General features: G+C 66.3%; 53 protein-coding genes (2 of these 53 running past the window's edge). 18 read left to right on the forward strand and 35 right to left on the reverse strand.

Annotation, left to right across the window (positions count from 1 at the left end):
• On the reverse strand, positions 1–1,485 hold the 5' portion of the coding sequence (locus tag J7J08_RS05130; protein ID WP_214902183.1) for a S9 family peptidase. 633 nt of this gene lie to the left of the window's left edge; 1,485 of the gene's 2,118 nt are visible here — the first part of the coding sequence; its start codon is at positions 1,483–1,485; the stop codon falls past the left edge of the window.
• Positions 1,486–1,586: 101 nt separating this feature from the next.
• On the opposite strand from J7J08_RS05130, the gene J7J08_RS05135 reads away from it, so the two are divergent.
• On the forward strand, positions 1,587–2,771 hold the full coding sequence (locus J7J08_RS05135; RefSeq protein ID WP_214902186.1) for a pyridoxal phosphate-dependent aminotransferase: 1,185 nt from the start codon (positions 1,587–1,589) through the stop codon (positions 2,769–2,771).
• A 203-nt stretch (positions 2,772–2,974) separates the two neighbouring features.
• Here the strand turns inward: J7J08_RS05135 and J7J08_RS05140 are convergent, their stop codons facing one another.
• Together J7J08_RS05140 and J7J08_RS05145 are read right to left on the reverse strand one after the other, a co-directional pair.
• A complete protein-coding gene (locus J7J08_RS05140) occupies positions 2,975–5,068 on the reverse strand; it encodes a prolyl oligopeptidase family serine peptidase (protein WP_214902189.1) in 2,094 nt (697 codons plus the stop codon).
• Positions 5,069–5,102: 34 nt separating this feature from the next.
• Positions 5,103–5,459 (reverse strand): hypothetical protein, encoded by a 357-nt coding sequence (locus tag J7J08_RS05145; RefSeq protein WP_214902194.1) that lies wholly within the window; start codon positions 5,457–5,459, stop codon positions 5,103–5,105.
• Positions 5,460–5,622: 163 nt separating this feature from the next.
• On the opposite strand from J7J08_RS05145, the gene J7J08_RS05150 reads away from it, so the two are divergent.
• Positions 5,623–6,225, forward strand: coding sequence for a lipocalin family protein (locus J7J08_RS05150; RefSeq protein WP_214902198.1), 603 nt, complete (start codon positions 5,623–5,625; stop codon positions 6,223–6,225).
• Here J7J08_RS05150 and J7J08_RS05155 read toward each other — a convergent pair whose 3' ends face one another.
• From J7J08_RS05155 to J7J08_RS05175, 5 genes are all read right to left on the reverse strand, one after another.
• Positions 6,226–6,528 (reverse strand): HigA family addiction module antitoxin, encoded by a 303-nt coding sequence (locus J7J08_RS05155; RefSeq protein WP_214902201.1) that lies wholly within the window; start codon positions 6,526–6,528, stop codon positions 6,226–6,228.
• 11 nt (positions 6,529–6,539) lie between these two features.
• Positions 6,540–6,818 (reverse strand): type II toxin-antitoxin system RelE/ParE family toxin, encoded by a 279-nt coding sequence (locus J7J08_RS05160; RefSeq protein ID WP_214902204.1) that lies wholly within the window; start codon positions 6,816–6,818, stop codon positions 6,540–6,542.
• A gap of 292 nt (positions 6,819–7,110) precedes the next feature.
• On the reverse strand, positions 7,111–7,800 hold the full coding sequence (locus tag J7J08_RS05165; RefSeq protein ID WP_214902207.1) for a methionine ABC transporter permease: 690 nt from the start codon (positions 7,798–7,800) through the stop codon (positions 7,111–7,113).
• The gene (locus tag J7J08_RS05170) at positions 7,797–8,804 is read right to left on the reverse strand and encodes a methionine ABC transporter ATP-binding protein (protein ID WP_214902425.1); all 1,008 of its coding nucleotides are present in this window, start codon (positions 8,802–8,804) and stop codon (positions 7,797–7,799) included. Before J7J08_RS05170 ends, J7J08_RS05165 begins: the two co-directional genes overlap by 4 nt.
• A 132-nt stretch (positions 8,805–8,936) precedes the next feature.
• Positions 8,937–9,833, reverse strand: coding sequence for a DMT family transporter (locus J7J08_RS05175; protein WP_214902210.1), 897 nt, complete (start codon positions 9,831–9,833; stop codon positions 8,937–8,939).
• 77 nt (positions 9,834–9,910) lie between these two features.
• Between J7J08_RS05175 and J7J08_RS05180 the strand changes: the two genes are divergently transcribed.
• From J7J08_RS05180 to J7J08_RS05190, 3 genes are all read left to right on the forward strand, one after another.
• Positions 9,911–10,393 (forward strand): YajQ family cyclic di-GMP-binding protein, encoded by a 483-nt coding sequence (locus J7J08_RS05180; RefSeq protein ID WP_214902213.1) that lies wholly within the window; start codon positions 9,911–9,913, stop codon positions 10,391–10,393.
• A gap of 445 nt (positions 10,394–10,838) precedes the next feature.
• Entirely contained in the window at positions 10,839–11,432 is a 594-nt protein-coding gene (locus tag J7J08_RS05185; RefSeq protein WP_214902216.1) for a DUF1415 domain-containing protein, read from the forward strand.
• Positions 11,423–12,238: an SDR family oxidoreductase gene (locus tag J7J08_RS05190; protein WP_214902218.1), complete on the forward strand. Its 816-nt coding sequence runs from the start codon at positions 11,423–11,425 to the stop codon at positions 12,236–12,238. The genes J7J08_RS05185 and J7J08_RS05190 overlap by 10 nt, the downstream gene beginning before the upstream one ends.
• A gap of 149 nt (positions 12,239–12,387) precedes the next feature.
• Here J7J08_RS05190 and J7J08_RS05195 read toward each other — a convergent pair whose 3' ends face one another.
• Together J7J08_RS05195 and J7J08_RS05200 are read right to left on the reverse strand one after the other, a co-directional pair.
• Positions 12,388–14,418 carry a M3 family metallopeptidase gene (locus J7J08_RS05195; protein ID WP_214902220.1) on the reverse strand — a complete coding sequence of 677 codons (2,031 nt, stop codon included), beginning with the start codon at positions 14,416–14,418 and terminating at the stop codon, positions 12,388–12,390.
• Between the two features lie 117 nt (positions 14,419–14,535).
• Positions 14,536–15,648, reverse strand: coding sequence for a PLP-dependent cysteine synthase family protein (locus J7J08_RS05200; RefSeq protein ID WP_214902222.1), 1,113 nt, complete (start codon positions 15,646–15,648; stop codon positions 14,536–14,538).
• 101 nt (positions 15,649–15,749) lie between these two features.
• Here J7J08_RS05200 and gloA point away from each other — a divergent pair, with 101 nt between their 5' ends.
• Together gloA and J7J08_RS05210 are read left to right on the forward strand one after the other, a co-directional pair.
• Positions 15,750–16,277 (forward strand): lactoylglutathione lyase, encoded by a 528-nt coding sequence (gloA, locus tag J7J08_RS05205; protein ID WP_214902224.1) that lies wholly within the window; start codon positions 15,750–15,752, stop codon positions 16,275–16,277.
• An 81-nt stretch (positions 16,278–16,358) separates the two neighbouring features.
• Positions 16,359–16,787 carry a VOC family protein gene (locus tag J7J08_RS05210; protein ID WP_214902228.1) on the forward strand — a complete coding sequence of 143 codons (429 nt, stop codon included), beginning with the start codon at positions 16,359–16,361 and terminating at the stop codon, positions 16,785–16,787.
• A gap of 63 nt (positions 16,788–16,850) precedes the next feature.
• Here the strand turns inward: J7J08_RS05210 and J7J08_RS05215 are convergent, their stop codons facing one another.
• The 4 genes from J7J08_RS05215 to glmS form a co-directional block, all read right to left on the reverse strand.
• Positions 16,851–17,282: a CBS domain-containing protein gene (locus J7J08_RS05215; RefSeq protein WP_214902231.1), complete on the reverse strand. Its 432-nt coding sequence runs from the start codon at positions 17,280–17,282 to the stop codon at positions 16,851–16,853.
• Between the two features lie 251 nt (positions 17,283–17,533).
• Positions 17,534–19,354, reverse strand: a complete 1,821-nt coding sequence (locus J7J08_RS05220) for a M3 family metallopeptidase (protein WP_214902234.1) — start codon at positions 19,352–19,354, stop codon at positions 17,534–17,536.
• Positions 19,355–19,534: 180 nt separating this feature from the next.
• Positions 19,535–19,858 carry a SymE family type I addiction module toxin gene (locus J7J08_RS05225; protein ID WP_214902237.1) on the reverse strand — a complete coding sequence of 108 codons (324 nt, stop codon included), beginning with the start codon at positions 19,856–19,858 and terminating at the stop codon, positions 19,535–19,537.
• Between the two features lie 409 nt (positions 19,859–20,267).
• Complete coding sequence (glmS, locus tag J7J08_RS05230; RefSeq protein ID WP_214902239.1) at positions 20,268–22,109, reverse strand: glutamine--fructose-6-phosphate transaminase (isomerizing); 1,842 nt, start codon at positions 22,107–22,109, stop codon at positions 20,268–20,270.
• 203 nt (positions 22,110–22,312) lie between these two features.
• Here glmS and J7J08_RS05235 point away from each other — a divergent pair, with 203 nt between their 5' ends.
• The 6 genes from J7J08_RS05235 (at position 22,313) to J7J08_RS05260 (ending at position 29,707) form a co-directional block, all read left to right on the forward strand.
• Entirely contained in the window at positions 22,313–23,581 is a 1,269-nt protein-coding gene (locus J7J08_RS05235) for an efflux RND transporter periplasmic adaptor subunit (protein WP_214902241.1), read from the forward strand.
• A 32-nt stretch (positions 23,582–23,613) separates the two neighbouring features.
• Positions 23,614–24,333: an ABC transporter ATP-binding protein gene (locus J7J08_RS05240; protein ID WP_214902244.1), complete on the forward strand. Its 720-nt coding sequence runs from the start codon at positions 23,614–23,616 to the stop codon at positions 24,331–24,333.
• An 11-nt stretch (positions 24,334–24,344) separates the two neighbouring features.
• Positions 24,345–25,646 carry an ABC transporter permease gene (locus J7J08_RS05245; protein WP_214902247.1) on the forward strand — a complete coding sequence of 434 codons (1,302 nt, stop codon included), beginning with the start codon at positions 24,345–24,347 and terminating at the stop codon, positions 25,644–25,646.
• A gap of 16 nt (positions 25,647–25,662) precedes the next feature.
• Positions 25,663–26,883 (forward strand): FtsX-like permease family protein, encoded by a 1,221-nt coding sequence (locus tag J7J08_RS05250; protein WP_214902250.1) that lies wholly within the window; start codon positions 25,663–25,665, stop codon positions 26,881–26,883.
• Between the two features lie 128 nt (positions 26,884–27,011).
• Positions 27,012–28,355 (forward strand): sigma-54 dependent transcriptional regulator, encoded by a 1,344-nt coding sequence (locus tag J7J08_RS05255; RefSeq protein WP_214902252.1) that lies wholly within the window; start codon positions 27,012–27,014, stop codon positions 28,353–28,355.
• Complete coding sequence (locus tag J7J08_RS05260) at positions 28,352–29,707, forward strand: ATP-binding protein (protein ID WP_214902254.1); 1,356 nt, start codon at positions 28,352–28,354, stop codon at positions 29,705–29,707. Before J7J08_RS05255 ends, J7J08_RS05260 begins: the two co-directional genes overlap by 4 nt.
• 217 nt (positions 29,708–29,924) lie before the next feature.
• Here the strand turns inward: J7J08_RS05260 and glmU are convergent, their stop codons facing one another.
• From glmU to J7J08_RS05310, 10 genes are all read right to left on the reverse strand, one after another.
• Positions 29,925–31,289 (reverse strand): bifunctional UDP-N-acetylglucosamine diphosphorylase/glucosamine-1-phosphate N-acetyltransferase GlmU, encoded by a 1,365-nt coding sequence (glmU, locus tag J7J08_RS05265; RefSeq protein ID WP_214902257.1) that lies wholly within the window; start codon positions 31,287–31,289, stop codon positions 29,925–29,927.
• A gap of 135 nt (positions 31,290–31,424) precedes the next feature.
• Positions 31,425–31,847, reverse strand: a complete 423-nt coding sequence (locus tag J7J08_RS05270) for a F0F1 ATP synthase subunit epsilon (RefSeq protein ID WP_214902259.1) — start codon at positions 31,845–31,847, stop codon at positions 31,425–31,427.
• Positions 31,848–31,849: 2 nt separating this feature from the next.
• On the reverse strand, positions 31,850–33,256 hold the full coding sequence (atpD, locus tag J7J08_RS05275; protein ID WP_214902261.1) for a F0F1 ATP synthase subunit beta: 1,407 nt from the start codon (positions 33,254–33,256) through the stop codon (positions 31,850–31,852).
• Between the two features lie 38 nt (positions 33,257–33,294).
• On the reverse strand, positions 33,295–34,158 hold the full coding sequence (gene atpG, locus J7J08_RS05280) for a F0F1 ATP synthase subunit gamma (RefSeq protein WP_214902264.1): 864 nt from the start codon (positions 34,156–34,158) through the stop codon (positions 33,295–33,297).
• 79 nt (positions 34,159–34,237) lie between these two features.
• Entirely contained in the window at positions 34,238–35,785 is a 1,548-nt protein-coding gene (gene atpA / locus J7J08_RS05285; RefSeq protein WP_214902267.1) for a F0F1 ATP synthase subunit alpha, read from the reverse strand.
• A gap of 44 nt (positions 35,786–35,829) precedes the next feature.
• The gene (locus J7J08_RS05290) at positions 35,830–36,357 is read right to left on the reverse strand and encodes a F0F1 ATP synthase subunit delta (protein ID WP_214902269.1); all 528 of its coding nucleotides are present in this window, start codon (positions 36,355–36,357) and stop codon (positions 35,830–35,832) included.
• A gap of 3 nt (positions 36,358–36,360) precedes the next feature.
• The gene (locus tag J7J08_RS05295; protein WP_214902271.1) at positions 36,361–36,831 is read right to left on the reverse strand and encodes a F0F1 ATP synthase subunit B; all 471 of its coding nucleotides are present in this window, start codon (positions 36,829–36,831) and stop codon (positions 36,361–36,363) included.
• Positions 36,832–36,942: 111 nt separating this feature from the next.
• The gene (gene atpE / locus J7J08_RS05300) at positions 36,943–37,245 is read right to left on the reverse strand and encodes a F0F1 ATP synthase subunit C (protein WP_070208721.1); all 303 of its coding nucleotides are present in this window, start codon (positions 37,243–37,245) and stop codon (positions 36,943–36,945) included.
• Positions 37,246–37,308: 63 nt separating this feature from the next.
• Positions 37,309–38,103 (reverse strand): F0F1 ATP synthase subunit A, encoded by a 795-nt coding sequence (gene atpB / locus J7J08_RS05305; RefSeq protein ID WP_214902274.1) that lies wholly within the window; start codon positions 38,101–38,103, stop codon positions 37,309–37,311.
• A gap of 31 nt (positions 38,104–38,134) precedes the next feature.
• Entirely contained in the window at positions 38,135–38,503 is a 369-nt protein-coding gene (locus J7J08_RS05310) for a hypothetical protein (protein ID WP_171966783.1), read from the reverse strand.
• A 515-nt stretch (positions 38,504–39,018) separates the two neighbouring features.
• Between J7J08_RS05310 and J7J08_RS05315 the strand changes: the two genes are divergently transcribed.
• Positions 39,019–39,834, forward strand: a complete 816-nt coding sequence (locus tag J7J08_RS05315; protein ID WP_214902275.1) for a hypothetical protein — start codon at positions 39,019–39,021, stop codon at positions 39,832–39,834.
• Positions 39,835–40,016: 182 nt separating this feature from the next.
• Here J7J08_RS05315 and lpdA read toward each other — a convergent pair whose 3' ends face one another.
• The 4 genes from lpdA to J7J08_RS05335 all read right to left on the reverse strand — a co-directional run bounded on the left by lpdA (position 40,017) and on the right by J7J08_RS05335 (position 44,927).
• Entirely contained in the window at positions 40,017–41,825 is a 1,809-nt protein-coding gene (gene lpdA, locus J7J08_RS05320; RefSeq protein ID WP_214902277.1) for a dihydrolipoyl dehydrogenase, read from the reverse strand.
• A gap of 17 nt (positions 41,826–41,842) precedes the next feature.
• Positions 41,843–42,460 (reverse strand): hypothetical protein, encoded by a 618-nt coding sequence (locus J7J08_RS05325; protein ID WP_214902280.1) that lies wholly within the window; start codon positions 42,458–42,460, stop codon positions 41,843–41,845.
• A 23-nt stretch (positions 42,461–42,483) separates the two neighbouring features.
• Positions 42,484–44,202: a dihydrolipoyllysine-residue acetyltransferase gene (gene aceF, locus J7J08_RS05330; RefSeq protein ID WP_214902283.1), complete on the reverse strand. Its 1,719-nt coding sequence runs from the start codon at positions 44,200–44,202 to the stop codon at positions 42,484–42,486.
• 200 nt (positions 44,203–44,402) lie between these two features.
• On the reverse strand, positions 44,403–44,927 hold the full coding sequence (locus J7J08_RS05335) for a DNA-deoxyinosine glycosylase (protein WP_214902286.1): 525 nt from the start codon (positions 44,925–44,927) through the stop codon (positions 44,403–44,405).
• Between the two features lie 188 nt (positions 44,928–45,115).
• Here J7J08_RS05335 and J7J08_RS05340 point away from each other — a divergent pair, with 188 nt between their 5' ends.
• Together J7J08_RS05340 and glpK are read left to right on the forward strand one after the other, a co-directional pair.
• Positions 45,116–45,748, forward strand: a complete 633-nt coding sequence (locus J7J08_RS05340) for an OmpW family outer membrane protein (protein ID WP_214902290.1) — start codon at positions 45,116–45,118, stop codon at positions 45,746–45,748.
• Positions 45,749–45,832: 84 nt separating this feature from the next.
• On the forward strand, positions 45,833–47,332 hold the full coding sequence (glpK, locus tag J7J08_RS05345; RefSeq protein ID WP_214902293.1) for a glycerol kinase GlpK: 1,500 nt from the start codon (positions 45,833–45,835) through the stop codon (positions 47,330–47,332).
• 65 nt (positions 47,333–47,397) lie between these two features.
• Here glpK and J7J08_RS05350 read toward each other — a convergent pair whose 3' ends face one another.
• The gene (locus J7J08_RS05350; protein ID WP_214902296.1) at positions 47,398–48,192 is read right to left on the reverse strand and encodes a MetQ/NlpA family ABC transporter substrate-binding protein; all 795 of its coding nucleotides are present in this window, start codon (positions 48,190–48,192) and stop codon (positions 47,398–47,400) included.
• A 139-nt stretch (positions 48,193–48,331) separates the two neighbouring features.
• Positions 48,332–49,297: a YafY family protein gene (locus J7J08_RS05355; protein ID WP_214902301.1), complete on the reverse strand. Its 966-nt coding sequence runs from the start codon at positions 49,295–49,297 to the stop codon at positions 48,332–48,334.
• Positions 49,298–49,386: 89 nt separating this feature from the next.
• Here J7J08_RS05355 and J7J08_RS05360 point away from each other — a divergent pair, with 89 nt between their 5' ends.
• Positions 49,387–50,001, forward strand: coding sequence for a hypothetical protein (locus J7J08_RS05360; protein ID WP_214902304.1), 615 nt, complete (start codon positions 49,387–49,389; stop codon positions 49,999–50,001).
• A gap of 116 nt (positions 50,002–50,117) precedes the next feature.
• Positions 50,118–50,894 (forward strand): DUF481 domain-containing protein, encoded by a 777-nt coding sequence (locus J7J08_RS05365; protein ID WP_214902307.1) that lies wholly within the window; start codon positions 50,118–50,120, stop codon positions 50,892–50,894.
• A gap of 24 nt (positions 50,895–50,918) precedes the next feature.
• Here the strand turns inward: J7J08_RS05365 and hemC are convergent, their stop codons facing one another.
• The 5 genes from hemC to mdoH all read right to left on the reverse strand — a co-directional run.
• The gene (gene hemC / locus J7J08_RS05370) at positions 50,919–51,830 is read right to left on the reverse strand and encodes a hydroxymethylbilane synthase (protein WP_214902310.1); all 912 of its coding nucleotides are present in this window, start codon (positions 51,828–51,830) and stop codon (positions 50,919–50,921) included.
• Between the two features lie 17 nt (positions 51,831–51,847).
• Complete coding sequence (locus J7J08_RS05375; RefSeq protein WP_214902314.1) at positions 51,848–52,618, reverse strand: LytTR family DNA-binding domain-containing protein; 771 nt, start codon at positions 52,616–52,618, stop codon at positions 51,848–51,850.
• Entirely contained in the window at positions 52,587–53,636 is a 1,050-nt protein-coding gene (locus J7J08_RS05380; RefSeq protein WP_214902318.1) for a sensor histidine kinase, read from the reverse strand. The genes J7J08_RS05375 and J7J08_RS05380 overlap by 32 nt, the downstream gene beginning before the upstream one ends.
• Before the next feature lie 3 nt (positions 53,637–53,639).
• Complete coding sequence (locus J7J08_RS05385) at positions 53,640–54,314, reverse strand: alpha/beta fold hydrolase (protein WP_214902321.1); 675 nt, start codon at positions 54,312–54,314, stop codon at positions 53,640–53,642.
• A gap of 90 nt (positions 54,315–54,404) precedes the next feature.
• Positions 54,405–56,081, reverse strand: partial view of a glucans biosynthesis glucosyltransferase MdoH gene (gene mdoH, locus J7J08_RS05390; RefSeq protein ID WP_214902325.1) — the 3' portion only. It continues 228 nt past the right edge of the window; the window shows 1,677 of its 1,905 coding nt (coding positions 229–1,905); its start codon lies off the right edge, out of view — the gene reads right to left on this strand; it ends in the stop codon at positions 54,405–54,407.

The following is a 56,081-nucleotide window of genomic DNA, read 5'->3' on the forward strand; positions in this document are numbered from 1 at the left end:
GTCGAGCAGGCTGACCACGGTCTGGTTGAAGCCCGGATCCATCGACATGCCGTAGCTGCCGTACGCGTACTGGTACAGCGCGCCGGTGCCATCCTTCCTGAATCCATTGCGGTAAACCAGCGACACCGGCACCCTGGCGCCGTCACGCGCGGTCACCCAGACCCGCTCGGTGGTGTACTGCGCCGGGTCGTAGCCGATCACCGGCTGCTGCTTGAGCTGGCGGCGTTCGCCGGTGACGGTGTTGAGCTCGTAGGTGGTGGTCGGCGTGGTCATCGAGGTATAGGCATAGCGCAGCCACGGCGTATCCGCTTCGGGATTGGCGGCCAGCCCCATCGAGTACGCCGGCTCGTCGGCCTTGACGTAGTCCTGGCGCCCATCGGCGTACAGCAGCCGCACCCGCTCCAACGCGTTGGAGCGTTCGGCGATCGCGGTGAAGCCGTCGAACAGTTCGAAGCCTTCCACCAGCACCTTGTCGTCGTGAGCGACCCAGTCGGTCCACTGGCTGCGGGTGGTGGCGTCGGTGGGCGCGGTGACGATCTTGAAGTTCTTCGCGCCGGCATCGTTGGTCCGGATCACCCAGCGCCCGCCGAAATGGTCGGCGTCGTATTCGACATCGCGGGCACGCGGCGCCAGTACCGTGAACTGCTGCGGGTCGGCGGCCGGTGCATGGCGGCTTTCCGAGCTGACCGTGCTGTGCAGGTTGATGGTGATGAAGCGGTCGTCGCGGGTGCGGCCCACGCCCATGTAGAAGCTGTCGTCCTCTTCCTCGTAGACCAGCACGTCGCTGCTGACCGGGGTGCCCAGCACGTGCTTCTTCACCCGCACGGTGAGCAGGGTTTCCGGATCGTTTTCCACATAGAACAGGGTGCGGTTGTCGTCGGCCCAGACCACGTTGGCCGAGACGTTCTCGATGCGGTCGGGCAGCACCTGCCCGGTGCGCAGGTCCTTGAAGCGGATCACGTACTGGCGGCGGCCCACGTCGTCCTCGGCCCAGGCCAGCAGGTGGTTGTCCTGGCTGACGTCGGCATCGCCCACGTCGAAGTAGCCCTTGCCTTCGGCCATCGTGTTGAGGTCGAGCAGGACTTCCTCCGGCGCCTCCATGCTGCCCTTGCGGCGTGCCTGGATCGGGTAATCCTTGCCGGTTTCGTAGCGGCTGTAATACCAGTAGCCACGCTCGCGCGCCGGCACGCTGGCATCATCCTGCTTGATCCGGCCGACGATTTCCTTGTACAGGCGGTCCTGCAGCGGCTTGAGCGGCGCCATCACCTGGTCGGTGTAGGCGTTTTCCGCATTCAGGTAGGCCAGCATGGCCGGTGCTTCGCGCTTGTCGTCGCGCAGCCAGTAGTAATCATCATTGCGGGTGGCACCAAACGGCGCAGTGACCGCATGCGGATGCTTCTCGGCGTCGGGTGGGGTCAGCGCGGGGGCGGCATGCACGGAAGCGGTCATCAGGCTGGCAACCAGAAAAGAGACAGTGGGATTCACGAAATAGGGCTCCTTGCCCGCAATTGCAATGGTGTCCCCCGCAGTCTGGCCGGGCGGTGGCATCGCCGGCAAGCGCCAGGCGTCTTCCTTATCATGGGCGCATGAGCATCCGCACCCCCACGGCCGGTTACAGCCGCCGCAGCCAGGAAATCGAGCCCTTCCACGTGATGTCCCTGCTGGCCCGCGCGCAGGCGCTGGAGCAGGCCGGCCATGATGTGATCCACCTGGAGATCGGCGAGCCGGACTTCACCACCGCCGCGCCCATCGTGCGCGCCGGCCAGGCCGCGCTGGCCGCCGGGCACACCCGCTACACCGCTGCGCGCGGACTGCCTGCATTGCGCGCGGCCATCGCCGGTTTCTACGGGACCCGCTACGACCTGGATCTGGACCCGGAGCGGATCCTGGTTACCCCGGGCGGCTCCGGCGCGCTGCTGCTGGCCAGCAGCCTGCTGGTCGATCCGGACCGCCACTGGCTGCTGGCCGACCCGGGCTACCCGTGCAACCGCCATTTCCTGCGTCTGGTGGAAGGCGCGGCACAGCTGGTGCCAGTGGGGCCGCAGACCGCCTACCAGCTCACTCCGTCGCTGGTGGAAACCCATTGGAACGCCGCCAGCGTCGGCGCGCTGGTCGCCTCACCGGCCAACCCGACCGGCACGGTACTATCGGCGGCGCAGCTGGCCGCTCTGTCGGAGTCGCTGAAAGCGCGCGGCGGGCATCTGGTGGTGGACGAGATCTACCACGGCCTCACCTACGGCATGGACGCGTCCAGCGTGCTGCAGGTGGACGACGCGGCCTTTGTGCTCAACAGCTTCTCCAAGTACTTCGGCATGACCGGCTGGCGGCTGGGCTGGCTGGTGGCTCCGCCGCAGGCCGTACCCGACTTGGAGAAGCTGGCCCAGAACCTGTACATCAGCGCGTCCAGCATCGCCCAGCACGCCGCGCTGGCCTGCTTTGAACCAGACACCATTGCGATCTTCGAACAGCGCCGGCATGCCTTCCAGGCCCGGCGCGATTACCTGCTGCCGGCCCTGCGCGCGCTGGGCTTCCGCATCGAGGTCGAGCCCGAAGGCGCGTTCTATCTCTACTGCGACGTGAGCGGGTTCACCGATGACGCGCAGGCGTTCTGCGCGCATTTCCTGGAAACCGAGCACGTGGCCTTCACCCCGGGGCTGGATTTCGGCCACTACCGTGCCAACCAGCATGTGCGCCTGGCGTATACGCAGGAAATCCCCCGGCTGGAAGAAGCGGTGGCGCGGATTGCGCGGGGTCTGCAATCCCTCCGGTAGCGCCGGCCGTTGGCCGGCCCACGACATCCTGAGGGCCGGCCAACGGCCGGCGCTACCGCGACACGTAAAAAAACGCCGCGCATTACGCGCGGCGTTGAAAAGGGGTGGAGCCAACCAGACGCCCCACCACCCGGAGGAGAAGCTTGCCCGCGCCACGGCGGGCAAGCATCGACGGGTAGCCCCGGCCGTTGGCCGGAAACCGGTTATTTCAACCGTTCCCACAGGAAGCTGTAAGCCAGCGCCGACATGTGCGCGGCCTGTGCATTGTTCGCCGCGCCACCGTGCCCGCCTTCGATGTTCTCGTAGTAGGTCACATCCTTGCCGGCTTCAATCATCTTCGCCGCCATCTTGCGCGCATGGCCCGGGTGGACGCGGTCATCGCGGGTCGAGGTAGTGAACAGCACCGGAGGATACGTCTTCTTCGGGTCGAACAGGTGGTACGGCGAGAAGGTCTGAATGTACGCCCAGTCGGCGGTGTCGGGGTTGCCGTATTCGGCCATCCACGAGGCACCGGCCAGCAGGTGGCTGTAGCGCTTCATGTCCAGCAGCGGCACCTGCACCACCACGGCCCCGAACAGTTCCGGGTACTGGGTGAGCATGTTGCCGGTGAGCAGGCCGCCGTTGCTGCCGCCCTGCACGCCCAGGTGCTTCGGCGAGGTGATGTTGCGGCTGACCAGGTCGCGGGCGACCGCGGCCATGTCCTCGTAGGCCTTGTGCCGGTTCTGCTTCAGCGCCGCCTGGTGCCAGCGCGGGCCGTACTCGCCACCGCCACGGATGTTGGCCACCACGTACACGCCGCCCTTCTCCAGCCAGGCGCGCCCCATGCCACCGGAGTACGACGGCGTCAGCGAGATTTCGAAGCCGCCGTAGCCGTACAGCAGGGTCGGGTTGGACCCGTCCAGCGTCATGTCCTTGGCATGCACCACGAAGTACGGCACACGGGTGCCATCCTTGCTGGTGGCGAAGTGCTGCTCGATCACCTTGCCTTCGGCATCGAAGAACGCCGGCATGGTCTTGAGCACTTCGGGCTGCTTGCCGATCTCGGCCAGCGCCAGCGTGGTCGGGGTCAGGTAATCGGTGACGGTCATCCACACCGCATCGCTTTCATCGGCATCCACCGCGCCCACCGCCACGGTACCGAACGACGGCGCGCCGGTGAAATCGCTCTTCGTCCAGCCCGTTGCGGTGGGGGTCAGCACCTGAAGGCGGCTCTTGACGTCGTCGAGCACGTTGAGCACCAGGTGGTTCTTCGTCCAGCTCGAGCCCGCCAGCGAGGTGGTATCGGTGGGCGCGAACAGCACCTCGAAGTCGCGCTTGCCGGCAATGAAATCGTCCAGCCGGGTCACCAGCAGCGAGCCGGCGGTGTAGGTCTTGCCGCCCACGGTCCAGGGTTCACGCAGCTCCAGCGTGAGCCACTGTTTGCGCAGGCCTTTTTCGGCCGAGTTCGGCGCGTCGATCCTGGTCAGCGTGCCGTCGTCGGCGCGCAGGTACAGCTCGTTGTTGTAGAAGGCCAGCGTGCGGCTGACCAGGTTGCGCTCGAAACCGGGCGTATCGTCGTGCATGGCCGCGATGTACATGTCATCGAGCTTGCCTTCGTACACTACGCTGGCCGCCGACAGCGGCGTGCCGCGCTTCCACAGCTTGGCCACCCGCGGGTAGCCGGAGGTGGTCATGCTGTCCTTGCCGAAATCGGTGTAGACGAACACGGTGTCGCGATCGATCCAGGCGAGCCCGCCCTTGGATTCGGGGCGGAAGAAGCCGTCCTTGATCCAGCTCCGGCTGGCCAGGTCGAACTCACGGGTCACGTCGGCGTCGGCGCCGCCGCGCGACAGCGCGATCAGGCAGCGCGTGTACTCCGGGCGCAGGCACTCGGCACCGTGCCACACCCAGTTCTCGCCTTCGGCCTTGTTCAGTGCGTCCAGGTCGAGCACGGTTTCCCATTTCGGGGCCGGCTTGCGGTACTCCTCCAGCGTGGTGCGGCGCCACAGGCCGCGCTCGTGCTGCTTGTCCTTCCAGAAGTTGTAGTAGTACTCGCCAATCTTCTGCACGCCGGGAATCTTGGCGTCCGAATCGAGCACCTCGCGGATGCTGGCTTCCATCTGCTTGAAGGCCGGGGTCTGGGCCAGGCGGCCTTCGGACTTGGCGTTCTGCTGCTTGACCCAGCCCAGCGATGTGTCGCCGGTGACATCTTCCAGCCACGCGTAGGGATCGGCAGGGGTCTCAGCGGCCATCGCGGCTCCGGCGGCACCAGCGGAGATCAGGCCGGCCATCAGGCAGGCAGAGGCGAGTCGTGACATTGCGGCTCCAGGCGGTCATATCCCCCGGACGCTATCACACGGCCTGCCCCGCTCCCCCGTGTCGAAGGTCAGGGCGCGCACGGCGTGGCGGCATGCGGACCCGGCGCCGGGCCTGTGGACCGCGCCGACGCGGCGCCTGCCGACGCAGTAGTGCGGCCGGCAGCCGGAACCGGTACAAGCTCCACCAGGCCAGGCACGGCATGGCCACCAGCCATAGCGGCAGCCAGCCCAGCCACTCGCTGTAGCCGCGTGCGGCGGGCCAGACCAGCACGACGGCCAGACCCGCCAATGCGACCTGCCGGACCCCGCGCAGGACGCGCGGATCAGGGGTTTCCAAGGCGCGGGATGGGGACGACGGGCGAGCGGAACGACGCGAAGACGACAGGGGCATGACAGGCTCCATGCAAAGGTGATGCGCCACCTTGCCGCGCCCTCATCTCACAGGCTGCGACCTTCGCATTCCCGCCATTGACGTTCTTCCCCGTCCCACCCACCATGCCCGGGCTAGCCACGCTTACCGGGCGCCCGGTACCACCACTGGAGCTTTTCGCCGCATGTCCCTGAACCGCCCGCTTCGCGCTGTCCTGTTGCTGTCGACGCTGTCGCTGTTGTCCGCCTGTGCGTTCGGCGACCGCAAGCCAACGCCGGCGCCGACGGTCAGCACCCCGGCCAGCGCGCCGATCGACCTGCAGCGGTTCATGGGTACCTGGTATGTGATCGGCCGCGTGCCGAACCCGGTCGAACGCGGCCACGTGGCCAGCGTCAACCAGTACAGCCTGCGCGGCGACCAGAAGGTGTCCATCACCTATTCCTTCCGCGACGGCTTCTCCGAGCCGCTGCAGCAGATCACCGTGCGCGCGTCGGTGGACGAGAAGAGCGGCAACCACAACTGGCGTACCTGGTTCTACAAGGTGGTGCCCACCCACACCCGCGTGCTGGAAGTGGCGCCGGACTATTCGTGGGCGATGCTGGGCTACCCCGGCCGCGAAATGGCGTGGATCTTCGCGCGCAAGCCGGACATGGACAAGGACCTGTACAAGGAACTGGCCACCCGGCTGCGCGACGAATACGGGGTCAACACCGACAAGCTCAAGCGCGTGCCGCAGCACCGTGAGCAGGTGGACCGGCTGGGGTATGAGGTTCCGAACGTAAGGTGATCAGGCCGCTACGCGGGGCACAACCCGGCGTTCGATGTCCTGCCAGGTAGACAGGGTCTTGAGGTCGTATTCGGCCTGCAATGCCAGCCATGAAGCGGCGTCACCGCCGAAATGGCGCGACAACCGCGCCGCCGTATCCGCCGTCACCCCCCGGGTTTCATGCACGATGGCATGCAGCCGGGTGGCCGGAACGTCCAAAGCACGCGCGAGCGCGTTGATGCTCAGCTCCAGTGGCACGAGGAACTCCTCCCGCAGGACTTCGCCCGGGTGGATGGCCCTCAATTTGTTGGTTGGGCGGCTCATGGTCGGCATCCTCAGTGGTAATCAACGATTTCGACGTGGCACGGACCTGCATCCGTCCAGATGAAACACACGCGCCATTGGACATTGATGCGGATGCTGAACTGCCCTCGCCGTTCGCCCACCAGCGCTTCAAGCCGGTTGCCTGGCGGATAGCGCAGGAACTGCAGCGTCTGCGCCGCGTCCAGCATCTGCAGCTTCCGTTCGGCAACCGCCTGGATGCTGCGGAACTGGCGTGGGCAATGACCTTCGAACAGGGCAAGCGTCTGGCGGCAGCGGAAGGACTGGATCATTCCGTTTAGCGTATTACGCTAAACGGAATATAACACAGACACGCATCACGCAAGGGCGGATGCCTTTTCACGTCCGCTCAATTGAATCGTTGCATTCGATAGAACCGGCGAACGGATCGCAGCCACGCGACAGAACCATGCCCCGTGCCGATGCGGCGATTTCCCGGCGCGTGGCGACGCGTCACATTGATCGGCGCACGACGGTCAAGGGGCGCGGCGTGGCTCTACGCCGGCCAAGGGCTGGCGGGGGCGATGGTGCTGCGGTAGCGTCGGCCGTTGGCCGGCCCTCGCGTTACTTCCGCGAGTAGCGGGCCACCAGCCAGTCGCCCAGCATCTGCAGCAGTTGGACCAGCACCAGCAGCAGCACCACGGTGACCAGGGCCACGTCGGTGTGCGAGCGCTGGTAGCCATCGCGGAACGCCAGGTCGCCCAGGCCGCCCGAGCCGATCGCACCGCCCATCGCGGTGAAGCCGATCAGCGCGATCACGGTGACCGTGGCACCGGCAATCAGGCCCGGCCGCGCTTCGGGCAGCAGCACCCGGCTGACCAGCTGCCAGGTGGTGGCGCCCATCGCCTGGCTGGCTTCGATCACGCCCCGGTCCACCTCGCGCAGCGCGGTTTCCACCAGGCGTGCATAGAACGGTGCGGCGCCGATCACCAGCGGCACGATCGCACCGCGCACGCCAAGCGAAGTGCCCATCATCCACAGCGTGATCGGAATCAGCACGATCATCAGGATGATGAAGGGTACCGAGCGCAGCAGATTGACCAGCAACGCCAGCCCGCCATACAGCACCGGCTTACGGTGCAGCTGCGGCGAGCCGGTCAGGAACAGCAGCACGCCCAGCGGCAGGCCGATCGCCAGGGTCAGCGGCAGCGAGCCGGCCAGCATCAACAGGGTGTCGAGGGTGGCCTGGCCGATGTCGGCCCACTTGCCGGCGTCGAGATGGCGGAAGAAGCCGCCTGCGGTGGCCAGGATCATCGGCGCAGCTCCTCCAGGTGGACGCCGGCGGCAACGAAGCCGGCCTGCGCGGCCTGCACGTCGCCGCCCACCAGCGATACCGTCAGCTGGCCATACGGGGTGTCCTTGATGCGGTCGATGCGACCGGACAGGATGTTGTAGTCCACGCCGGTTTCGCGGGCGATGCGGCCGAGTACCGGCTCGTAGGTGTCAGTGCCGAGGAAGGTCAGGCGCACGATGCGCCCGGCCACGGCCTCGAAATCCTTGTGCAGCTCGCCTTCGTCGACCTGTTCGGATTCATTGACGAAACGGCGCGTGGTCGGGTGCTGCGGGTGCAGGAACACCTCGGTAACCGGCCCGGTTTCCACCAGGTGCCCGGCATCGAGCACGGCCACGCGGTCGCAGACGCGGCGGATCACGTCCATCTCGTGGGTGATCAGCACGATGGTCAGGCCCAGCTCGCGGTTGATTTTCCCCAGCAGCTTGAGCACCGAGGCGGTGGTCTGCGGATCCAGCGCACTGGTGGCTTCGTCGCACAGCAGGATCTGCGGCCGGGTGGCCAGCGCGCGGGCGATGCCCACGCGCTGCTTCTGGCCGCCGGACAGTTGCGCCGGGTACTTGCTGGCGTGCGCCTCCAGGCCCACGGTATGCAACAGCTCACTGACCCGCGCGTCGATGTCCGCACGCGGGGTGCCGGCCAGCTCCAGCGGGAAGGCCACATTGGCCGCCACCGTGCGCGAAGACAGCAGGTTGAAGTGCTGGAAGATCATGCCTATCTTCCGCCGCAGCGCGCGCAGCCCGTCGCTGTCCAGCGCGGTGACGTCCTCGCCGTTGATCAACAGGCGGCCGCCCGTGGGCTCCTCGAGCCGGTTGATCAGCCGGATCAGGGTCGATTTGCCCGCACCGGAATGGCCGATGATGCCGAATACTTCGCCGGCCTCGATGGTCAGGTCCAGCGGCTGCAGCGCGGCGATCGCGCGGCCGCCGACGGCATAGGATTTGTGCAGGCGCTGGAACTCGATCACTTCGCGGTCAACCGGGGCATCGACGGGAGGGGGCGTGCAGCCTACCAGCGCGGGACGGCCCTGGCCCACGCGGCGGATTGGAATCATATTCCGTTTACTTATAAGGCGGCGTCATCGCCCGCCCAGCAGCCGTCAGGGGTGGTCCAACGGCTGCGGTGCGGTGACCTTGCGGACGCGCTCACGGTGCAACAGGTACAGCCCGGAGGCCACGATGATTGCCGCGCCCAGCCAGGTATAGCCGTCGGGCAGCACGCCCCAGAACAGCAGGTCCCAGCCGATCACCCAGACCAGCCCGGTGTACTCCAGGGGGGCGATCATGGACGCCTCGCCGAGCTGGAAGGCCCGGGTCAGGGCCACCTGCCCGCCCGCCCCGGCCAAGCCCATGCCGGCAATCAGCGCGGCGTGGCCCCAGTGCAGCGGTTGCCAACCGGGAATCGCCAGCAGCCCGGCGCCCAGCGCCAGCAACACCAGGAACCAGACCACCATCGACTGTGGGGTATCGGTGCGAGTCAGCATGCTGACCGTGATCGCGGCCACCGCGTAGGCCGTCGCCGCCAGCAGCACCATCAGCCCGGGAATGGAGATGAAGCCATCCACGCCGGGGCGCAGCACCACCAGTACCCCTACCAGGCCGATGCCGATGGCGATCCAGCGCCGGGGGCCTACGTGTTCACCCAGCAACGGTACCGACAGCGCCGCGATAAGCAGGGGCGCGACGAAATAGATGGTATAGGCGGTGGACAAGGGCAGGCTGCGCAGCGCGAACACGAAGCAGCCGATCATCGCCATGCCCAGCAGGCCGCGCAGCAGGTGCAGGCCCCAACGCACCGGGATCAGCGAGCGCGGGCCGGCGGTGGCCAGCACCCAGACCAGCACGAACGGCAGCGATGCCGCGCCGCGCAGGAAGGTGACCTGCAGGGTCGGGTAGCTGGAGGAGAGCTGCTTCATGCCCGCATCCATCAGCGAGAAGCAGGCCACCGCCATCAGCATCCAGGCGACGGCACGGGAGGGGGAGCGTTGGGTGTTCATGGCCCATTATCGCCGCCCCTGCCGGGACGTGCATGCACGGTTGGTAGAATGGGGGCTTCACCTGCAGGAGATTCCCCATGCCCTCTTTTGACGTCGTTTCCGAAGTCGACATCCACGAACTGACCAATGCAGTCGACCAGGCCAACCGGGAACTGTCCACCCGCTTCGATTTCAAGGGCGTGGACGCGAAATTCGTTCTGGAAGACAGCGTGATCAGCCAATCCGCGCCAACCGACTTCCAGCTGCAGCAGATGACCGACATCCTGCGCCAGCGCCTGACCGCGCGGAAGATCGATGCGGCCTGCCTGGAATTCGGCGACATCGAAACCAACCTCGCCGGCGCGCGCCAGAAGATCACCGTCAAACAGGGGATCGAACAGAAAGTGGCCAAGAAGATCGCCGCGGCGATCAAGGAAGCCAAGCTGAAGGTCGACAGCCAGATCAACGGCGACAAGCTGCGCGTCACCGGCAAGAAGCGCGACGATCTGCAGGACGTGATGGCCCTGCTGAAGAAGGGAACGTTCGAGGTTCCCCTGCAGTTCGACAATTTCCGCGATTGATTCAGCGCGATGGGGCACCCACTGAACATTTGGGTGCTCGTCGGGACGTATCCGGATGATGGCAATCCCGTAACAATTCGTAGCCCCGAAGAGAACGGCAGGAGCCGTTCTCAACATCGCGCAGCGATGGCCCGAAGGGTGACCGCCAGGACGGCGGGCATACCGTTGGTCGGCGACCGCGCGCAAGCGCGGCGCAAGCGTCCGGAGCCGAAAAACGGTCTGGCATGGCCATATGACCGACGTTTAACGGTGGCCGAAGACGTGTGTCAGGCGTTCATGACGCCTGATCGGAAAGCAGCCGGCCAACGGCCGGCGCTACCGATCGCGATCCCATTTCGGGATTCCGGCCGGCAAGCCCCAGTCGGCACACCCCGCAGGCCGACCTACACGCCCGCCCCGGCCAGCCCCCGTACAATCTGCTGCCCAGCCCGCGATACCGCCCGCCATGAATGACACGTCTTTCCCCACCGACACTGCTGCGGACGGCGCTGATCCAATCGCCGAAACTCGCGTCTGGCTGGAACAGATCGTCATCGGCCTGAACCTGTGCCCGTTCGCCAAGGCCGTCTACGTGAAGGACCAGGTGCGCTTCGTGCTCAGCGATGCCACCACCGTGGAAGCGCTGGTGGAAGAGCTGGCCGAAGAACTGGTGCTGCTGCGCGACACCCCGGCCGAGCAGATCGACACCACGCTGATCGTGCATCCGGACGTGCTGACCGATTTCCTGGACTACAACGACTTCCTCGACAACGCCGATGCCGCGATCGAGGCGCTGGACCTGCAGGGCATCCTGCAGGTGGCCAGCTTCCACCCGCAGTATCAGTTCGCCGGGGTCGCGCCGGATGACGTGAGCAACTACACCAACCGCGCGCCCTACCCCACCCTGCACCTGCTGCGCGAAGACAGCGTGGAACGCGCCGTGGCCGCGTTCCCGGATCCGGACGTGATTGTCGAGCGCAACATCAAAACCCTCGACGAGCTGGGCGTGGAAGGCTGGACCCGCCTGCTCGGCCGCAAGGACACCCCCCGGTGCCACTGACCCCGGCCATCACCGACTGGCCCGCGCAGCCGCTGCGCGACCGCGTGGTGATCGTCACCGGTGGCGCGCAGGGCGTGGGGCGCGGGATTGCGCAGGCGGTGCTGGGTGCAGGCGGCAGTGTGATGATCGCCGACCTGGATGCCGACGCCGGCCGCGCCTGCCTGAAGGAATGGGCGCTGCCCGAGCGGGCCGCATTCCAGCGCGCCGACGTGGCCAGCGAGCGCAGTGTGCAGGCGCTGGTGAAGGCCACGCTGAAGCGCTACGGCCGCATCGATGGCCTGGTCAACAATGCCGGTATCGCCAGCGCGCATGGCACCCCGCTGGCGGAGATGACCTTTGCCGAATGGGAACGCCGCCTGTCGAGCCTGCATGGAGCGTTCCTCTGCAGCAGACATGCACTGCCGGCGCTGCGTGCACAGGCAGCGGACAAGACCGGCGGTTCAATCATCAACATCGCCTCCACCCGAGCGTGGCAGTCCGAGCCTGACAGCGAAGCCTATGCGGCGGCGAAGGGCGGCCTGGTCGCGTTCACCCACGCACTGGCGATCAGCAGCGGGCCCGAGGTGCGGGTCAACAGCATCAGCCCGGGCTGGATCACCACCGATGCGTGGCAGGCACCGGCGCGGCGGCGCGCGCCCAAGCTGTCGCGGCGCGACCATGCACAGCATGCGGTGGGCCGGGTCGGCCAGCCCGAAGATATCGGTGCGCTGGCCGTGTTCCTGCTTTCGGACCTGTCCGGGTTCATTACCGGACAGGACCATATCGTCGACGGCGGCATGAGCCGCACGATGATCTACGCGGAATAGCCCACCGACCCTTTGCGCCTGGCGTACCTGTGTGCGTGGTCCGCCAGGATGCTGGATACCCGTTTACCGCCTGGGCCGGCCAACGGCCGGCGCTACCGGCAGGCACGAGGGGGCAACCCGGTAGCGCCGGCCGTTGGCCGGCCCAGGCATCACTCTGCCATGCCGTTATGCCGCAACAGTGCATCCACGTTCGGCGCGCGCCCGCGGAACGCGGCGAAATTCTCCGCAGCGCTGCGGCTGCCACCGCGTGACAACACTTCGTCGCGGAAGCGCTTGCCGGTTTCCGCCACCTGCTCGGGGGCTTCTTCAAACGCCGCATACGCATCGGCGCTGAGCACTTCGGCCCACTTGTAGCTGTAATACCCCGCCGCATAACCACCGGCGAAGATGTGACTGAACTGGTGCGGGAAGCGGTTCCATTCCGGCGGGCGGTTGACCGCCACTTCATCGCGCACGCGCTCAAGCAGCTGCAGTACGTTGTCCTGCACGGGATCGAAGCTGCTGTGCAGCTGCATGTCGAACAGCGCGAATTCCAGCTGGCGCACGGTGAACATGCCGCTCTGGAAGTTGCGGGCGGCCAGCATGCGGTCGAACAGGTCGCGCGGCAGCGGCTCGCCACTGTCGACGTGCGAGGTCATCGCCTGCACGCGATTCCACTCCCAGCAGAAGTTCTCCATGAACTGGCTGGGCAGCTCCACCGCGTCCCACTCCACGCCGTTGATGCCGGCCACGCCGAGCTCGCCGATGCGGGTCAGCAACTGGTGCAGGCCGTGGCCCATTTCATGGAACAGCGTGGTCACTTCGTTGTGGCTGAAGGTCGAGGCCTTGCCATCGGCACCCTTGCCGAAATTGCAGACCAGGTACACCAGCGGCGTCTGCACGCCCTGCGCGGTCTCGCGGCGGTTGCGGCAATCGTCCATCCATGCGCCGCCACGCTTGCCCTCGCGCGCGTAGAGGTCCAGGTAGAACTGGCCGACCAGCGTACCCTGCGCATCCACCACGCGGAAGAAGCGCACGTCCGGGTGCCACACAGGCGCCCGGTCGGGCTGCACCTGCAGGCCGTACAGGCCGTGGATGACGCTGAACAAGCCCTCCAGCACCTTCGGCTCGGTGAAGTACTGCTTCACCTCCTGCTCGGAATAGCTGTAACGCGCCTGTTTCAGTTTTTCAGAGGCAAAAGCGAGGTCCCACGCGTCGAGCGCGGGCAGGCCCAGTTCGTCGCGCGCGAATGCCTCCAGCTCGGCACGGTCGCGCTGCGCATGCGGCTTGGCGCGTGCAGCCAGGTCGCGCAGGAAGCCCACTACCTGCGGCGCGTCTTCTGCCATCTTGGTTTCGATGGAGTACTCGGCGTAGCTGGCGAAACCCAGCAGCCTGGCAAGCTCGGCGCGCAGCGCCAGGATGCGGTCGATGTTCGCGCTGTTGTCCAGCGTGGCGTCGCCAAACTCGGAGGCGCGCAGCGCGTTGGCGCGGTACAGCGCCTCACGCAGTGGGCGGTGTTCGGCGTAGGTCTGCACCGGCAGATAGCACGGCATCTGCAGGGTCAGCTTCCAACCCGGCAGGCCCTCTTTTTCCGCTGCGGCACGGGCAGCAGCCACCACATCATCCGGCAAGCCGGCCAGTTCGCTGCGGTCTTCCACGTGCAGCGACCACGCATCGGTGGCATCCAGCACGTTCTGCGAGAACGTCGCCGACAGCGCCGAGAGCTCCTCGCGGATCGCGCTGTAACGCGCCTTGCCAGCCTCGTCCAGCTCGGCGCCGCCCAGGCGGAAATCGCGCAGCGCGTTGTCCAGCACCTTGCGCCGGGCCGGGTCGTACTGCGCCGCTTCCGGCGCGGCCGCCAGCGCGCGGTACTGGTCGAACAACGCCAGGTTCTGGCCGAGCGCGCTGCCGAAGCGGGTCACCTTCGGCAGGTTGCCGTTGTAGGCCTCGCGCAGCGCCGGCGTGTTGACCACGGCCTGCAGGTGGCTGACCTGGCCCCACGCGCGCCACAGGCGTTCGGTGGCATCGTCCAGTGGTTCAACGAAGGTGGCCCAGCTGACCGGCTGCACGGCTTCGGCCGCCTTCACCACCGCTTCGGCCTGCTCCAACAAGGTGTCGATGGCCGGACCGACATGCTCGGGCTGGATCGCATCGAAACGGGGCAGGCCGGAAAAATCGAGCAGGGGATTGGCAGGGGTCACAGGGGTCTCCAGACAGCGGGGCCGGCAGGCCGGCGTTTCCCACGATATGGCACCGCAACCGCCCCCGCACAAGCCCCGGCGACCACGGGTTCGTGGCCGTTCACCCGCCCGCCGTGCTCAGTACAGGGCGTCGAGCGCGGCGTTGGGTAGTTCCGGCAGGCCCTGCCCGGCCACGGCAGCGGCGATCACCGCGTCGGCCTGCTCCACGTCGATGCCCTGGCGCGGGTACCAGTCCGGGTTGTAGTAGCTGTGCGCGTAGCGCTCGCCGCTGTCGCACAGGATGGTCACGATCGAGCCGCTGCGGCCCGCCGCGCGCATGCGCTCGGCGGCATGCAGCACGCCGATGAAATTGGTGCCGGTGGAGCCGCCGACGCGACGCCCCAACTGGCGGCTGACATGGCGCATGGCGGCCAGGCTCAGCGCATCGGGCACCTTGACCATGGCATCCACGCTGGTCGGGATGAAGCTGGATTCCACCCGTGGCCGGCCAATGCCTTCCACCCGCGAGCCACCGCTGCAGGTCAGTTCGCGCCACGGTTCACCGGCCAGTGCAGCGCGGTAGCCGTCGAAGAACACGGACACTTCCGGGTCCGCGCACAGGATGCGGGTGTCATGCCGGCGGTAGCTGACATAGCGGCCCAGCGTGGCGGCGGTGCCACCGGTGCCCGGGCTGCACACGATCCATTCCGGCACCGGGTGCGGCTCTTCGGCCATCTGCTTGAAGATGGATTCGGCGATGTTGTTGTTGGCGCGCCAGTCGGTGGCGCGCTCGGCGTAGGTGAACTGGTCCATGAAGTGGCCGCCGGTTTCGCGGGCCAGCTTTTCCGAATCGCAGTTCAGGTCGCACGCGCGCTCGACCAGGTGGCAGCGGCCGCCATGGAATTCGATGGCGGCGATTTTTTCCGGCGAGGTGGTGGCCGGCATCACCGCAATGAACGGCAGGCCCAGCAGGCGTGCGAAATAAGCTTCGGACACTGCCGTAGACCCGCTGGAGGCCTCGATCACCGGGCGCCCCTCGCGCAGCCAGCCGTTGGCCAGCGCGTACAGGAACAGCGAACGCGCCAGGCGGTGCTTCAGGCTGCCGGTGGGATGGCTGGATTCGTCCTTGAAGTACAGCTCGATGCCCGGGTGCCCCGGCAGGTCCATCGGAATCAGGTGGGTGTCAGCCGAACGATTGAAATCGGCTTCGATCTTGCGGATGGCGGCAGCCACCCATTCACGTTGCGACATGTCGACGACGGGCCAGGAAGATGCTGCATTCTACGTCGCCTGGCCGCCGCGCCGCTAAAATGAACGGCCAGCCGCGTTGCGCGGCCCCCACAGGATCCCCCATGAGCCTTGCCTCCCTGCAGTCCCAGCCGGGCGTAACCGCCCAGCCGCCGGCCGAAACCGCCGGCTTCGTGTTCAACCACACCATGCTGCGGGTCAAGGACGCCGCCGCCTCGCTGGACTTCTACACCCGCGTGCTCGGCTTCCGCCTGCTCGACCAGCGCGATTTCCCCGAAGCGCAGTTCAGCCTGTACTTCCTGGCCCTGCTGCCGGCCGGCACGCAGATCCCCGAGGGCGACGACGCGCGCCGGCTATGGATGGCCGGCCTTCCGGGCGTGCTCGAACTGACCCACAACCACGGCACCGAAACCCAGCAAGGCCGCGTGTACCACGATGGCAACCAGGACCCGCGCGGCTTTGGCCACATCTGCGTGTCGGTGCCGGACATCCAGGCCGCCTGCAAGCGCTTCGATGACCTGCAGGTGCCCTACCAGAAGCGCCTGGAAGACGGCCGCATGAAGCACCTGGCCTTCATCAAGGACCCGGACGGGTATTGGGTGGAGATCATTTCCAATACGCCGATTGCCTGACCGGCGTCGGGTGGGGTGACGACCAGCCGTCGTCACCTGCCCGGTGGTATACCTGCGCTTCCCTCGACCAAAGGAACCCGCATGGAAACCATGGAACTGCACCGCGGCCGGCTGATCGACCACCTGCAGCTGATCGTGCGCGATCTGCCCGCCAGCCGCCGCTTCTACCAGGCGGTATTCGACACCATCGGCATCCCGATCGCCGGCGAAGGCGATGACTACTTCTGGGCCGATGAGCTGTTCATCTCCACTGCCACCAGCGACGCCGCCGCCGGCGAGCTGACCGGTCGCCACCATCTTGCCTTCCAGGCCCGCGACCGCGCCACCGTCGACGCCTTCCACAAGGCGGCCCTGGCCGCAGGTGGCAAGGACAACGGCGCGCCCGGCGAGCGCCCCTACCACCCGGGCTACTACGCGGCCTTCGCGATCGATCCGGATGGCAACAACATCGAGGTCGTCTTCCACGGCCCGGCCAACTACAGCGCCGAATCGGTAAAGGTCACGTTCTGACTGGGCTGTCCGTTATCGAAGACAGGGGTAGTGCCGGCCGCTGGCCGGCTCCCCCGCGATGCATCAATGCGCGGCCATATAGATGTCCTGCAGCACCGCCTTCTCCATTTCCAGCTCGCTGAGCAGATTCTTGACGATGTCGCCGAGACTGAGGATACCGACCAGCTTGCTGCCTTCGGTCACCATCAGGTGACGGTGGCGCGAGTAGGTCATCAGCGCCATGGCCTGCTTCAGGGTCGCCTCCGGCGAAATGCCTTCGAGGCCCGCCGAGGGAAGACTGGAAATGACCCGCCTGCCCGCCTGCGGACCGTCATCGGCCAGGCTGCGTACGATGTCCTTTTCCGAAATGATCCTGACCGGCGCATCGTCCTTCATCACCACCAGCGCGGCGATCTTGTGCGCGCTCATCTTGTGGGCGGCGGCGCCGATCGTGTCTTCAACGTCGATGGTGACAACGGAATCTTTCTTGGATTGCAGAAGTTCGCGAACGTTCATTCTTGTTCCTGTTGCAGACTGACTAAAGCCACACGCCTTGCGTGGTGGGACCGATTGACGCAGCCAACGGCTGACACCCCGAGAATCGCATCTCGACTAGAACCGACGCTGAATGTCGCAGGCGCCCCCGACTAAAGTTTTTCCAACGCCAGAATCGGCAAAGGGCGGCCCCGTTGGACCGCCCTAACGATTGATTCCTTCCGCGCTCCGATGTCTCGGTAGGCCCCCGCAGGGCCACCCCGCCCCGGGGCTCACGTGGCGGACAGCTGCAACGCCTGCAAGCGGGCAACGGCTTGATCGAACACGCCCATGTCTTTCTCCACCAGCTCGCTCCAGTTCACGGGCTCACCCAGCAGGTCCTCCATCATCTGCAGTGGCGGCCGGTCGAAACCACGGCCGAGAACACGCCGATAGCGCTCGGCAAAACCCTGCGGGTCCTGCTGCTGCATCGCGTAAAGACGTACCGCCACAAGACCTGCCGGCAGGTAGTTCACCAGATACAGCGGGTCTTCCACCATAAGCCGTTTGCCCTGCCAGGACGCACGTTGTTGCGGATAGGCTTCCAACGTGGTATCGAACGGCGCCATCACTTGCCGGGAAAGCGCATCGAGACCATCGGCGCCGGACAGGTTCCCGGCGGCGACACCGTCATACAGCGCCTGCTCAAGCATTGCTTCCTGGGCGGAGGTGAACACCTGCAGCACCATGTCCTCTACCAGGGACTGCTGGTACCACGCCTTCGCGCGCGGGTCGGCGGCCCGCCGCTGCAGTTCATCACGGAACATGAGCTCGCCGAAGATGGCAAATGTCTCGTTCACCCAGCCGGTGCCGTTGCGGTACAGCGGCGAGGCGCCCTGCGCATCCATCCACTGGCCATGCGCGGCGTGGTTGGCCTCGTGCACCAACTCCACATCCCCCGCCAGATCGTTGCGGAACCTGCCGACATACACCACCGAGGGCACGCCGGGTGCGCTGATCGAGAACGCGTCCACCACACGCCCAGCTGCATCAGTATCCATATCGATGCGGCCACCGGCAGGGCTGAGGATCGCCTGCAGCAGCGCTGCGTGGTCCTGGCCCACGATCTTCATGGAGGCTGCTGCGGCGGCCTGCACCTGCATCAGGGAAAGTACCGGCGGCACATAGCCCGGCTCCGGCATGCCCAGGTCCCAGGGCGCTGGGGCAGCGGCAATGCCGTTCTGCTGCAGGCGCTTGCGCTGTGCCGTATGCCAGGCCTCAAGATGGCCTGCCTTCGCTCTTACCGCCCCCAACATGGCCTGCACCTGCTGCGTATCCAATCCCATCCGCAGGTAGGCGGCCTGCGGCGCACTGTCATAGCCCAGCAGCCGGGCCTGGCCGTCGTTGACGCGCGCGACGCCCAGGAATACATCTGCCAATGCTTCGCGCTGGCGCGCGCGCCCTTCCCACCGTGCGCGCCACGCACGCGCACGCACCGCACGGTCCGGCACGAGGGCCAGGACGGCGGCCTGCTTGTCTGCATCCAGCATGCGGCCCTGCCAGGGAATCTGTTCGTAGCGGGTCGTGTCGCGCACGTCCCGGTACAACCGCCGGTAGCTGGACAGGGCAGGATCCGCGAGCAGGTCCACGGCGTTGCCGGCTCCTTCTGCAGGCGCATGCGGTGCGCGTCCCTGCCCTCGTTGGGCGAAATAACGGTAAGGCTGCGCCCATGCCGCGTCGGAAGGTGCCTGGCGGACAATCGTGCGGGCAAGCGCGGCAACGTCACCACAGACATCGCTGACCTCGTCCATGCCGGACCGGGCGGCCGTATCGTCGCGATCGCGGGACATATGCAGCTCCAGGTACGCGCGGTGACGCAGGCAGTGGCCATAGAGCATTTCGGCCTGACTGAAACGACGGGCCGGCGCGGCGTGAGTGTCGGCCTGTACCGACTGGATGGCGTTGCCCAGCGCCATGCGTGCCTGCTGCTCAGCGCTGCTGCTGGCGAAGTAGACCGTGTCGTCCACGCGCAGCGAGAGCGGCTCGGCGGCACAAGCCAGGAAGGGAGCGGAGAACGGCACACACAACAGCGCACGTCGAACGAATGGATTCATCTCTGCGTCCTTGCTGAAAGATCCAGAGTCTGCTCCGGATCCGGCAGTGTCAATGGCCGGCGCAACGTTCAAAAGAGGTCCTTCACCCAGCGCCAGAAACGGCAAAGGGCGACCCGGATGGGCCGCCCTGGCGGAACACTTGCTCTTTTCAGCCAGGGGCTACAAGGGCAGCAGCCGGGATCATCGGTCTTCCACTTCCGCGAACCGGATGGCGGGGTACTCTGCTTCCATGGGATCGAAGTCGGGAAAGGCGTCCTGCCATAGCGGGCGAACGGTGATGTAGCCTTCCCTGGCTTCGATCCTCACATGGACACCCACCTCGAAGCCGAACTTGCGTAGCCAGGTGCCGCGCAGCATCACGAAGGGAATGGGGCCGAAATGGTCGCGGTCGTTCTCGCCGAGCTGGGGCACGGCACGAACGTTGTTGAGTTGGCTGTACTGCATGCGCGGTTCGCGCGGGGTTGGCTGGTCTTCGAACGGCTGGGCCGGATTCGTCGTCATCATGGTCTACCTCCAACGTTGAAAGACCCTCGCCGGTGAGGGCGAGGGTGTCGGGAGGTCGAAAACCGTTAGTCACCAGACGGCGGGCGTATTCCCCCGTGAAGGGTCTTGTATTAACCACCCTCCCGACATGGGGCATCCATTATTTTGGTGACTGGAGTTTTCGAGCTCCGTCGACAACATCGCAGGCGGCGACGGGTCAAGGCAAAGAGATTGTTTCTGTTGAATTTTCTGATTCGATAGCCAGTGCCTAATGAATGTCGCCTTCGGCCCAGCACCATCCAGCATCCTGCGCTTTTATGTGAAGTTCCGCACAGGACTCAGGCGACCTCATGCGGGCTACTCACGCGCATGAACCGCATCCAGCCTGTCGGGATCAACATCGTCTGGCGATGCGCGGATTCTCCGACCGTTACTCCACCGTCACGCTCTTGGCCAGGTTGCGCGGTTTGTCCACGTCGGTGCCGCGCGCCAGCGCGGTGTGATACGCCAGAAGCTGCACCGGAATGGTGTGCACCACCGGGCTGAGCACGCCGGCGTGGCGCGGGGTACGGATGACGTGCACGCCTTCGGACTCGACGAAGTTGCTGTCCTGGTCGGCGAACACGAACAGCTCGCCGCCGCGTGCGCGCACTTCCTGCATGTTGGATTTCACCTTCTCCAGCAGGCTGTCGTTGGGCGCGATCACCACCACCGGCATGTCTTCATCCACCAGCGCCAGCGGCCCGTGCTTGAGCTCGCCAGCAGGATAGGCCTCGGCGTGGATGTAAGTGATTTCCTTGAGCTTGAGCGCGCCTTCCAGCGCAATCGGGTAATGCAGGCCACGGCCCAGGAACAGCGCGCTGTTCTTGCGCGCGAAGCGCTCGGCCCATGCCGCAATCTGCGGTTCCATGTTCAGCGCATGCTGCACGCTGCCCGGCAGGTAGCGCAGCTGCTCCAGGTACTCCGCTTCCTGCGCCGCGTCGATGCGGCCGTGCAGCTTGCCCAGCACCACGGTCAGCTGGAACAGCGCCGCCAGCTGGGTGGTGAAGGCTTTGGTCGAGGCCACGCCGATCTCGGCGCCGGCACGCGTGTAGCAGACCAGTTCGCTGGCGCGCGGAATGGCGCTTTCCGGCACGTTGCAGATCGACAGCGTATGCAGGTGGCCCAGCGATTTGGCGTACTTCAGCGCTTCCATCGTGTCCAGGGTTTCGCCGGACTGGGAGATGGTGACGATCAGGTGCCTGGGGTTGGCATACGCGGCGCGGTAACGGTACTCGCTGGCGATCTCCACGCTGCATGGCAGCCCGGCAATGGCTTCGATCCAGTAGCGCGCGGTCAAGCCGGCGTAGTAACTGGTACCGCAGGCGAGGATCTGCACGCCTTCGATGCCCGACAGCACTGCTTCGGCGTTCTTGCCGAACAGCTCGGCGGGGAAACCACCGGCGTCGATCGCTGCTTCGATGGTGTCGCCCAGCGCGCGCGGTTGTTCGTGGATTTCCTTCTGCATGAAGTGGCGGTACGGGCCCAGTTCCAGCGAGGCCAGCGATACATCCGACTGGTGCACGCCGCGGTCCACGGGCTGGTTGTGCTCGTCATACACCTGCACGCCATCGCGGCGGATGTCGGCGGTGTCGCCCTCTTCCAGGAAGATCACGTTGCGGGTGGCCGAGATCACCGCCGAGACGTCGGAGGCTACGAAGTTTTCGCCCTGGCCCAGTCCGACCAGCAGCGGGCAGCCCATGCGCGCGCAGACGAAGTGGTCCGGCTCGGCGCGGCTCATCACCGCCAGCGCGTAGGCACCGGTCAGCTCCTTGACCGTGCGCTGCAGCGCAGACAGCAGGCTGTCGCCGTTCTTGAGGTTGTGGTGCATCAGGTGCGCGATGACTTCGGTATCGGTCTGCGACTCGAACACGTAGCCCAGCCCGCGCAGGCGCTCGCGCTGCTCTTCGTGGTTTTCGATGATGCCGTTGTGCACCAGGGCCACGCCGTGGCTGATGTGCGGGTGGGCGTTGGCTTCGGTCACGCCGCCGTGGGTGGCCCAACGGGTGTGGCCGATGCCGAGCATGGCGTCGAAGCCTTCGGCAATGGCCGCCTTCTCCATCTCGGCCACGCGCCCGGTGCGGCGCACGCGGCGTACGTCGGGCTGGGTCTGGGTCTGGTCCAGCACCGCGATGCCGGACGAGTCGTAGCCCCGGTATTCCAGCCGCTTCAGTCCTTCGATCAGTACCGGCACCACATCGCGATCCGCGATCGCTCCCACAATCCCGCACATAGATTCAGATCTCTGCTGTCGAACGCCCATTCTAGCGTGGGCGCCCGGACGCTCTGGTCGCTGTCCGCTTAACAAAAGTGTCCGTTTCGGTGTCCGCGGACACCCGGACAATCGCGCCTGCTGGGCAACTCCTTGTTTTCAAAGGATCAAATGTTGGCACGCGGTGTGCTTGGTATACCGCAACCCAACCGCGAACGAGCCCGATGATCCGCGACACTTCCGCACAGGACCAGACTCTCTCCACCCCGGGCACGGCTGCGCCGTGGAAGCGCTGGCTGTGGCCGGGCATCGCCGCGCTGGTGGTGCTGCTGGCGATCGTTTTCGCCGCCCGCGCCTGGCTTGGCGCCAGCCGCTCATTCGACAGTTCGCGGGTGCGCATTGCCGAGGTCAAGCAGGGCGACCTGGTCCGCGACCTGGCCGCCGATGGCCGGGTGATCGCCGCCAACAGCCCGGTCCTGTACGCGATTTCGGCCGGTACGGTGGACCTGAAAGTAGTGGCCGGCGATGTGGTGAAGAAGGGCCAGGAACTGGCGGTGATCGACAGCCCCGAGCTGCGCAGCAAGCTGGCGCAGGAAGCGGCCACCCTGGCCGGGCTGGAAGCCGAAGCCAGCCGCGCCGTGCTGGATGCCACCCTGGCCCGCGCCAAGGCCAGCAAGGAAACCGACCAGGCCAGCATCGAACGCCAGGCCGCCGAGCGCGACCTGCAGCGCTACCAGCGCGGCTATGACGGCGGCGCGGTGCCGCAGATCGACCTGGCCAAGGCCAACGACAGCCTGAAGAAGGCCGACATCTCGCTGGCCAATGCCCAGACCGACGCCCGCCTGCAGGGCCAGGGCGCGGACCTGGATGCCCGCAACAAGCGCCTGCTGGCCGACCGCCAGCGTGCGGTGCTGGATGAAGTGCAGCGCCAGGTGGATGCGCTGACCCTGCGCGCGCCGTTCGATGGCCAGGTGGGCCAGGTGCAGGCCACCCAGCACACGCAGGTGGCGGCCAACGCAGCGATCCTGGGCGTGGTCGACCTGTCGCGCTTCGAGATCGAGATCAAGGTGCCGGAGAGCTTTGCCCGTGACCTGTCAATCGGCATTCCGGCCCAGCTCACCAGCGGCAACGGCCAGCCGTTCCCGGGCGAGATCAGCGCGGTGTCGCCCGAAGTGGTGGCCGGCGAAGTCAACGCCCGCATCCGCTTCACCGACAAGCAGCCGCAGGGGCTGCGCCAGAGCCAGCGCATGCAGTCGCGCGTGGTGCTCGATACCCGCCGCAACGTGATCAAGGTCGAGCGTGGCCCGTTTGTCGAACAGGGCAACGGGCAGGCCTACGTCATGGATGGCGATACCGCGATCCGCCGTCCGGTCCAGCTGGGCGTCAGCAGCCTGGGCGAAGTGGAAGTCCTGTCCGGCCTGCGTCCCGGCGACCGCGTGGTCGTCTCCGGCGCTGAACTGTTCGGCGATGCCGAAACCGTCTCCATCAACTGATCCGCCTTACCACTCCAACCAAGGAAACAGCCATGCTCGAGATGCGCTCGGTCGCCAAAGTATTCCGCACCGAACAGGTGGAAACCCATGCCCTGCGTTCGCTGGACCTGCACGTGCGCGAGGGTGAGTTCGTTGCGGTGACCGGCCCGTCCGGTTCGGGCAAGACCACCTTCCTCAATATCGCCGGCCTGCTGGAAACCTTCACCAGCGGCAGCTACCTGCTCGACGGGCAGGACGTGAGCACGCTGGGCGATGACGCGCGCAGCCGCCTGCGCAACCAGAAGATCGGCTTCATCTTCCAGGGCTTCAACCTGATTTCCGACCTCAACCTGTTCGACAACGTCGATGTGCCGCTGCGCTATCGCGGCATGCCGGCCAGTGAGCGCAGGCAGCGCATCGAACGCGCACTGGGCCAGGTGGGACTGGGTTCGCGCATGAAACACTACCCGTCCGAACTGTCGGGCGGCCAGCAGCAGCGCGCCGCCATCGCCCGCGCCCTGGCGGGCAGCCCGCGCCTGCTGCTGGCCGACGAACCGACCGGCAACCTGGACAGCCAGATGGCCCGTGGGGTGATGGAACTGCTGGAAGAGATCAACGCGGCCGGCACCACCATCGTCATGGTGACCCATGACCCGGAACTGGCCGCGCGCGCCCAGCGCAACGTGCACATCGTCGATGGCCAGGCCACCGACCTGGTGCGCGAACCGGTGCTGGCCACCCCGCGCGTTGCCGTCGCCACGCTCAACGACTGAGGCCCGCCACCATGCTCGCCTACTATTTCCGACTGGCCCTGCGCAGCTTCCGGCGCAACAAGGTGCTGACCGCGCTGATGGTGATCGCCATCGCGCTGGGCATCGGCGCCTCGATGACCACCCTGACCGTGTTCCATGTGCTGTCGGGCGATCCGATCCCGCAGAAGAGCAACCGCCTGTTCAACGTGCAGGTCGACCCGCGCCCGATGATCGGCTACCAGCCCAGCGAAGAGCCCGAAGAGCAGGTCACCCGCTTCGACGGCGAAACCCTGCTGCGCGAGAAGAAAGCCAAGCACCAGGTACTGATGACCGGCGGCGGGGTCACGGTGGAACCGGACAGCAGCACGCTGCGGCCGTTCACCACCGATGCGCGTTATGCGTCCACCGATTTCTTCACCATGTTCGACGCGCCGTTCAAGTACGGCCAGGGCTGGAAAGCCGACCAGGACGAAGGCCGCGGCCGGGTGGCGGTGATTTCCAAGGCGCTGAACGAGAAGCTGTTCAACGGCCAGAACAGCGTGGGCAAGCCGTTGCGCATGGATGGGCACACCTTCAACATCGTGGGCGTGCTGGACGAATGGAATCCCAACCCGCATTTCTACGACCTGGAAACCGGCCGCTACGGCGACAGCGAAGACATCTTCGTGCCGGTGTTCACCGCGCTGGACCTGAACTTCGGCCGCAACGGCAACATGAACTGCTGGGACAACGCCAACGGCGAAGAAACCGCACTCAATGCACCCTGCACCTGGATGCAGTACTGGGTTGAGCTGGCTTCGCCGTCGGATGCCGGCGACTACCGCGCCTACCTGGAAAACTATTCGGCGCAGCAGAAGGCGGCCGGTCGCTTCCAGCGGCCGTCCAACGTACGCCTGCGCAACGTGATGGAGTGGCTGGACTTCAAGCAGGTGGTGCCCAGCGACGTGCGCCTGCAGCTGTGGCTGGCACTGGGCTTCCTGGTGGTGTGCCTGATCAACACCGTCGGCCTGCTGCTGGCCAAGTTCCTGCGCCGCAGTGGCGAGATCGGCGTGCGTCGCGCATTGGGTGCCAGCCGCGGGCAGATATTCCTGCAGTCGCTGGTGGAAGCCGGCACCGTCGGCCTGGCCGGCGGCGTGTTGGGTCTCGGGTTGGCTCTGCTCGGCCTGTATGCGGTGCGCCAGCAACCGGTGGACTACGCCAAGCTGGCCACGCTGGACGGCAGGATGCTGCTGCTCACCTTCGGCCTGACCCTGGCCGCCAGCCTGTTGGCCGGTTTCCTGCCGGCGCTGCGCGCCATGCAGGTCACGCCCGCCATCCAACTCAAATCGCAGTAAGGATACGGAGCACATCATGGATATCCGACCCATCCTGACCACGCTGCGCCGGCACAAGACCGCCGCCGCACTCATCGTGCTGGAGATCGCGCTCACCTGCGCGATCGTCTGCAACGCGCTGTTCCTGATCGGCCAGCGCCTGGAAAAGATCAACCAGCCCAGTGGCATCGCCGAACAGGAGCTGCTGGAAGTGCGCCTGGGCGGCATCGGCACCCAGGTCAACGCCACCGCGCGGACCCGTGAGGACCTGGCCGCGCTGCGTGCCATCCCCGGGGTGAAGAACGCGGTGCCGATCAACCAGCTGCCGTTCCGGCGCAATTCCTGGAACACCAGCCTGTCGCTGATCCCGGACCAGGAACGCCCGAACTTCAACGCCGCTCAGTTCTTCGCCAGCGAAGGCACGCTGGATACCATGGGCCTGCAACTGGTGGCCGGCCGCGACTTCGAAGGCGACGAGTTCGCCAACCTGGAAGACGTGGAAAAGGACCTCACCCTCGAGCAGCGCGGTTCGGCAGTGATCCTGAGCAGCAAGGCCGCTACCAAGCTGTTCCCCGATGGCCAGGCCGTCGGCAAGACCATCTACACCGGCCGCATGCCGCTGCGCATCGTGGGCGTGGTGAAGGAACTGGCGCGCCCGGTGCCCGTCGAGTCCGACACCGGCTATTCGATGATCCTGCCGGTGCGGGTCAACTACGATATGGGCCTGTACCTGATCCGGGTGACCGACGCGGCACGCCGCCAGGAAGTGCTCACCGCCGCCGTGGCGGCGCTGGAGAAGGTGGACACCAACCGCATGGTGCGCGGCAAGCTCACCTATGAGGAACAGCGCAACAAGTACTTCCAGAACGACCGCGCCATGGTCGGCCTGCTGATCACCGTGTGCGTGGCACTGCTGGTGGTCACCGCGCTGGGCATCGTGGGCCTGGCCAGCTTCTGGGTGCAGCAGCGTACCAAGCAGATCGGCATCCGTCGTGCGCTGGGCGCCACCCGGGGCCAGATCCTGCGTTACTTCCAGACCGAGAACTTCCTGCTCGCTACCGTGGGCATCGTGCTCGGCATGCTGCTGGCATACTCGATCAACCTATGGCTGATGGGTGCTTACGAGCTGCCGCGCATGCCGATCATCTACCTGCCCGTCGGTGCGGCGCTGCTGTGGCTGCTGGGCCAGGTGGCGGTGTTCGGCCCGGCCCATCGCGCGGCAGCGGTGCCGCCGGCCGTTGCTACCCGGAGCGCATGACATGCGCCCTTCCGCGGCCATCGGCGCCCGCCCACCAGACCGCCCGTAAGCCGCATTTCCGGGCCCACCCCGCCGGTGGGCCCGGCGCTCGGGTACTCTCTGCCTACTTCCCGGTCCTTCGTTGCCGCATGCCCTCGATCCTGATCATTGACGACAACGCCAGCGTGGCCACCGCGCTGGAGGTGCTGTTCTCGCTGCATGACATCGACGCGGTGCATGCGCTGTCGCCGGATGAGGGGCTGGCGCTGCTGGAACAGCAGCCGGTGGACCTGGTCATCCAGGACATGAACTTCACCGAGGACACCACTTCCGGCGAAGAGGGCGAGGCGCTGTTCCAGCAGATCCGCGCGCGCCATCCCGACCTGCCGGTAATCCTGCTCACCGCCTGGACCCACCTGAGCAGCGCTGTGGACCTGGTCAAGGCCGGCGCTGCCGATTACCTGGCCAAGCCGTGGGATGACCGCAAGCTGCTGACCACGGTCAACAACCTGCTGGAGCTGTCTGAAACCCGCCGCGAGCTCGACCGCCGCCGTGCGCGCGAGCAGCGCGACCGCAGCGCGCTGGAGGCGCGCTACGACCTGCGTGGCGCGGTGGTGGCCGACCCGGCCAGCGAGCGCGTGGTGAACCTGGCCTGCCAGGTCGCGCGGTCGGAACTGCCGGTGCTGATCACCGGCCCGAACGGCGCGGGCAAGGAGAAGATCGCCGAGATCATCCAGGCCAATTCACTGGTCGCCAAGGGTCCGTTCGTGGCGCTCAACTGCGGCGCGATTCCGTCCGAGCTGATCGAGGCGGAACTGTTTGGCACCGAGGCCGGCGCCTATACCGGCGCCAACAAGGCCCGCGAAGGCAAGTTCGAGGCCGCCGATGGCGGCACGCTGTTCCTGGACGAGATCGGCAACCTGTCGCTGGGCGGCCAGATGAAGCTGCTGCGCGTGCTGGAAACCGGGCGTTTCGAGCGGCTGGGCTCCAACCGCGAGCGCCAGGTGAAAGTGCGCGTGATCAGCGCGACCAACGCCGACCTGCCGGCAATGATCCGCGACGGCCAGTTCCGCGAAGACCTGTACTACCGCCTCAATACCGTTGAGCTGGCGCTGCCGCCATTGGCCGAGCGCCCGGGCGACATCCTGCCGCTGGCCGAACGTTTCATTGGCGACGGCAAGCCGCTGTCCAACGCCGCCGCCAGCGCGCTGCAGCGCCACGCGTGGCCGGGCAACGTGCGCGAGCTGCGCAACGTGATCCAACGCGCCGGCCTGCTCGCGCAGGGGCCGCGCATTGAAGTGGGCGACCTGAACCTGCCACGCGCCGCGGCGGCGCCACGTGCGGCCACGCCCACGGCCGATCCCGACCGCAGCCGCATCGAATCGGCGCTGTCGCACAGCCACGGCATCATTGCCCAGGCCGCCGCCGAACTCGGCTTGAGCCGGCAGGCGCTGTACCGCCGCATGGACCGCTACGGTATTCCGCGCGAATGAAGCGCACCTCGTTCACCTTCCGCCTGTTCCTGCGCCTGCTGCCGGTGCTGGCACTGGCTGCGGCGGGGCCGTGGCTGCTGGCCTTCTGGCTGGACCACGGCTGGGGGGTGATGCTGGTGTCGGCGGTGGCGCTGCTGGTGCTGATGTGGTGGACGTTGCGCCGCGCCACCGCGCCGGTGCGCTCACTGCTGCGGGCGTTGTCGGGCACCACCAGCAGCTACCGCGATGGCGAGTACAACTTCAGCGTGTACTGGCCTGGCAACGACGAGCTGGGCGACCTGGTCCAGGCGCACCGTGAGCTTGGCGATGTGCTGCGTGAACAACGCCAGGGACTGGTGCAGCGCGAGCTGCTGCTGGACACCATGGTGCAGAACACGCCGGTAGCGACGCTGCTGCTGGCCAACGGCGGCGACGGCGTGCAGCGGGTGATGTTCTCGAACCTGGCTGCGCGCAAGCTGCTGCACAACGGCTGGAAGCTGGAAGGCCAGGCCATGCAGAACGTGCTGGAGACCCTGCCGGTGGAACTGCGCGATGCCATCGAACGTGGCGGCGACAGCCTGTTCGCGGTGCGCGGCCCGGGCGATGTCGATGATGAAGCCGATGACGATGACGAGCAGGTCTACCACCTGTCGCGGCGCAGCTTCCATATCAACGGCCGCCCGCACGATCTGCTGCTGATCCGCCTGCTCACTGCCGAGTTGCGGCGGCAGGAAGTCCAGACCTGGAAGAAGGTGATCCGGGTGATCAGCCACGAGCTCAACAATTCGCTGGCACCCATCGCGTCGTTGGCGCACTCCGGTGGCGAGCTGGTCCGGCGCGGCAAGACCGAACGCCTGGAGGAAGTCTTCGCGACCATTGAAGACCGTTCACGGCACCTGGAAGGGTTCATCCGCGGCTACGCGCGCTTTGCCAAACTGCCACAGCCGCAGTTGCAGAACGTGCAGTGGAAGCAGTTCCTGGCCGGGTTGCAGTTGCAGATTCCGTTCCGGATGGACGAGATTGCCGACGACCTGCAGGGCCGCGTGGACATCGCCCAGCTCGGCCAGGCATTGTTGAACCTGCTCAAGAACGCGCATGAAGCGTGCAGCGAAGCCGAGCCGCCCAACGATGATGTCGAGCTGCGCCTGACCCGTCTACCGCAGTGGCTGCGGATTGAAGTCCTGGACCGGGGCAAGGGCATGAACGAAGCGGTGCTGCAGAACGCGCTGATGCCGTTCTATTCCACCAAGCGCAATGGCACCGGGTTGGGCCTGGCGCTTACCCGCGAAATCGTCGAAGCGCATGGTGGCCGTGTGTCGCTGCAGAACCGCCGTGAAGGCGGGTTGTGCGTGTCGATATTTTTGCCGGGGTGATGGTGGGGTTCAGGTCGTTTCGATCGTTGTTAAGCGTCGGGGCGATGGCCGCGACCGGGGGAAAATCGGTTTTGGACGCTTGTGCCGCGCTGCGCGCGGTGTCCGGCCAACGGCCGGGGCTACGAATCGTTACGTGCCCATTGGGATCCGGATCAACCAACCCGTGGCTCCGGCCACCCGGTAGCGCCGGCCGTTGGCCGGCCCAGGCGGTGCCGGATTACTTCTTGACGGGTCGGTGCCAACCCTCGATGACCTGCTGGCGCGCGCGCGCCACGGTCAACTCACCTTCCGGCGCATTGCGGGTGATCACCGAGCCGGCGGCGATGGTCGCGCCTTCACCGATGGTTACCGGCGCCACCAGAGAACTGTTGGAACCGATGAACGCGCTGTCGCCGATGGTGGTCTGCGACTTGTTCACGCCGTCGTAGTTGCAGGTGATGGTGCCGGCGCCGATGTTGACCTTGCTGCCAATCACCGCATCGCCCAGGTAGGTAAGGTGGTTGGCCTTGCTGCCCACGCCCAGCCGTACCTTCTTGGTTTCCACGAAGTTGCCCACGTGCGCGCCTTCGGCCAACACCGTGCCCGGGCGCAGCCGTGCGAACGGGCCGATCTCGGCGGCGCCTTCGCTGACCACGCCGTCCAGGTCGCAATGCGGCTTCACCACCGTACCCGCGGCCAGTTTCACGTCCTTGAGCCGGGTGAACGGCCCGATGCTGACCCCATCGCCCAGTTCAACGGTGCCTTCCAGGATCACGTTGACGTCGATCTGCACGTCGCGGCCCACCGTGACAGTGCCACGGATGTCCAGCCGCGCCGGATCGATCACGCGCGCGCCCTGGGTGCACAGCGCGCGCACTTCGCGCAGCTGCCAGGCCCGTTCCAGCTGCGAGAGCTGCCAGGGATCGTTGGCGCCCTCGGCCTCCTGGGCATCGGCAACGAACGCCATGTCGGCAGGGGTGTAGTCAGTCGCTGCGGAAGCGAACACATCGGTCAGGTAATACTCGCCCTGCGCGTTGCTGTTGGACAGCTGCGACAACCAGGTGCGCAGCGCCGTGGATTCGGCGGTGATGATGCCGGTATTGATGGTGCGGATCGCCAGCTGTTCCTCATTGGCGTCCTTCTGCTCGACGATCGCGCCGACCTTGCCTTCGGCGTTGCGTACGATCCGGCCGTAGCCGGTCGGGTTGGCCATGTCGGCCACCAGCACCGCCAGCCGGCCCGGCTGGGACAGCAGGTGCTGCAGGGTATCGACCCGGATCAGCGGTACGTCGCCGTACAGCACCAGCACCGTGGCGGCATCGGGCACCTGCGGCATGGCCTGCTGCACCGCGTGGCCGGTGCCCAGCTGCTGGCTCTGTTCAGCCCACTGCAGGTCCGGCTGGTCGGCAAAGGCCGCGCGCACCGCTTCACCGCCGTGGCCGTATACCACGTGGATGGCATCAGGCCGCAGCTGCCGCGCGGTATCGATGACGTGCGCCAGCATCGGGCGGCCGGCAATCGGCTGCAGCACCTTGGGCAGGTCGGACTTCATGCGCTTGCCGGCGCCGGCGGCGAGGATGATGACGTGCAGGGCTTGGGTCATGGGGGTGGACGGCGATGAAAGGTGATGACTGCGATTCTAGAACGCCTGCCGTCAACGTGCTGCCTTTCCTGCAATGTTGAAACAACAACGCCGGCAGAAGCCGGCGTTGTCGGATGCAGCGGGAAGCGCTGGACCTCAGTGCTTGAGGGTCTTGCGCAGGCGCTCCAGCGCCTGCAGCTGAACCACGGCTTCGGCCAGCTTCTGCTGGGCTTCGGCCACGTCCATCGCTTCGCCACGGTTGGCCAGCATGCGCTCGGCTTCTTCCTTGGCCTTGCGGACCGCGGATTCGTCGATGTCCTGCGCGCGGATCGCGGTGTCGGCCAGCACGGTCACGACCTGCGGCTGCACCTCGAGGATGCCGCCGGAGATGGCGAAGTCCAGCTGCTCGCCATTGGGCAGGGTGACCACCACCTTGCCCGGCTTCAGCCGGGTGATCAGCGGGGCGTGCTTGGGCGCGATGCCCAGTTCGCCGAGCTCACCCGTAGCCACGACCAGAGTCGCTTCACCACGGAAGATTTCCTGCTCGGCGCTGACGATGTCGCAACGGATGGTGCTCATGATCAGGCCTTCTCAGCCATCTTCTTGGCCTTCTCGACCGCTTCTTCGATGCTGCCGACCATGTAGAACGCCTGCTCCGGCAGGTGGTCGTACTCACCGTCGACAATGGCCTTGAAGCCACGGATGGTGTCCTTCAGCGGCACGTACTTGCCCGGCGAACCGGTGAACACTTCGGCCACGTGGAACGGCTGGCTGAAGAAGCGCTCGATCTTGCGGGCGCGGGTCACGGCCTGCTTGTCTTCTTCGGACAGTTCATCCATGCCCAGGATGGCGATGATGTCCTTCAGTTCCTTGTACTTCTGCAGGGTCTGCTGGACGCGCTGGGCGGTGTCGTAATGTTCGTGGCCGATGACCAGCGGGTCCATCTGGCGGCTGGTCGAATCCAGCGGGTCCACGGCCGGGTAGATACCCAGCGAGGCGATCGAACGCGACAGGGTCACGGTCGAATCCAGGTGGGCGAAGGTGGTCGCCGGCGACGGATCGGTCAAGTCATCGGCGGGCACGTACACGGCCTGGATCGAGGTGATCGAGCCGTTCTTGGTCGAGGTGATGCGCTCCTGCAGGACGCCCATTTCCTCGGCCAGGGTGGGCTGGTAGCCCACGGCCGACGGCATGCGGCCCAGCAGTGCCGACACTTCGGTACCGGCCAGGGTGTAGCGGTAGATGTTGTCGACGAACAGCAGCACGTCCTTGCCCTTGCCGTTTTCGTCCTTCTCGTCGCGGAAGTACTCGGCCATGGTCAGGCCGGTCAGCGCGACGCGCAGGCGGTTGCCCGGCGGCTCGTTCATCTGGCCGTACACCATCGCGACCTTGTCCAGGACGTTGGAGTCCTTCATCTCGTGGTAGAAGTCGTTGCCCTCGCGGGTACGCTCGCCCACGCCGGCGAACACGGACAGGCCGCTGTGCGCCTTGGCGATGTTGTTGATCAGTTCCATCATGTTGACGGTCTTGCCGACGCCGGCGCCGCCGAACAGGCCAACCTTGCCGCCCTTGGCGAACGGGCACATCAGGTCGATGACCTTGATGCCGGTTTCCAGCAGCTCGGTGGCCGGGGACTGGTCTTCGTACGACGGGGCTTTACGGTGGATTTCCCAGCTGTCGCTGGCGGTCACCGGACCGGCTTCGTCGATCGGACGGCCCAGCACGTCCATGATGCGCCCCAGGGTACCGGCACCGACCGGCACCGAAATGGCGCGTTCGGTGTTGGTGGCCACCAGGTTGCGCTTCAGGCCGTCGGTGGAGCCCAGCGCGATGCAGCGGACCACGCCGTCACCCAGCTGCTGCTGCACTTCCAGCGTGATTTCGGTGTTGTCCACCTTCAGCGCGTGGTACACCTTCGGCACCGACTCGCGGGGGAATTCCACGTCGACGACGGCGCCGATGATCTGAACGATCTTGCCCTGACTCATTGCTGCATCCTCTAATTTAAATGCTTTGACTGTGCGCGTCAGACTGCTGCCGCGCCGCCGACGATTTCCGAAATTTCCTGGGTGATCGCTGCCTGGCGGGCCTTGTTGTAGACCAGCTGCAGGGTTCCGATCAGCTTGTTCGCGTTGTCACTGGCCGACTTCATCGCGACCATGCGGGCTGCATGCTCGGACGCGACGTTCTCCAGCACTGCCTGGTACACCAGCGATTCGACGTAACGCGTCATCACGTGCTCGAGCACGGTCGCGGCGTCGGGTTCGTACAGGTAGTCCCAGTCGTGGTGTGCGACCTGCTTTTCAGCAGCCGGCAACGGCAGCAACTGGTCGAAGCTGGCCTTCTGCGTCATCGTGTTGATGAAGCGGTTGTAGACCAGGTAGACGCGGTCGACCTTGCCCTCGGTGAACGCATCCAGCATCACCTTGATCACGCCGATCAGCTGTTCCAGGTGCGGCACGTCGCCCATGTGGGTGACGCTGCCGACCATGTTGACCTTGATCCGGCGGAAGAAGGTCGAGGCCTTCTGGCCAACCGTGACCACATCGATCTCGGCGCCCTTGTCCTGGTACTGACGGACTTCGCCCAGCATCTTGCGGAACAGGTTGTTGTTCAGGCCGCCGGCCAGGCCGCGATCGGAGGAGATCACGATATAGCCGACCCGCTTGATCTCGTCACGCTGGACCAGGAACGGATGCTGGTAATCGGTGCTAGCCTGGGCCAGGTGACCGATCACCTGCTTCATCGCCTGCGCATACGGACGCGACGTCTTCATCCGCTCCTGCGCCTTGCGGATCTTGGAGGCCGAGACCATTTCCAGCGCGCGGGTCACCTTGCGGGTGTTCTGCACGCTCTTGATCTTGGTTTTGATTTCGCGTCCGCTTGCCATCTCTTATTCCCGTAGAGCGGGGCTCTGCCCCGCTTTGTCGTTTCGTAGCGGGGCAGAGCCCCGCTCTACGCCACCTTTATTACCAGCTGCCGGTGGTCTTGAACTCGGAGATACCCTTCTTGAAGGCCGCTTCGATGTCGTTGTCCCAGCCGCCGGTGGCGTTGATCTTGTTGATCAGCTCGCCCTGGGTGTTGGCGAAGTGGGCGTGCAGGCCCTCTTCCAGTGCCAGCAGCTTGTTGACCGGCACGTCGTCGAGGTAACCCTCGTTGACGGCGTAGATGGTCAGCGCCTGGTTGGCGATCGACATCGGCGCGTACTGCTTCTGCTTCATCAGCTCGGTGACGCGCTGACCGCGCTCGAGCTGCTTGCGGGTGGCTTCGTCCAGGTCCGAGGCGAACTGCGCGAACGCAGCCAGCTCACGGTACTGGGCCAGCGAGATGCGGATGCCGCCCGACAGCTTCTTGATGATCTTGGTCTGGGCCGCACCACCGACGCGCGACACCGAGATACCGGCGTTCACGGCCGGGCGGATGCCCGAGTTGAACAGATCGGTTTCCAGGAAGATCTGGCCGTCGGTGATCGAGATCACGTTGGTCGGCACGAACGCCGAGACGTCGCCGGCCTGGGTTTCGATGATCGGCAGCGCGGTGAGCGAGCCGGTCTTGCCCTTGACGGCACCGTTGGTGAACTTCTCCACGTACTCTTCCGACACGCGCGCTGCGCGCTCGAGCAGGCGGGAGTGCAGGTAGAACACGTCGCCCGGGTAGGCTTCACGGCCCGGCGGACGCTTCAGCAGCAGCGAGATCTGGCGGTAGGCCACGGCCTGCTTGGACAGGTCGTCGTACACGATCAGGGCATCTTCGCCGCGATCCATGAAGTACTCACCCATGGTGCAGCCCGAGTAGGCGCTGATGTACTGCATGGCAGCCGATTCGGACGCGGTGGCGGCCACGACCACGGTGTGGGCCAGGGCGCCGTTTTCTTCCAGCTTGCGCACGATGTTGGCCACGGTCGAGGCCTTCTGGCCGATCGCGACGTACACGCACTTGATGCCGGTGCTCTTCTGGTTGATCACCGCATCGATGGCCAGGGCGGTCTTGCCGGTCTGGCGGTCGCCGATGACCAGCTCGCGCTGGCCGCGGCCGATCGGGATCATGGAGTCGACCGACTTGTAACCGGTCTGCACCGGCTGGTCGACCGACTTGCGCCAGATCACGCCCGGGGCAACACGCTCCACCGACGCGGTGGTCTGCGCGGCGATCGGGCCCTTGCCATCGATCGGCTCGCCGAGCGCGTTGACCACGCGGCCGAGCATTTCCGGACCGACCGGCACTTCCAGGATGCGGCCGGTGGTCTTGGCCACGTCGCCTTCGCGCAGGTGCTCATAGCCACCCAGGACCACGGCGCCGACCGAGTCGCGCTCCAGGTTCAGGGCCAGGGCGAACGTATTGTTCGGCAGTTCGATCATTTCGCCCTGCATCACGTCGGCCAGGCCGAAGATGCGCACGATGCCGTCGGACACGCTGGTCACGGTGCCTTCGTTGCGCGATTCCGCGGCCAGCTTGACCTTCTCGATGCGGTTCTTGATCAGTTCGCTGATTTCGGAGGGGTTGAGCGTGGTTGCCATCGTCAAGTCCTAGTGCCGGCGATGTCGCCGGACGTTAAATGAATTCAGTTAGCGAGCGCGGTCTGCAGGCGCGACAGCTTGCCCTTGAGCGAGCCATCGATCACCACGTCGCCAGCGTCGATCACCGCACCACCGATCAGCGAAGCATCGATGGCGGTAGTGACGTCGACGTCCTGGCCGAAGCGCTTGCGCAGCGCGGCCTTGATGGCGTCCAGCTCAGCGGTGGACAGCTCGGCGGCCGAGGTCACCGTGGCTTTCACCACGTGTTCGGCTTCAGCGCGGAGCTGGTCGTACATGCCTGCGATTTCCGGCAGCAGCGGCAGACGGTGCGCTTCGGCCAGGATGGCCAGGAAACGACCGAACGACTCGCCTGCCTTTTCCGGCGCCAGCAGCGCGACGGCATCGCCGCGGTCCAGCTCCGGGTTCGACAGCAGGGCCGACACGCGCGGATCGGCGGCTACGTGGGCGGAGAACGCAAGCGCGTCCGACCACGGCGCGAACGTGCCTTCGTCGCGCGCGGTCGCGAACGCGGCGCGGGCATACGGGCGTGCAAGCGTGAGGGCCTGGCTCATCGATCAGATCTCCGAGGCCAGCTCGTCGAGCAGCGCCTTGTGGGCGTTGGCGTCGATTTCGCGCTTGAGCAGCTTTTCGGCACCGCTCACGGCCAGCACCGAGACCTGCTTGCGCAGCTCTTCGCGGGCACGGTTGGCGGCCAGTTCGATCTCGGCGTGGGCCAGTTCTTTCTGGCGGTTCGCTTCGACGATGGCTTCATTCTTGGCAGCATCAACGATCTGGTTGGCGCGGGCATGGGCCTGGTCGATGATCTCGTTGGCCTTGGTGCGCGCATCCTTCAGTGCTTCGTTGACCTTTTCCTGCGCCTGGGCCAGATCCTTCTGGCTGCGGTCGGCAGCAGCGAGCCCTTCAGCGATCTTCTGCTGGCGCTCTTCGATGGCGTTCATCAGCGGCGGCCAGATCTTGGTCGCGATGATCCAGATCAGACCGGCGAACGCCAGTGCCTGGGCAACGAGGGTAAAACCGATTTCCATGGGGTTCGCTCAATCTGGGGTGATGGGGTGGAGGCGCCGCAGGAGCGGCGCGTCCGTTCCTTCATCCGCGATCAGGCGCTCAAGGCGCCTGATCGTTTCGCTTTCGCTGGATCAGCCCGCAACAGCCGGCAGACGCGCAACGAATTCAGCGATGGTCGGGTTGGCGAAGGCCAGCAGCAGGCCGACGGCGACCGAGATGATGAACGCGGCGTCGATCAGGCCGGCGGTGATGAACATGCGAACCTGCAGCACCGGGATCAGTTCCGGCTGGCGGGCAGCCGATTCCAGGAACTTACCGGCCATGATGGCCAGACCGAGACCGGCACCCAGCGCGGCCAGGCCGATCATGATGCCGACGGCGAGGACGGTGGAGCTCTGGACTTGGGCGAGGTTGGTCAGGACGGCAAAGTACATGGGTTATCTCCGGAAACTTAAGTAGCTAAGGGTAATGAAACGGATGAAAGGTGAAGCGAAAACTCAGTGAGCGTCTTCCGACAGGCTCAGGTACACGATGGACAGCATCATGAAAATGAAGGCCTGCAGCGGAATCACCAGCAGGTGGAACAGCATCCAGCCGAAGCCGAAGGCACCGCCTGCGATGGCGCCCATGATGCCGGCACTGCCCAGCACCCAGATCAGCAGGAACACGATTTCGCCGCCGAACATGTTGCCGAACAGTCGCATCGCCAGCGAGATCGGCTTGCTCAGCCACTCGACGATGTTGAGGATCAGGTTGAACGGCATCATCCACTTGCCGAACGGTGCGGTCAGGAATTCCTTGGTGAAACCACCAATGCCCTTGGCGCGCAGCGCGAAGAACAGCATCAGGAAGAACACGCTGATCGACATGCCCAGGGTGGCATTGACGTCGGCGGTGGGAACCGGCTTCCAGTACGGCACGCCAAGTGCTTCCAGCGGCAGGGCGATGAAGTCGGCCGGGATCATCTTGATGAGGTTCATCAGGAGGATCCAGAAGAAGATCGTGATCGCGATCGGGGTCACCAGCTTGCTGGTGCCGTGGTAGGTGTCCTTGGCCTGGCGGTCAACGAACTCCAGGCAGATTTCCACGAACGCCTGCCACTTGCCCGGCACGCCGGCGGTGGCCTTGCGGGTGGCCATCCAGAAGCCAAACACCATCAACAAACCCAGCAGGACCGAAGTCACAATGGTGTCGACGTGAATTGCCCAGAAACCACCTTCCTGCATGTGGAACGTCAGGTTGTGCAGGTGATGTTGGATGTAGGAGGTGGGTGTAAGCGCCTCGCCTGCCATGTGTCCGGAACCTTGAGTTAAATAAATTGGATCAGCGCCTGGCCAGAGCCAGGACCTGGAACATCAGTCCGACGGCGATTCCGGCCAGCAGCGCCAGTGCAGGCAGCTTGAAGACCACGAAACCCACCGCCAGGACACCGAATACGAGCGCCCACTTTGCCACTACCGCCAGGATCAGCCGCGACATCGCCGACCCTGCCGCCTGTACCCCGCCCCCCAACGCCATCCGCGCCGCGACCCAGCCACCGGCCGATACCGCCACGCCCGATGCCAGCGCCCCAAGGGCGTACTTCGGACCTGCCAGCAGCAGGAAGGCCAGGGCCAGGACAGCCACTGCGGCCAACGGGTAGACCGCTGCGCGCAGCATCAGTCGCCGACCCGCGTCAACGGAGTTCAGCACACGTATGTCCTGCATGGTTGTGGGAAGAGTGACCGGGGCTGCAACTGCCTATGCCCCGTCGAGCCGCCAAATTATAGCAACGGGACAATTTGCGAGACAACCTGCGCCTGTTCATCCCGGATGCCGCAAGTTGCTGCATCGCCACAGATTTTGGCCCGGGAGTGGGGCCAATGCCGCCAATGACGGCCCCAATTCATGTCGCGTCGCACCATATTGAACTTTGGTCGTGGTGCCCGGTCAGAGCATTGGGCCTGCCAATTCGATCCTCGTCGACGCCCCTGAAGCAGGCCGGTACCGGGCGGCCCCGAGCTCTCTCCGGGGCCGCCCTTCTTCCGGGCGTGCCGGGAGGACGGGGTCCACGTGATCCAGCGCGCAGAGCGGCCACGCAATGGGCCGGACGGCAGCAGGTGGCGCATGAACGGTACACGCTCTATGCACCATACGTTCACGAATGTTGGACGCAACGCTGCGGCACAGTGATTCCACTTCATCGAATCACTGCAAGGACACACACGATGCGCCTGCTTCCCCTGCTCGCCCTGCCGCTGGCCATGGCCGCCCTCACCCACGCCACGTCCGCAAGCGCCGCCGAGGGCGATGACCGCTTCGCGCTGCGCCTGGGCGCGATGAACATCGACTCGGACAACACCCTGCGCGGCAGCACCAACGTCGCCGGCCAGGACCTGTCGTTCTCCGAGGATTTCGGCCTGGGTGGCAAGGAATGGGAACCGCGCATCGACGGCCTGTTCCGCATCAGCGACCGCCAGCGCCTGCTGTTCAACTACTTCAAGTACGACAAGGACCGCCGCGAGACGCTCAACGAAGGCGTCAGCTTCGGTGGCGAAACAGTGCCGGCCGGCAGCTTCGTCAAGGGCGAGTTGAAGTACCAGGTGGCCAGCCTGGTGTACGACTACTCGGTGGTGGACACCGAGAAGTTCGACCTCGGCCTGCAGCTGGGTGCGGAGTACGCCAAGGTGAGCACCAAGGCCTACGCCGACCTGGGCACCGTGTATGAAGGCCAGTTCCTGGACGAGAAGGCCGACGGCGTGGCGCCGGTGGTGGGGGCACGCTTCACCGTGACCCCGTCCGAGAAGTGGATGATCACCGCGCAGGGCCAGTACCTCAACACCAACTGGGGCAACTTCGATGACTACGACGGCGATCTGACCCGCGCCAATGTGATCGTCGATTACCGCTTCACCGACAACTTCGGCATCTTCGCCGGCTACGACTGGTTCAAGCTGGACGTGGACCAGACCGGCAGCGATGGCACCATTGGCCTGAAGCAGGAGTTCAAAGGGCCGGTGGCGGGCATCAGCGTTTCGTTCTGATCCCGGGGACACGTAGTTGTTCTACCGCACGAAAAACCCGGCGAAAGCCGGGTTTTTTTGTGGAAACGTTCGGCAGTGCACCATCGGTAGCGCCGGCCGTTGGCCGGCCTCGATACCGCCTGGGCCGGCCAACGGCCGGCGCTACCGACGTAAAAAGAACCCGGCGTTCGCCGGGTTCTTTTTTACTTCTTCTTCGGGATATACAGATCGGTGATGGTGCCGTCGTAGATTTCCGCGGCCATCGCCACCGATTCGCTCAGCGTCGGGTGCGCGTGGATGGTGTGGCCGATGTCTTCGGCTTCCGCGCCCATCTCGATCGCCAGGCCGATCTCGGCCAGCAGGTCACCGGCGTGCACGCCGACGATGGCACCGCCGATGATGCGGTGGGTTTCTTCGTCGAAGATCAGCTTGGTGAAGCCTTCGGTGCGGCCGATGCCGATCGCGCGGCCACTGGCGGCCCACGGGAACTTGGCCACGCCGACTTTCAGGCCCTGCGCCTTGGCTTCGGTTTCGGTCACGCCGACCCAGGCGATTTCCGGGTTGGTGTAGGCCACCGACGGAATCACCCGCGCCACCCACTCCTTCTTCTCGCCCGAGGCCACTTCGGCGGCCAGCTTGCCCTCGTGCGTGGCCTTGTGGGCCAGCATCGGGTTGCCGACGATATCGCCGATGGCGAAGATGTGCGGCACGTTGGTGCGCATCTGGCGGTCCACCGGAATGAAGCCACGCTCGGTGACGCCCACGCCCGCCTTGTCGGCACCGATCTTCTTTCCGTTCGGAGAGCGGCCCACGGCCACCAGCACGCGGTCGAAGGTGCCCTGCTCCAGGCCCGGCTTCTCGCCTTCGGCAGCGGCTTCGAAGGTCACGGTGATGCCCTTCTTGTCCGCGCTCACGCCAGACGCCTTGGTCTTCAGGTGGACCTCGACGCCCTGCTTCTTCAGGCGGTCGGCCAGCGGCTTGACCAGGTCCTTGTCGGCACCGGGCATCAGCTGGTCCATGAACTCCACCACGGTCACCTTGCTGCCCAGCGCCGCGTACACGGTCGCCATTTCCAGGCCGATGATGCCGCCACCGACCACCAGCAGCGAGCCGGGGATGTCGGCCAGTTCCAGCGCGTCGGTCGAATCCATCACGCGCGGGTCGTCCCACGGGAAGTTCGGCAGCTTCACCGCCTGCGAACCGGCAGCGATGATGCACTGCTGGAAGCGCAGCAGCTGGGTCCTGCCGTCGTCGCCGACGATTTCCAGCTCATTGGCCGAGACGAACGTGGCCACGCCCTGCACCGTACGCACCTTGCGCTGCTTGGCCATGCCGGCCAGGCCCTTGGTCAGCTGGGTAACCACCTTTTCCTTGTAACCGCGCAGCTTGTCCAGGGTGATCTTCGGCGCGCTGAATTCCACGCCGAAATCGCCGGCGTGGGCCACCTCATCGATCACCGCGGCGGCATGCAGCAACGCCTTGGACGGAATGCAGCCCACGTTGAGGCACACGCCGCCCAGGCTGGCGTAACGTTCGATCAGCACGGTGTCCACGCCCAGGTCGGCCGAACGGAACGCGGCGGTGTAACCGCCCGGGCCCGCGCCCAGCACCACCATCTGGCATTCGATATCGGCCGGCTTGCCCGACGCCAGCGCCGGCTGCGGCGCGGCCGGTTCGGCCGGTGCGCGGTGCGAGGGGGTCACCGGCGGCTTGCTGGCCGGAGCGGCGGCCTTGGGCGCTTCGGCCGCAGGCGCGGCCGGTGCGGCGGCGGCGCCTGCGGCGTCCAGCACCACCACCACGTCGCCTTCGGACAGCGTATCGCCCAGCTTGACCTTGATTTCCTTGACCACGCCAGCAGCCGACGACGGCACTTCCAGGGTGGCCTTGTCCGATTCCAGCGTGACCAGGCCCTGGTCCTTCTTCACCGTGTCGCCCACGGCGACCAGCAGTTCGATCACCGGCACCGCGCTGTAATCGCCGATGTCGGGAACCTTGATTTCAATAGCGGCCATTCGTCTTCTCCTGGGTCTCAGCCGGCGTTGCCGGCGAGCAGTTGCTGCAGTTCGTCGAGCGACTCGTCCAGATCCTGCCAGCGACGGTCGAGCTTCTTTTCCTTGGTGTCGCTGGCTTCGATCAGCAGCGCCACCTGTTTCATCATCAGCTTGCCGGCGCCGCACTCCCAGCGCGGGCCGCTGTAGCGTTCGCCAGCGACCTGGAAGGACAGCACCTCACCCTCGGTCACCGGCGCCTTGCGCCCGGCCGGCACGCCCGAATCGAGCGCGGCCTGCCAGCTGCGCACCAGGCGCTGGGCCAGCGCGGCGGGGATGGCGACCTGGTACTGGTCCGGTTCCTGGTCCACGCGCAGCTCCAGGCCACCGCCGCGCACACTGTTGTTCCAGTTGTACACGCGCTTGTCGGCCTTGCTGTAACGCAGGGTCCATTGCTGGTCCTGGGTGCCGGGCAGCAGCGCCACGCCGGTTTCCACCCCACCCTTGGGCAGGATGGTCAGCGCCAGCGTCGGCTGCGCCGTGCCGTCGAACAGGGTTTCCACGGCCTGGCCGTAGTTGCCCACTGCCGGCGGCCAGCCCCGGCCAAGTTCGGTCGTGCACGCGGCGTTGGCCGCCGGCACGATGGCAGCCAACAACAACGCGGCCCATACCCGGCGCTGCCTCACAGCAGCACGCGCCGCATGTCGGCCAGCACCTGCGACAGGTACGTGGTGAAGCGCGCAGCCAGCGCACCGTCGATGACGCGGTGGTCGTAGCTCAGCGACAGCGGCAGCATCAGCTTCGGGGCGAATTCCTTGCCGTTCCAGACCGGCTGGATCGAGGATTTGGACACGCCCAGGATGGCCACTTCCGGCGCATTGACGATCGGGGTGAACGCGGTGCCGCCAATGCCGCCCAGCGAGCTGATCGAGAAGCAGCCGCCGCTCATGTCGGCCGGACCCAGCTTGCCGTCGCGCGCCTTCTTTGCCAGCTCGCCGGTTTCCTGGGCGATCTGCACCACGCCCTTCTTGTCGACGTCGCGGACCACCGGAACGACCAGGCCGTTCGGGGTGTCGGCGGCGAAGCCGATGTTGAAGTACTTCTTGAGCGTCAGGTTTTCACCGGCCGCATCCAGCGATGCGTTGAATTCCGGGAACTGCTTGAGCGCCGCGGCGCTGGCCTTGATCAGGAAGGCGAGCATGGTCAGCTTGATGCCGGCCTTCTCGTTTTCCTTGTTCAGCGCCACGCGCAGGCCTTCCAGGTCGGTGATGTCGGCCTGCTCGAACTGGGTGACGTGCGGGATCATGGCCCAGTTGCGCGCCAGGTTGGCACCGGAAATCTTCTTGATGCGCGACAGCGGCTGGGTTTCCACCTCGCCGAACTTGCTGAAATCGACCTTCGGCCACGGCAGCAGGTTGAGCCCGCCACCGGCAGCGGCCGGGCCGCCGGCAACAGCGGCGGCACCACCGGTCAGCGCCGATTTGACGAACTTCTGCACGTCGCCCTTGGTGATGCGGCCACCCTTCTCGGTGCCGGTCAGCTGGTTGAGGTCCACGCCCAGGTCGCGGGCAAACACGCGCACCGCCGGGGTGGCGTACGGCACCTTGGACGGCAGCACGCTGTCGGCATTGAACTGTACCGGCGGGCTGCTCGGGGCACCCGCCGAGGGGGCGCTGGCGATTTCGCGCGCCGCCAGCTTGTCCGGCTGGGCCGGCACGGCGACCGGCTCAACCTTGGTGCCGGTTTCGGCAGCGGCCGGGGCAGCAGCAGCGGCGGCCCGGGTCGGGGCCGGTGCGGCAGCGCCGTCGGCTTCGATGATGGCCACCACCTTGCCCTGCGACAGGGTGTCGCCGACCTTGACCTTGATTTCCTTGATCACGCCGGCGACCGACGAGGGCACTTCCATCGTGGCCTTGTCCGACTCCAGGGTGACCAGGCCCTGGTCCTTCTTGACCGTGTCGCCCACCGCAACCAGCACTTCGATCACCGGAATGTCGTTGTAATCGCCGATGTCGGGGACGGTCGCTTCAACCGTGCCACCGGCGGCGGCCGGCGCAGCGGCCGGGGCACTCTGGGTGGCCGGGGCCGGGGCGGCGGCCGCAGCGGTCTTGGCCGGTGCCGGTGCCGGGGCAGCGGCCGGTGCCGGCGGTGCTGCGGCGGCGGCCACTTCGATCAGCGCCACGACCTTGCCCTCGGACAGGTTGTCGCCGACCTTGACCTTGATTTCCTTGACCACGCCGGCGACCGAGGACGGCACTTCCATCGTGGCCTTGTCCGACTCGAGCGTGACCAGGCCCTGGTCCTTCTTGACGGTGTCACCAACGGCGACCAGCACCTCGATTACCGGGATATCGCTGTAGTCACCGATATCGGGGACAAGTGCTTCCTTGATTTCGGCCATGGGGATAACTCCGGCAATCTGGTGTAGGGAATCGCCTATTGTGGGGGCAGGAGGCGTCAGCGCCAACCAGCTTGGGCAATTTTCAATGCCTCTGTCCCGGGACAGGCTGTTGCAGCAGGCGCTGCCACTGCCGAACCGGCACCGGCAGGCGCCGCATCGTGCGTTCCAGTCGGTACCGTATTGTCCTGCGCGGTCCCGGCTCAGCCAGCCAGGACATCCGCCAGCGGCTGCCACGCCGCCTGCAGCCGCGGCAGCGGCCAGGCAGCATTGGCCGGGCTGGTGGAGGGTAGCGGCCACACGGCCAGCGATGTCGCACGTGCGCCCAGCAGCGGCTGGACGTAGCGCGCGAATGCAGCGTGCGCGGTTGCGCCGTTGCAGGCCACGGCGGCCAGCTGCGGTAATCGCGCCATCAGTTCCGGCAGCGCATTGGGTACCTCACTGCCGCGCACGATCGCCGTGTCCAGGCTGCCGCGCCGCTCACAGGTGCCAATCACATCCCAGAGACCCACGCCCGCCGCCTGCAAGGCCTGCATGCGTTCGGCGTAAGGGAGGTCCGCATCGATTCCGGTGAGCGCGCCCATCAGTGGCCAGAAACGATTGCGCGGATGCGCGTAGTACTGCGCGGCGTGCAGCGATGCGACGCCCGGCATCGAACCGAGCACCAGCACGCGGCAGTTCGCCGATGCCTGCGCAGGCAGGCCGATGCAATGCGTTGCGTTCGTCACGTCGTCTCCAGATGCATGAATGTCGCGCACTGCATGATCGCGCGCCAGCACAACGCTTCCGCGCTGCAGGCTGAACGGAACAAACTAAATTTTAACGCGCGTCGGATTCGATTCATGTTGCGGGGACTACGTTTGCCTCGCCCCGATGCAACGGGCCCAGAACAAAAAAACCCTGAGGAGATTCCCCCATGCGCTCCATCCGCACCCTGACCCTGGCTACCCTGACTGCCCTTGCCTTCGCACCTGCCGCCTTCGCGCAGGACAGCACCACCGACACCGCGTCGGGCAAGCATTTCGCCGTTGTCGGCGGCGTTGCGCTGCTGCAGCCGAAGAATGATCCGCTGGAAGGCATCGACAAGGTCGACGGCGGCCCGGCACCGACGCTGAGCTTCAGCTACTACATCAACGACAACTGGGCCGTGGAACTGTGGGGCGCAGCCGACAAGTTCGACCACCGCGTGCGCGGCGCCAACGGTGCGCGCTTGGGTACCGTCGAGCAGCAGCCGATCGCGCTGAGCGGCCAGTACCACTTCGGCCAGGCTGACAACGTGTTCCGTCCGTTCGTCGGCGTGGGTTACTACGAGTCGAACTTCAGCAACGAGAACCTGGCCAGCGACACCGGCCATATCGGGCTGGAAACCGCCAAGGGTGCCATCGGCACCGTCGGCGTGGACATGAACATCAACAGCACCTGGTTCGCCCGCGCCGACGCCCGCTACATGCATTCGCGTCCGGACCTGACCGTCAACGGCCGCAGCACCGGCGAAGAAGCCAAGCTGGATCCGTGGACCGTGGGCTTTGGTATCGGCGCGCGCTTCTAAGCGCTGCTGCCACGGGTAACGCAACGGGCCCCTTGTGGGCCCGTTGTCGTTCACCCCAGGCGGCGATGGCGTAGGCTGGCGGCCATGGACAAACGCTACGTACTGGCCATCGACCAAGGCACTACCAGCTCCCGCGCGATTCTGTTCGACCGCGCCGGACGCATCGCCGGGACTGCCCAGCGCGAGTTCGCGCAGGTGTTTCCGCAGCCCGGCTGGGTCGAACACGATCCGCGCGAGATCCTGACCAGCGTCTACACCACGGTCACCGAGCTGCTCAACAGGCAGCAGGTGGACCCGCGCGAGATCGCGGCGATCGGCATCACCAACCAGCGCGAAACAACCGTGGTGTGGGACAAGGCCAGCGGCCAGCCCATCCACAATGCCGTGGTCTGGCAGTCGCGGCAGAGCAACGACATCTGCGAACGGCTCAAGGCCGGGGGCCACGAGCCGCTGATCCGCGCGCGCACCGGGCTGCTGGTGGATGCCTACTTTTCGGCGACCAAGATCCGCTGGATCCTCGACCACGTCGACGGCGCGCAGGCCCGCGCCGAACGCGGCGAGCTGCTGTTCGGCACCATCGACAGCTGGCTGGTCTGGAACCTTACCGGCGGTGCGGTGCACGTCACCGACTACAGCAACGCGGCACGGACGCTGCTGTTCAACATCCACACCCTGGCCTGGGATGACGAGCTGCTTGCGCTGCTGGATATCCCGCGCGCGATGCTGCCGCAGGTACGCAGCTCCAGCGAGGTTTATGGGACCACCCGCTCGCAGTTCTTCTTCGACCAGCACATTCCGATCGCCGGCATCGCCGGCGACCAGCAGGCCGCACTGTTCGGCCAGGCCTGCTTCGAACCGGGCATGGTCAAGAACACCTATGGCACCGGCTGCTTCATGCTGATGCATACCGGCACCCGTGCGGTGGCCTCCGAAAACGGCCTGCTCACCACCCTTGCGTGGGGTATCGATGGACAGGTGGAGTACGCGCTGGAAGGATCGATCTTCGTGGCCGGATCGGTGGTGCAGTGGCTGCGCGACGGGCTGCGCATGTTCGGCAAGTCCAGCGACTGCCAGGCCTATGCCGAGCGCGCGGCCGACAACGGCGGGGTGTACATGGTGCCGGCCTTCGTGGGCCTGGGCGCACCGTACTGGCGCAGTGATGTGCGCGGGGCGGTGTTCGGGCTCAGCCGCGGCACCACCAAGGAGCATTTCATCCGCGCGGCGGTGGAATCGATGGCCTACCAGACCCGCGACGTGCTGGCGGCGATGCAGGCCGATGCGGGAATCGAACTGAAGGAACTGCGCGCCGATGGTGGCGCGATCGCCAATGACTTCATGGCGCAGTTCCAGAGCGACCTGCTGGGCGTACCGGTGCTGCGCCCGCAGGTGGCCGAGACCACCGCGCTGGGCGCGGCCTACCTGGCCGGGCTGGCCACCGGGTTCTGGAGCAGCCGGGCGGAGATCGCCGAGCAGTGGGCGGTGGATCGTCGGTTCGTGCCGCAGATGGCCGCCGGGCAGCGGGAGGTGCTGTACGCCGGGTGGGTGCAGGCGGTGCAGGCGACGATGGGGTTCCGGGTGGGGTAACCCCTGCTTCGATCATTGCCGCGCGTTGCGCCGTTACGTGTTCCGGTCGGATTGCCGTAGCCCTATCAGAAGGCTGGCAACACCGCGCCTTTGTATTTCTCGGCGATGAAGGCTTTTACTTCCGGGCTGGTGAGCGCCTTGGCCAACTGCTGCACGCGGGGGTCGTCCTTGTTGTCCTGGCGGGCCACCAGGAAGTTCACGTACGGCGAATCCTTGCTTTCAATCGCCAGTGCATCCTGGGTCGGGTTGAGGCCGGCATCCAGCGCGTAGTTGGTGTTGATCAGGGCCAGGTCCACCTGGTCGAGCACGCGCGGCAGCATCGCCGAATCCAGTTCGCGGAACGTGAGCTGCTTCGGGTTGGCAATGATGTCGCGCTGGGTGGCCAGTGCGTTGGTCGGGTCCTTCAGCGTGATCACGCCGGCCTTGTGCAGCAGGATCAGCGCGCGGCTGTTGTTGCTCGGGTCGTTGGGAATCACCACGTCGGCACCGACCGGCAGCTCGGCCAGCGACTTGAAGCGGCGCGAGTAGGCGCCAAACGGCTCGATGTGCACGCCGATGACCTTGGTCAGGTGGGTCTTGCGGTCGCGATTGTAGGCATCCAGGTAGGGCTCGGTCTGGAAGTAGTTCACATCCACCTGCTTCTGTACCAGCTGGTCGTTGGGCTGCACGTAGTCGTTGAAGACCTTCACGTCCAGCTCCAGGCCTTCCTTCTGCAGGATCGGTTTGACCACGGCCAGGATCTCGGCGTGCGGCACTGCGGTGGCCGCCACCACCAGCGTGCTGGAATCCGCGGCAGGCTTGCCGCAGGCGGCCAGGGCGAGCGTGGCGGCCAGCAGCGGGAGCAACAGGGTCTTCTTCATGGGAGCGGAATCCGGGGGGCTGCGATAGCAGCCAACCATACCGCAAGCCCTGGGCTGGCGGGTATCCCAGCGACATTACCCGTCGGCATGACCGTTGCGGCGCCGGCAGTCACGCAGGGCGTGGCTGCGCGGGCCCCGGTTATTCGTAATTGCTCAGCGCCATCATCAACAACGCCTTGGCCTGCTCGCGCAGCATGGTGGGCTCGATGATTTCCGCATCCGAACCATAATGCAGCACGTCCATCAGCAGCTCGCGCGAGACGCTGTAAGGCACCTTGAGCTCATAGCGGCCGTCAGCCAGGAACCGGCCCTGCTGCCTGGAATGCCAATGCTCATCGGCCACCCAGCGCGCGGCCTTGGCGCTGAACACGATGGTGGCCCAACCCTTGGGCGGGCCGGAGAAGATGCCGTAGCTGGCGCCCAGCTGCTCGTCCAGTTCGGCATCGTCCACATCACGCGCGACGGTGTCGACCACGCGGGCCTTGTAGATGCGATCCACGGCGAAGCTGCGCAGGCCCTCGCGGCCGTGGTCCCAGGCATCCAGGTACCAGTTGTCGCGGTAGTGGGTCATGCGCTGCGGCGACACGGTGCGCTTGGTCGCCTCATCGGTGGAACGGGCCCGGTATTCGAAGGCCAGTTGTTTGCGCTCCAGCACGGCCGAGGCCACGGCGCGGAAGCTGGCTTCGTCGAACTTGCGGCCCCGGTGCGGGATGACCCGTACCCGGTCCACGGGCCAGGTCGACACGCCGGCCTGCGCGGCCAGCAGCCCTTCGATGCGCTGCTGCAGCGGCGCCAGCACCGAGGACAGTACGCCGCCCCCGGTGCGCGCCAGCAGATGCTGGGAGGCCAGCAGGGCATGCAGCTCTTCCGAGCTGAGCCACAGCCCGGGCAGCTCGAAACGCTCGCTCTCGTCATCCTGGTAGCGGAAACCGGCCTCGCCATCGCCCTCGACCGGTGCCATCAGCGCGTCGCGCAGGAAGGCCAGGTCGCGATAGACGGTGGCGCGCGAACACGCCAGTTTTTCCTGCAGGGTCGCCACCGTGACCGGATAGCGGGCGGACTTCAGCAGACGATGCAGGGCGTTGATGCGTTCATATCGGTCCATGACCCGATTATGTCCGAGTCGCCGTCGTTGTGGCGGCCCGGAACCGAACTTCGGCTATCGTGATGGCCCCTGCCCGCTCGATCCCCGCCATGCGCCTGCTGCCCGCCGTTGCCGTGCTGTCCCTGCTGCTGTCTGCCTGCGGGCAGGCACCGGCGCCCGCCGCCCCCGCAGCGACCGCGCCGCCACCGGCACCGGTGGCCAACGATCCGGCGAAGGCCGTGCTGGACGCCAGCCAGCGCTTCGGCCAGCTGCGCAGCTTCCACGCCACCCTGCACATGCAGGGCCCGCGCACGCTGCAGGCGACCATGGAATTCGTGGCACCGGACCGCTACCGGCTGCAGACCGATGACGGGGTGCAGACCATCATCGGCGACACGTTCTTCCTGCAGCGCGCCGGCGAAGTCCGCCAGGTACCGGTGCCGCCGGGCCTGCTGGCGCAATGGCGCAGCCCATTGCCGGCCGATGCCACCGCCGCCGACCTGCAGGTGGAGGCACTGGGCGAAGAACGCGTGGATGGGCAGCTCGCCCGCCGCTACCGCGTACGCCACGCCAGCGCCGCACCGGACGGGATGCTGTACTGGATCAACGCGGCAGGGCTTCCGGTGCGGATCGAACGCCAGGGCCAGACCCAGGGCAATGCCTTCACGGCCACGGTGGATTACACCCGTTTCGACGACCCGGCACTGCACATCGAGGTGCCCTGAACAGGCGACAAGTCCAAACCTCTCCTAAAGCACGGGCGGGAAAAGGAAAAATGGCGTGAAGGCATCAAGTATCATCACGCGTTGCTCCTCCCCCAGTCTGATCCGGAGAACCGTTGATGTCCCTGCGCGTGACGTTGCTTGCTTCCCTGCTGCTCAGTGCCCCGGCGGCCTTTGCACAGGACACTGCCGACCTGGCCGCGATGACCTCGCCGTGGAGCGGCAGCGGCGGCGAACTGGGCTTTGCCTCCGCGCGGGGCAACAGCAACACTGAAAGCGCCAACGGCCGCCTGCGCCTGCGCTATACCGATGATGACTGGGTGCACAGCCTGGACCTGTTCGGCCTGCGGTCGCGCTCGGAATACACCGAAACCGCCGACGACGGCACCGTGACCAAGCGCAGCAACACCACCGCCAACCGCTATACCGGCAGCGCCGGCAGCGCGCTGCAGCTGGGCGAACACCGCCAGCTCACCGCCACGCTGCGTTACGAGCGTGACGATTTCACCACCTACGACCGCCAGAGTTCGTTCGGCCTGGGTTACGGCACCCGGCTGGTGGAAGGCGACCGCTTCTACATGGATGCGCAGCTCGGCCCCGGTGTGCGCCGCACCCACAACACCGAAGACGACGAAACCCGTACCGGCCTGATCGGCCGCGGGCTGTTCGACGTGAAGTACTCGCTGACCCCCAACACCGACCTGATCAACACGCTGCTGGTGGAATCGGGCTCGTACAACACCTTCGGCCAGAACGATTTCGGCGTGTCGGTGAGCATGAACGAGCACCTGGCGCTGAAGGCGGCCTGGCAGGCGCGTTACAACAGCGACGTGGCCGACGACAAGCGCAAGACAGACACCCTGACCACGATGAACGTCGTCTACAAGTTCAGGTAGCGCCGGCCGTTGGCCGGCATTCCATCAGACGGCGAGCAGTTCGCCGGCGCCGCCGTCCAGCAGGCCTTGGGCCACCGCTTTCCCGAGGGCATCCGGATTGTTGCCCGGGCCGCGCGCTTCGGCGCGGATCAGGCGGCCATCGGCCACGCCGCCGACCAGCCCCTGCAGGAACAGGGTGTCGCCTTCCCACTGTGCATAGCCGCCCACCGGAACATGGCAGCTGCCGTGCAGCGCGCGGTTCATGGCGCGCTCGGCTTCCACGCAGGCGCGGGTGCGTGCATCGTCGAGCGGCGCGAACAGGGCCATCACCCGGGCATCGTCGCCGTTGCATTCCACGGTCACCGCGCCTTGGGCCGGGGCCGGCAGCCACTCCGGCGCAGCCAGCCGGGCCACGATGCGATTGCCAAGCCCCAACCGTTCCAGGCCGGCCACGGCCAGCACGATGGCGTCATAGCCGCCATTGTCGAGCTTGGCCAGGCGTGTATTGACGTTGCCGCGCAGGTCCAGCAGTTCCAGGTCCGGGCGCAGGGCGCGCAGCTGGGCCTGGCGGCGCAGCGAGGAAGTGCCCACGCGCGCGCCGATCGGCAATGCGTCCACGGAGGCATACAGGTTGGAGATGAACCCATCGGCCGGGTCGTGCCGGGCCAGCATGGCCGGCAGCGCGAACGGCGCATCCAGTTCCATCGGCACGTCCTTGAGCGAGTGCACCGCGCAGTCGGCGTCACCGCGCAGCATCGCCAGCTCCAGTTCCTTCAGGAACAGGCCCTTGCCACCGATGGCGGCCAACGAACGGTCCAGCACTTCGTCGCCACGGGTGCTCATCGGCACCAGCACCACCTCCAGCCCGGGGTGGGCCTGGCGCAGGCGGTCGGCAACGTGTTCGCTCTGCCACAGGGCAAGCGGGCTCTTTCGGGTGGCGATGCGCAGGCTGGTCATGCGCCCATTATCGCCGGTTACAGGTGCTTGAGGTCCTGTTTGAGGCTCGCCACGCAGCGGCGGCTGACCTCCAGCGGGGCCTTGCCATGGCGCAGCACGGCCTGGACCTGGCCTGCGCCACTTCGTCGCAGCTCCACCAGTTCGTGGCGGGCCACCAGGCAGTTGCGGTGGATCCGCACGAAACGGCTGGCGAATTCCTCTTCCAGCGACTTCAGCGATTCCTCGATCAGGTCCTCGCCGCGTGCATGGTGCACCACCACGTACTTTTCCTCGGCCTGCATGTAGTGGATATCGTCGATCGGAATCAGCCGCAGGCTGCCGCGCAGGCGCGCGCACAGGAGCGTGCGTGCCTGCTGGCTGGGCGCGCTGGGCTGCCCGTTGCGGCCGGCCAGGAAGGTACGGGCGCGTTCCAGCGCGGCGACCAGGCGTTCGCTGCGCACCGGCTTCATGAGGTAATCGATGGCCGCCGCCTCGAATGCCGACAGCGCATGCGCGTCATAGGCGGTGCAGAACACCACGGCCGGACGCGGGTCGAACGTGGCCAGGTGCCGCGCCGCCTCCAGGCCATCCAACCCCGGCATGGCGATGTCCAGCAGCACCAGGTCCGGCTGCAGCTCGGCGCAGGCGTGCAGTGCCTGCTCGCCATTCTCTGCTTCGGCCACCACCTCGACCCCGGGCTGTTCGGCCAGCAGGCTGCGCAGGCGCTCGCGCGCGAGCGGCTCGTCGTCGGCGATGACAACTCTCAAACGGGCTTCCTCATTGAACAGGCACGAAGATGTCGCAGGCATAGTAGCCGTCGTTCCATGCTCCCGTCATCCGTGCGGACGGGCCGAAGCGCCAGGCCAACCGGTGCGCGATGTTGCGCTGTGCATGGCCGGCGCCCTGCATCAATGGCAACGCGCGCGCGTCCGGGTCCGGCGCCGGGTTCTGGATGCGGATGTGCAGCTGCGGGCCTTCGCAGCGCAGCGCAATGACGATGGAGCCGCCGCCGGGCAGCCGCGAGATGCCGTGCAGTACGGCGTTTTCCACCAACGGCTGCAGCACCAGGCGCGGCATCGGCAGGGTCCATGGCAATGGTTCTTCGCGTTGCCATTCCACCTGCAGGCGCTCGCCCAGCCGCAGCGATTCGATCGACAGATAGGCTTCGGCCAACTCGCACTCGGCCTGCAGGGTCGAGTCACCCTCGCCTGCCCCCAACGCGGCACGGAACAGATCGGACAGGTCAAGAACGGCGCGCTCTGCCACGTCCGGATCGCGCCGCACCAGGCTGGCGATGAGGTTCATGCTGTTGAACAGGAAGTGCGGGCGGATCCGCGCCTGCAGCGCATCGGCCTGCGCGCGCGCGTTGGCGACGGTCTGCGCGCTCCAGCGGTCGCTGACGTAAAAATAGCGCAGTGCGAGCGCCACGATCAGCGCCGTGACCGTGGCGCAGCCCAGGGTGAAGCGCCAGAAACCAACGTCACCGGCGAACCCCCTTGCATCCAGCACCGCGTACAGCGCGTGCACCACGCCGGTGCATGCGCCGGCGATCAGCGCCGCCATCGCCACCGCCACCACCGAACCCGGCGTTTCGGGAAGGCGCGACAACGGGCCGCGCGCTGCGCACAGGCTTACCGTGACCGCCAGCGCCAGCCACAGCGCCAGGCCGCTGGCCGACAGGAAATCGGACACGCTCCACTGTCGGCTGCCATCGGGCGCCAGCGCCAGCGCCACCACCACCACCAGTTCGGCCAGGCCGAGCATCGCGCCCAGCCGCGGCAGTCGGCACAGCTCGGGCAACCACAGCTGCTGGCGCGGGTCGTTCATGATTCAGGCCGTGGCGAAGCGTGCGTCCAGCCAGTTGCCCAGCGCCTGCAGCTCTTCGGCGCAGACCTGGTGGGCCATGGGATAGGAATGCCACTCCAGCGCGAAGCCGGCAGCCTTCAGCCGCTGCGCGGTGTCGGCAGCGATCGGCTGCGGGATCACCGGGTCCTGCGCACCATGCGCCATGAATACCGGCGGGCGGGCGCCGCCCGGAAGGGCGGCGGTGATGGCCGCTTCCGGATCAGGCAGGTAAGTAGAAAGTGCGATCAAGCCGGCGATGGCCCGGGTCGAGCGCAATGCAGCACTGAGGATGATCGCCCCGCCCTGCGAGAAGCCGGCGAGCAGGATGCGCTCGACGGGAATGCCGCGCGCGACCTCGGCGTCGATCAATGCATCCAGCGCCTGCACCGACGCATCGACGCCGGTGGCATCGGCGCGCGAACGGAAATCCATGCTGACGATGTCGTACCAGGCGCGCATGGGCATGCCGTTGTTGATGGTGATCGGCTGCACCGGGGCATGCGGAAACACGAAGCGGATCGCCGGCCAGTGCGGACGCAGCAGCTCGGGCACGATCGGTGCGAAATCGTGGCCATCCGCGCCCAGGCCATGCAGCCAGAGCACGGCCCATTCCGGGTTGGCGGCGGTTTCGTTGACTACGGTTTCCAACGCGTGCGACATCTAATGGCTCCAGGACGTTATGGAACCATTATGGGGGTAGATGGTGTGCGCCAGCCACGCAGGGCGTGGCTCTACCCCCAGGTGCGCGGGTCAGCTGGCCGCACGTGCCGCGGCGGCGCGGCGCAGTTCGGCGGCGCGCTGCAGGATGGTGGGCGGGGTGGTTTCTTCGGGGATTTCCATCAGGCGCAGGCGGTGCAGCAGGTCGCCGGCGCGGCGACCCGACGTGAGCGCGACCACCGGAATGGCCAGCACCATGCCCACCACCACGGGTGCCATCCAGGCAGCCAGGGACGGCGACACCGCATACGCCAGCACGCCCATGAACAGACCGAACACGCTCAGGCCACCGTAGCCCTTGATCAGGGCCGGCCAGGAGATACCGCCGTCATCGCGCTGCTGCGCATCCCAGCCCGAGTCCTTGCCAGCCAGCACTTCCGCCACGCCGCGCGACTGCACGTACATCACCACCGGCGCCATCAATGCGGCCAACACGGTTTCAAGCAGCATCGACACGAACGCACGGATGCCACCGCCGCAACCGCGCCGCTCGGCAGGATCGATCAACATCGCGATGTAGCCCAACACCTTGGGCAGCAGCAGCACCGCCATGGTGATCGCGAACATGCGGATCACCTGGGTTTCGTCCTGCTGCCGCCAGTACACGCCCGGCGACAGGTGCAGCATTTCACTGAAATCGATGCCGCCCTGGAACAGCGGGATGGCAATACCGATCAGCATCAACATCGCCCACATCGGGGCGGTGAAGTAGTGCCCGATGCCGATCATCATGTGCATGCGGCTGACCCAGTGCAGCCCACGCGAACCCACCACCTTGGCGTGCTGCAGGTTGCCCTGGCACCAGCGGCGGTCGCGCACCAGCATGTCGGTCAGGGTCGGCGGCCCTTCCTCATAGCTGCCTTTGAGGTAGGGCACCATGTGGGTGGCCCAGCCACCGCGACGCATCAGCGCCGCTTCAACGAAATCATGGCTGAGCACATGGCCGCCGAACGGCTGGCGGCCGGGCAGCGGCGGCAGGCCGGCGTTGTCGGCGAAGGCTTCGGTGCGGATCACCGCGTTGTGGCCCCAGTAATTGCTCTCCGCACCGTGCCACCACGCCACGCCACGCCCGATCACCGGGCCGTACACGCGCCCACCGAACTGCTGCATGCGCGCAAACAGGGTGCGCCCGCCGATCACCGCCGGCAGGGTCTGGATCAGGCCCACATCCGGGTTGTGTTCCATCCCGGCAACCAGGCGCACGATGGTGTCGCCGGTCATCAGGCTGTCGGCGTCAAGGATCAGCATCTGCGGGTAGCCACCGCCGAAGCGGCGCACCCAGTCGGCGATGTTGCCGGCCTTGCGCCCGCTGTTGTCGCCACGGCGCCGGTAGAACAGGCGCTCGTGCCCGCCCACCGCGTCGCACAGTTCGGCAAACGCCTGTTCTTCGGCTGCGCCGATGTCGTCGCGTCGGGTATCGCTGAGCACGTAGAAGTCGAACTGCTGCAGCTGCCCGGTGCTGGCCACCGACTCATAGATGGCCTGCAGGCCGGCCAGCAGGCGCCGCGGGTCTTCGTTGTAAGTGGGCATCAGCAGCGCAGTGCGCGTATGCACCTGCGGCAGCGGTTGGTCCGGGTCGATGCCCAGCTTGTAACCACGATCGAACACGGCGGTCAGGAAGCCGGCCAGGGCTCCCGCGAATGAAAGCGCGATCCAGGCAAACAGCGCCACGAACAGCACCAGCAGGCAGCCTTCCAGCACCGTGATGCC

The sequence above is a fragment of the Stenotrophomonas sp. ISL-67 genome (assembly GCF_018612915.1).
Taxonomy (GTDB): Bacteria; Pseudomonadota; Gammaproteobacteria; order Xanthomonadales; family Xanthomonadaceae; genus Stenotrophomonas.

Bases quoted from the DNA above. Each gene is read 5' to 3' on its own strand.
- glmS (WP_214902239.1), bottom strand. From the start codon at position 22,109: ATGTGCGGGATTGTGGGAGCGATCGCGGATCGCGATGTGGTGCCGGTA.
- J7J08_RS05365 (WP_214902307.1), top strand. From the start codon at position 50,118: ATGTCCCTGCGCGTGACGTTGCTTGCTTCCCTGCTGCTCAGTGCCCCG.
- J7J08_RS05360 (WP_214902304.1), top strand. From the start codon at position 49,387: ATGCGCCTGCTGCCCGCCGTTGCCGTGCTGTCCCTGCTGCTGTCTGCC.
- J7J08_RS05235 (WP_214902241.1), top strand. From the start codon at position 22,313: ATGATCCGCGACACTTCCGCACAGGACCAGACTCTCTCCACCCCGGGC.
- J7J08_RS05240 (WP_214902244.1), top strand. From the start codon at position 23,614: ATGCTCGAGATGCGCTCGGTCGCCAAAGTATTCCGCACCGAACAGGTG.
- J7J08_RS05270 (WP_214902259.1), bottom strand. From the start codon at position 31,847: ATGAGCACCATCCGTTGCGACATCGTCAGCGCCGAGCAGGAAATCTTC.
- J7J08_RS05200 (WP_214902222.1), bottom strand. From the start codon at position 15,648: ATGTCGCAACGTGAATGGGTGGCTGCCGCCATCCGCAAGATCGAAGCC.
- J7J08_RS05355 (WP_214902301.1), bottom strand. From the start codon at position 49,297: ATGGACCGATATGAACGCATCAACGCCCTGCATCGTCTGCTGAAGTCC.
- J7J08_RS05135 (WP_214902186.1), top strand. From the start codon at position 1,587: ATGAGCATCCGCACCCCCACGGCCGGTTACAGCCGCCGCAGCCAGGAA.
- J7J08_RS05165 (WP_214902207.1), bottom strand. From the start codon at position 7,800: ATGATCCTGGCCACCGCAGGCGGCTTCTTCCGCCATCTCGACGCCGGC.
- lpdA (WP_214902277.1), bottom strand. From the start codon at position 41,825: ATGGCCGCTATTGAAATCAAGGTTCCCGACATCGGCGATTACAGCGCG.
- atpA (WP_214902267.1), bottom strand. From the start codon at position 35,785: ATGGCAACCACGCTCAACCCCTCCGAAATCAGCGAACTGATCAAGAAC.
- J7J08_RS05380 (WP_214902318.1), bottom strand. From the start codon at position 53,636: ATGAACGACCCGCGCCAGCAGCTGTGGTTGCCCGAGCTGTGCCGACTG.
- J7J08_RS05180 (WP_214902213.1), top strand. From the start codon at position 9,911: ATGCCCTCTTTTGACGTCGTTTCCGAAGTCGACATCCACGAACTGACC.
- J7J08_RS05385 (WP_214902321.1), bottom strand. From the start codon at position 54,314: ATGTCGCACGCGTTGGAAACCGTAGTCAACGAAACCGCCGCCAACCCG.
- J7J08_RS05150 (WP_214902198.1), top strand. From the start codon at position 5,623: ATGTCCCTGAACCGCCCGCTTCGCGCTGTCCTGTTGCTGTCGACGCTG.
- J7J08_RS05315 (WP_214902275.1), top strand. From the start codon at position 39,019: ATGCGCCTGCTTCCCCTGCTCGCCCTGCCGCTGGCCATGGCCGCCCTC.
- J7J08_RS05215 (WP_214902231.1), bottom strand. From the start codon at position 17,282: ATGAACGTTCGCGAACTTCTGCAATCCAAGAAAGATTCCGTTGTCACC.
- J7J08_RS05375 (WP_214902314.1), bottom strand. From the start codon at position 52,618: ATGCCTGCGACATCTTCGTGCCTGTTCAATGAGGAAGCCCGTTTGAGA.
- J7J08_RS05295 (WP_214902271.1), bottom strand. From the start codon at position 36,831: ATGGAAATCGGTTTTACCCTCGTTGCCCAGGCACTGGCGTTCGCCGGT.
- J7J08_RS05225 (WP_214902237.1), bottom strand. From the start codon at position 19,858: ATGATGACGACGAATCCGGCCCAGCCGTTCGAAGACCAGCCAACCCCG.
- J7J08_RS05160 (WP_214902204.1), bottom strand. From the start codon at position 6,818: ATGATCCAGTCCTTCCGCTGCCGCCAGACGCTTGCCCTGTTCGAAGGT.
- J7J08_RS05245 (WP_214902247.1), top strand. From the start codon at position 24,345: ATGCTCGCCTACTATTTCCGACTGGCCCTGCGCAGCTTCCGGCGCAAC.
- J7J08_RS05255 (WP_214902252.1), top strand. From the start codon at position 27,012: ATGCCCTCGATCCTGATCATTGACGACAACGCCAGCGTGGCCACCGCG.
- J7J08_RS05210 (WP_214902228.1), top strand. From the start codon at position 16,359: ATGGAAACCATGGAACTGCACCGCGGCCGGCTGATCGACCACCTGCAG.
- atpD (WP_214902261.1), bottom strand. From the start codon at position 33,256: ATGAGTCAGGGCAAGATCGTTCAGATCATCGGCGCCGTCGTCGACGTG.
- J7J08_RS05250 (WP_214902250.1), top strand. From the start codon at position 25,663: ATGGATATCCGACCCATCCTGACCACGCTGCGCCGGCACAAGACCGCC.
- glmU (WP_214902257.1), bottom strand. From the start codon at position 31,289: ATGACCCAAGCCCTGCACGTCATCATCCTCGCCGCCGGCGCCGGCAAG.
- atpB (WP_214902274.1), bottom strand. From the start codon at position 38,103: ATGGCAGGCGAGGCGCTTACACCCACCTCCTACATCCAACATCACCTG.
- J7J08_RS05175 (WP_214902210.1), bottom strand. From the start codon at position 9,833: ATGAACACCCAACGCTCCCCCTCCCGTGCCGTCGCCTGGATGCTGATG.
- hemC (WP_214902310.1), bottom strand. From the start codon at position 51,830: ATGACCAGCCTGCGCATCGCCACCCGAAAGAGCCCGCTTGCCCTGTGG.
- J7J08_RS05350 (WP_214902296.1), bottom strand. From the start codon at position 48,192: ATGAAGAAGACCCTGTTGCTCCCGCTGCTGGCCGCCACGCTCGCCCTG.
- J7J08_RS05155 (WP_214902201.1), bottom strand. From the start codon at position 6,528: ATGAGCCGCCCAACCAACAAATTGAGGGCCATCCACCCGGGCGAAGTC.
- J7J08_RS05145 (WP_214902194.1), bottom strand. From the start codon at position 5,459: ATGCCCCTGTCGTCTTCGCGTCGTTCCGCTCGCCCGTCGTCCCCATCC.
- J7J08_RS05185 (WP_214902216.1), top strand. From the start codon at position 10,839: ATGAATGACACGTCTTTCCCCACCGACACTGCTGCGGACGGCGCTGAT.
- J7J08_RS05220 (WP_214902234.1), bottom strand. From the start codon at position 19,354: ATGAATCCATTCGTTCGACGTGCGCTGTTGTGTGTGCCGTTCTCCGCT.
- gloA (WP_214902224.1), top strand. From the start codon at position 15,750: ATGAGCCTTGCCTCCCTGCAGTCCCAGCCGGGCGTAACCGCCCAGCCG.
- aceF (WP_214902283.1), bottom strand. From the start codon at position 44,202: ATGGCCGAAATCAAGGAAGCACTTGTCCCCGATATCGGTGACTACAGC.
- J7J08_RS05290 (WP_214902269.1), bottom strand. From the start codon at position 36,357: ATGAGCCAGGCCCTCACGCTTGCACGCCCGTATGCCCGCGCCGCGTTC.
- J7J08_RS05260 (WP_214902254.1), top strand. From the start codon at position 28,352: ATGAAGCGCACCTCGTTCACCTTCCGCCTGTTCCTGCGCCTGCTGCCG.
- atpG (WP_214902264.1), bottom strand. From the start codon at position 34,158: ATGGCAAGCGGACGCGAAATCAAAACCAAGATCAAGAGCGTGCAGAAC.
- glpK (WP_214902293.1), top strand. From the start codon at position 45,833: ATGGACAAACGCTACGTACTGGCCATCGACCAAGGCACTACCAGCTCC.
- J7J08_RS05340 (WP_214902290.1), top strand. From the start codon at position 45,116: ATGCGCTCCATCCGCACCCTGACCCTGGCTACCCTGACTGCCCTTGCC.
- J7J08_RS05140 (WP_214902189.1), bottom strand. From the start codon at position 5,068: ATGTCACGACTCGCCTCTGCCTGCCTGATGGCCGGCCTGATCTCCGCT.
- atpE (WP_070208721.1), bottom strand. From the start codon at position 37,245: ATGTACTTTGCCGTCCTGACCAACCTCGCCCAAGTCCAGAGCTCCACC.